Source organism: Nocardia canadensis, from assembly GCF_032656385.1.
GTDB classification, from domain to species: Bacteria; Actinomycetota; Actinomycetes; order Mycobacteriales; family Mycobacteriaceae; genus Nocardia; species Nocardia canadensis.
The window spans coordinates 1-55,597 of sequence record NZ_JAVCWB010000003.1; the positions used below are offsets into that span (position 1 = coordinate 1).

57 protein-coding genes and 2 rRNA genes (1 of these 59 cut by a window edge) are annotated in these 55,597 nt (G+C 69.1%); 37 read left to right on the top strand and 22 right to left on the bottom strand.

Annotated elements, in window-relative coordinates; translation table 11 throughout:
- Positions 1–23 precede the first annotated feature (23 nt).
- The 4 genes from Q7X29_RS08335 to Q7X29_RS08350 all read left to right on the top strand — a co-directional run bounded on the left by Q7X29_RS08335 (position 24) and on the right by Q7X29_RS08350 (position 4,495).
- Positions 24–3,137: ribosomal RNA gene (locus Q7X29_RS08335) — 23S ribosomal RNA — on the top strand.
- A 120-nt stretch (positions 3,138–3,257) separates the two neighbouring features.
- Positions 3,258–3,374: ribosomal RNA gene (gene rrf / locus Q7X29_RS08340) — 5S ribosomal RNA — on the top strand.
- Between the two features lie 76 nt (positions 3,375–3,450).
- Positions 3,451–4,194 (top strand): endonuclease NucS, encoded by a 744-nt coding sequence (gene nucS, locus Q7X29_RS08345; RefSeq protein WP_218716778.1) that lies wholly within the window; start codon positions 3,451–3,453, stop codon positions 4,192–4,194.
- A 10-nt stretch (positions 4,195–4,204) separates the two neighbouring features.
- Entirely contained in the window at positions 4,205–4,495 is a 291-nt protein-coding gene (locus Q7X29_RS08350) for an ATP/GTP-binding protein (RefSeq protein WP_218716779.1), read from the top strand.
- 98 nt (positions 4,496–4,593) lie between these two features.
- On the opposite strand, the gene Q7X29_RS08355 is transcribed toward Q7X29_RS08350, so the two are convergent.
- Complete coding sequence (locus Q7X29_RS08355; RefSeq protein WP_030204204.1) at positions 4,594–5,601, bottom strand: coiled-coil domain-containing protein; 1,008 nt, start codon at positions 5,599–5,601, stop codon at positions 4,594–4,596.
- 86 nt (positions 5,602–5,687) lie between these two features.
- Positions 5,688–6,149: a methylmalonyl-CoA epimerase gene (gene mce, locus Q7X29_RS08360; RefSeq protein WP_218716780.1), complete on the bottom strand. Its 462-nt coding sequence runs from the start codon at positions 6,147–6,149 to the stop codon at positions 5,688–5,690.
- 126 nt (positions 6,150–6,275) lie between these two features.
- Here mce and Q7X29_RS08365 point away from each other — a divergent pair, with 126 nt between their 5' ends.
- The 5 genes from Q7X29_RS08365 to Q7X29_RS08385 all read left to right on the top strand — a co-directional run bounded on the left by Q7X29_RS08365 (position 6,276) and on the right by Q7X29_RS08385 (position 10,466).
- Entirely contained in the window at positions 6,276–7,460 is a 1,185-nt protein-coding gene (locus tag Q7X29_RS08365) for an acetyl-CoA C-acetyltransferase (RefSeq protein ID WP_218716781.1), read from the top strand.
- 94 nt (positions 7,461–7,554) lie between these two features.
- On the top strand, positions 7,555–7,932 hold the full coding sequence (locus Q7X29_RS08370) for a DUF3817 domain-containing protein (protein WP_218716782.1): 378 nt from the start codon (positions 7,555–7,557) through the stop codon (positions 7,930–7,932).
- Between the two features lie 61 nt (positions 7,933–7,993).
- A complete protein-coding gene (locus Q7X29_RS08375) occupies positions 7,994–8,857 on the top strand; it encodes a tetratricopeptide repeat protein (protein ID WP_218716811.1) in 864 nt (287 codons plus the stop codon).
- Positions 8,858–8,960: 103 nt separating this feature from the next.
- Entirely contained in the window at positions 8,961–10,046 is a 1,086-nt protein-coding gene (locus Q7X29_RS08380; RefSeq protein WP_316573719.1) for a class I SAM-dependent methyltransferase, read from the top strand.
- Positions 10,047–10,073: 27 nt separating this feature from the next.
- Positions 10,074–10,466: a nitroreductase/quinone reductase family protein gene (locus Q7X29_RS08385; protein WP_218716784.1), complete on the top strand. Its 393-nt coding sequence runs from the start codon at positions 10,074–10,076 to the stop codon at positions 10,464–10,466.
- Here the strand turns inward: Q7X29_RS08385 and glgB are convergent.
- The 4 genes from glgB to Q7X29_RS08405 form a co-directional block, all read right to left on the bottom strand.
- Positions 10,463–12,619, bottom strand: coding sequence for a 1,4-alpha-glucan branching protein GlgB (gene glgB, locus Q7X29_RS08390; RefSeq protein WP_316573720.1), 2,157 nt, complete (start codon positions 12,617–12,619; stop codon positions 10,463–10,465). The two genes, Q7X29_RS08385 and glgB, sit on opposite strands and share 4 nt — an antisense overlap.
- On the bottom strand, positions 12,619–14,619 hold the full coding sequence (locus Q7X29_RS08395) for an alpha-1,4-glucan--maltose-1-phosphate maltosyltransferase (RefSeq protein WP_316573721.1): 2,001 nt from the start codon (positions 14,617–14,619) through the stop codon (positions 12,619–12,621). Before Q7X29_RS08395 ends, glgB begins: the two co-directional genes overlap by 1 nt.
- Positions 14,620–14,701: 82 nt before the next feature.
- Entirely contained in the window at positions 14,702–15,346 is a 645-nt protein-coding gene (locus Q7X29_RS08400; RefSeq protein ID WP_218716787.1) for a LysE family translocator, read from the bottom strand.
- 175 nt (positions 15,347–15,521) lie between these two features.
- On the bottom strand, positions 15,522–16,112 hold the full coding sequence (locus Q7X29_RS08405) for a TetR/AcrR family transcriptional regulator (RefSeq protein ID WP_218716788.1): 591 nt from the start codon (positions 16,110–16,112) through the stop codon (positions 15,522–15,524).
- A 78-nt stretch (positions 16,113–16,190) separates the two neighbouring features.
- On the opposite strand from Q7X29_RS08405, the gene Q7X29_RS08410 reads away from it, so the two are divergent.
- From Q7X29_RS08410 to Q7X29_RS08435, 6 genes are all read left to right on the top strand, one after another.
- On the top strand, positions 16,191–16,631 hold the full coding sequence (locus Q7X29_RS08410; protein WP_316573722.1) for a VOC family protein: 441 nt from the start codon (positions 16,191–16,193) through the stop codon (positions 16,629–16,631).
- 87 nt (positions 16,632–16,718) lie between these two features.
- Positions 16,719–19,289: an alpha-glucan family phosphorylase gene (gene glgP, locus Q7X29_RS08415; RefSeq protein ID WP_316573723.1), complete on the top strand. Its 2,571-nt coding sequence runs from the start codon at positions 16,719–16,721 to the stop codon at positions 19,287–19,289.
- Between the two features lie 97 nt (positions 19,290–19,386).
- A complete protein-coding gene (locus Q7X29_RS08420) occupies positions 19,387–20,748 on the top strand; it encodes an NCS2 family permease (protein ID WP_316573724.1) in 1,362 nt (453 codons plus the stop codon).
- A 64-nt stretch (positions 20,749–20,812) separates the two neighbouring features.
- The gene (locus tag Q7X29_RS08425) at positions 20,813–21,226 is read left to right on the top strand and encodes a hypothetical protein (RefSeq protein WP_316573725.1); all 414 of its coding nucleotides are present in this window, start codon (positions 20,813–20,815) and stop codon (positions 21,224–21,226) included.
- A 181-nt stretch (positions 21,227–21,407) separates the two neighbouring features.
- A complete protein-coding gene (locus Q7X29_RS08430; RefSeq protein WP_218716792.1) occupies positions 21,408–21,959 on the top strand; it encodes a DoxX family protein in 552 nt (183 codons plus the stop codon).
- Between the two features lie 210 nt (positions 21,960–22,169).
- Entirely contained in the window at positions 22,170–22,982 is an 813-nt protein-coding gene (locus Q7X29_RS08435) for a hypothetical protein (protein WP_218716793.1), read from the top strand.
- Between the two features lie 3 nt (positions 22,983–22,985).
- Here the strand turns inward: Q7X29_RS08435 and Q7X29_RS08440 are convergent, their stop codons facing one another.
- The 6 genes from Q7X29_RS08440 to Q7X29_RS08465 form a co-directional block, all read right to left on the bottom strand.
- Positions 22,986–24,245: a glycosyltransferase 87 family protein gene (locus tag Q7X29_RS08440; RefSeq protein ID WP_316573726.1), complete on the bottom strand. Its 1,260-nt coding sequence runs from the start codon at positions 24,243–24,245 to the stop codon at positions 22,986–22,988.
- Between the two features lie 227 nt (positions 24,246–24,472).
- Entirely contained in the window at positions 24,473–25,177 is a 705-nt protein-coding gene (locus tag Q7X29_RS08445) for a hypothetical protein (protein ID WP_316573727.1), read from the bottom strand.
- Positions 25,178–25,269: 92 nt separating this feature from the next.
- A complete protein-coding gene (locus Q7X29_RS08450; RefSeq protein ID WP_316573728.1) occupies positions 25,270–27,315 on the bottom strand; it encodes an ATP-dependent DNA helicase in 2,046 nt (681 codons plus the stop codon).
- 149 nt (positions 27,316–27,464) lie between these two features.
- A complete protein-coding gene (locus tag Q7X29_RS08455) occupies positions 27,465–28,001 on the bottom strand; it encodes a DMP19 family protein (protein ID WP_316573729.1) in 537 nt (178 codons plus the stop codon).
- 77 nt (positions 28,002–28,078) lie between these two features.
- Positions 28,079–28,645 (bottom strand): isochorismatase family protein, encoded by a 567-nt coding sequence (locus Q7X29_RS08460; RefSeq protein ID WP_316573730.1) that lies wholly within the window; start codon positions 28,643–28,645, stop codon positions 28,079–28,081.
- A gap of 142 nt (positions 28,646–28,787) precedes the next feature.
- A complete protein-coding gene (locus tag Q7X29_RS08465) occupies positions 28,788–30,101 on the bottom strand; it encodes a nicotinate phosphoribosyltransferase (RefSeq protein ID WP_218716798.1) in 1,314 nt (437 codons plus the stop codon).
- Positions 30,102–30,162: 61 nt separating this feature from the next.
- Between Q7X29_RS08465 and clpS the strand changes: the two genes are divergently transcribed.
- The 10 genes from clpS to rdgB all read left to right on the top strand — a co-directional run bounded on the left by clpS (position 30,163) and on the right by rdgB (position 37,233).
- A complete protein-coding gene (gene clpS / locus Q7X29_RS08470; RefSeq protein ID WP_218716799.1) occupies positions 30,163–30,513 on the top strand; it encodes an ATP-dependent Clp protease adapter ClpS in 351 nt (116 codons plus the stop codon).
- A 13-nt stretch (positions 30,514–30,526) separates the two neighbouring features.
- Positions 30,527–31,096 carry an oxidative stress transcriptional regulator AosR gene (gene aosR / locus Q7X29_RS08475; RefSeq protein ID WP_218716800.1) on the top strand — a complete coding sequence of 190 codons (570 nt, stop codon included), beginning with the start codon at positions 30,527–30,529 and terminating at the stop codon, positions 31,094–31,096.
- A 23-nt stretch (positions 31,097–31,119) separates the two neighbouring features.
- Complete coding sequence (locus tag Q7X29_RS08480) at positions 31,120–32,220, top strand: P1 family peptidase (RefSeq protein ID WP_316573731.1); 1,101 nt, start codon at positions 31,120–31,122, stop codon at positions 32,218–32,220.
- Positions 32,221–32,292: 72 nt separating this feature from the next.
- On the top strand, positions 32,293–32,712 hold the full coding sequence (locus tag Q7X29_RS08485; RefSeq protein WP_316573750.1) for a M67 family metallopeptidase: 420 nt from the start codon (positions 32,293–32,295) through the stop codon (positions 32,710–32,712).
- A 34-nt stretch (positions 32,713–32,746) separates the two neighbouring features.
- On the top strand, positions 32,747–33,097 hold the full coding sequence (locus tag Q7X29_RS08490; RefSeq protein ID WP_255587089.1) for a MoaD/ThiS family protein: 351 nt from the start codon (positions 32,747–32,749) through the stop codon (positions 33,095–33,097).
- Between the two features lie 4 nt (positions 33,098–33,101).
- On the top strand, positions 33,102–34,064 hold the full coding sequence (locus tag Q7X29_RS08495) for a PLP-dependent cysteine synthase family protein (RefSeq protein ID WP_218716802.1): 963 nt from the start codon (positions 33,102–33,104) through the stop codon (positions 34,062–34,064).
- A 165-nt stretch (positions 34,065–34,229) separates the two neighbouring features.
- Entirely contained in the window at positions 34,230–34,955 is a 726-nt protein-coding gene (locus tag Q7X29_RS08500) for a rhomboid family intramembrane serine protease (protein WP_316573732.1), read from the top strand.
- 69 nt (positions 34,956–35,024) lie between these two features.
- The gene (locus Q7X29_RS08505) at positions 35,025–35,789 is read left to right on the top strand and encodes a cyclic nucleotide-degrading phosphodiesterase (protein ID WP_218716804.1); all 765 of its coding nucleotides are present in this window, start codon (positions 35,025–35,027) and stop codon (positions 35,787–35,789) included.
- 71 nt (positions 35,790–35,860) lie between these two features.
- Complete coding sequence (rph, locus tag Q7X29_RS08510) at positions 35,861–36,625, top strand: ribonuclease PH (RefSeq protein WP_218716805.1); 765 nt, start codon at positions 35,861–35,863, stop codon at positions 36,623–36,625.
- A 2-nt stretch (positions 36,626–36,627) separates the two neighbouring features.
- On the top strand, positions 36,628–37,233 hold the full coding sequence (gene rdgB / locus Q7X29_RS08515) for an RdgB/HAM1 family non-canonical purine NTP pyrophosphatase (RefSeq protein ID WP_316573733.1): 606 nt from the start codon (positions 36,628–36,630) through the stop codon (positions 37,231–37,233).
- A gap of 64 nt (positions 37,234–37,297) precedes the next feature.
- Here the strand turns inward: rdgB and Q7X29_RS08520 are convergent, their stop codons facing one another.
- From Q7X29_RS08520 to Q7X29_RS08540, 5 genes are all read right to left on the bottom strand, one after another.
- Entirely contained in the window at positions 37,298–37,666 is a 369-nt protein-coding gene (locus Q7X29_RS08520) for a DUF3817 domain-containing protein (protein ID WP_218716807.1), read from the bottom strand.
- The gene (locus Q7X29_RS08525) at positions 37,663–38,094 is read right to left on the bottom strand and encodes a transcriptional regulator (protein WP_218716808.1); all 432 of its coding nucleotides are present in this window, start codon (positions 38,092–38,094) and stop codon (positions 37,663–37,665) included. Before Q7X29_RS08525 ends, Q7X29_RS08520 begins: the two co-directional genes overlap by 4 nt.
- Before the next feature lie 51 nt (positions 38,095–38,145).
- On the bottom strand, positions 38,146–39,021 hold the full coding sequence (locus Q7X29_RS08530) for an oxidoreductase (protein WP_218716809.1): 876 nt from the start codon (positions 39,019–39,021) through the stop codon (positions 38,146–38,148).
- 39 nt (positions 39,022–39,060) lie between these two features.
- A complete protein-coding gene (locus tag Q7X29_RS08535; RefSeq protein WP_218716810.1) occupies positions 39,061–39,981 on the bottom strand; it encodes a sigma-70 family RNA polymerase sigma factor in 921 nt (306 codons plus the stop codon).
- An 83-nt stretch (positions 39,982–40,064) separates the two neighbouring features.
- Complete coding sequence (locus Q7X29_RS08540) at positions 40,065–40,349, bottom strand: hypothetical protein (RefSeq protein WP_218716257.1); 285 nt, start codon at positions 40,347–40,349, stop codon at positions 40,065–40,067.
- Positions 40,350–40,457: 108 nt separating this feature from the next.
- Here Q7X29_RS08540 and Q7X29_RS08545 point away from each other — a divergent pair, with 108 nt between their 5' ends.
- From Q7X29_RS08545 to Q7X29_RS08565, 5 genes are all read left to right on the top strand, one after another.
- The gene (locus Q7X29_RS08545; protein WP_218716258.1) at positions 40,458–41,090 is read left to right on the top strand and encodes a TetR/AcrR family transcriptional regulator; all 633 of its coding nucleotides are present in this window, start codon (positions 40,458–40,460) and stop codon (positions 41,088–41,090) included.
- A gap of 67 nt (positions 41,091–41,157) precedes the next feature.
- Positions 41,158–43,188: an MDR family MFS transporter gene (locus Q7X29_RS08550; protein ID WP_316573734.1), complete on the top strand. Its 2,031-nt coding sequence runs from the start codon at positions 41,158–41,160 to the stop codon at positions 43,186–43,188.
- A gap of 82 nt (positions 43,189–43,270) precedes the next feature.
- Positions 43,271–43,912, top strand: a complete 642-nt coding sequence (locus Q7X29_RS08555) for a PadR family transcriptional regulator (protein WP_316573735.1) — start codon at positions 43,271–43,273, stop codon at positions 43,910–43,912.
- Between the two features lie 162 nt (positions 43,913–44,074).
- The gene (locus Q7X29_RS08560) at positions 44,075–45,286 is read left to right on the top strand and encodes an FAD-dependent oxidoreductase (protein ID WP_218716260.1); all 1,212 of its coding nucleotides are present in this window, start codon (positions 44,075–44,077) and stop codon (positions 45,284–45,286) included.
- Between the two features lie 89 nt (positions 45,287–45,375).
- Positions 45,376–45,849, top strand: a complete 474-nt coding sequence (locus tag Q7X29_RS08565) for a DUF2231 domain-containing protein (protein ID WP_316573736.1) — start codon at positions 45,376–45,378, stop codon at positions 45,847–45,849.
- Between the two features lie 41 nt (positions 45,850–45,890).
- Here the strand turns inward: Q7X29_RS08565 and Q7X29_RS08570 are convergent, their stop codons facing one another.
- Complete coding sequence (locus Q7X29_RS08570; protein ID WP_255586758.1) at positions 45,891–46,682, bottom strand: helix-turn-helix domain-containing protein; 792 nt, start codon at positions 46,680–46,682, stop codon at positions 45,891–45,893.
- A gap of 131 nt (positions 46,683–46,813) precedes the next feature.
- Here Q7X29_RS08570 and Q7X29_RS08575 point away from each other — a divergent pair, with 131 nt between their 5' ends.
- Positions 46,814–47,239, top strand: coding sequence for a hypothetical protein (locus Q7X29_RS08575; protein ID WP_316573737.1), 426 nt, complete (start codon positions 46,814–46,816; stop codon positions 47,237–47,239).
- A complete protein-coding gene (locus Q7X29_RS08580) occupies positions 47,236–48,243 on the top strand; it encodes a zinc-dependent alcohol dehydrogenase family protein (protein ID WP_316573738.1) in 1,008 nt (335 codons plus the stop codon). The genes Q7X29_RS08575 and Q7X29_RS08580 overlap by 4 nt, the downstream gene beginning before the upstream one ends.
- On the opposite strand, the gene Q7X29_RS08585 is transcribed toward Q7X29_RS08580, so the two are convergent.
- From Q7X29_RS08585 to Q7X29_RS08595, 3 genes are read right to left on the bottom strand one after another with little or no spacing between them, the layout of a single operon-like run.
- Entirely contained in the window at positions 48,192–48,932 is a 741-nt protein-coding gene (locus tag Q7X29_RS08585; RefSeq protein WP_218716265.1) for a phosphatase PAP2 family protein, read from the bottom strand. The two genes, Q7X29_RS08580 and Q7X29_RS08585, sit on opposite strands and share 52 nt — an antisense overlap.
- Before the next feature lie 25 nt (positions 48,933–48,957).
- Positions 48,958–49,182, bottom strand: coding sequence for a hypothetical protein (locus Q7X29_RS08590; protein WP_218716266.1), 225 nt, complete (start codon positions 49,180–49,182; stop codon positions 48,958–48,960).
- Positions 49,183–49,217: 35 nt separating this feature from the next.
- Positions 49,218–50,003, bottom strand: coding sequence for an HNH endonuclease family protein (locus tag Q7X29_RS08595; protein ID WP_316573739.1), 786 nt, complete (start codon positions 50,001–50,003; stop codon positions 49,218–49,220).
- A gap of 246 nt (positions 50,004–50,249) precedes the next feature.
- Between Q7X29_RS08595 and Q7X29_RS08600 the strand changes: the two genes are divergently transcribed.
- Positions 50,250–51,128, top strand: a complete 879-nt coding sequence (locus Q7X29_RS08600) for a haloalkane dehalogenase (RefSeq protein WP_316573751.1) — start codon at positions 50,250–50,252, stop codon at positions 51,126–51,128.
- Between the two features lie 17 nt (positions 51,129–51,145).
- Positions 51,146–51,979 (top strand): RNA polymerase sigma factor, encoded by an 834-nt coding sequence (locus Q7X29_RS08605; protein WP_316573740.1) that lies wholly within the window; start codon positions 51,146–51,148, stop codon positions 51,977–51,979.
- 2 nt (positions 51,980–51,981) lie between these two features.
- Here the strand turns inward: Q7X29_RS08605 and Q7X29_RS08610 are convergent, their stop codons facing one another.
- Positions 51,982–52,638 carry a phosphate signaling complex PhoU family protein gene (locus Q7X29_RS08610; protein WP_218716270.1) on the bottom strand — a complete coding sequence of 219 codons (657 nt, stop codon included), beginning with the start codon at positions 52,636–52,638 and terminating at the stop codon, positions 51,982–51,984.
- Between the two features lie 95 nt (positions 52,639–52,733).
- Here Q7X29_RS08610 and Q7X29_RS08615 point away from each other — a divergent pair, with 95 nt between their 5' ends.
- From Q7X29_RS08615 to Q7X29_RS08625, 3 genes are all read left to right on the top strand, one after another.
- Positions 52,734–53,834, top strand: a complete 1,101-nt coding sequence (locus tag Q7X29_RS08615) for a calcium:proton antiporter (RefSeq protein WP_374104821.1) — start codon at positions 52,734–52,736, stop codon at positions 53,832–53,834.
- A 198-nt stretch (positions 53,835–54,032) separates the two neighbouring features.
- Positions 54,033–54,878, top strand: a complete 846-nt coding sequence (locus Q7X29_RS08620) for an MlaE family ABC transporter permease (protein WP_189034738.1) — start codon at positions 54,033–54,035, stop codon at positions 54,876–54,878.
- Positions 54,878–55,597, top strand: partial view of an MlaE family ABC transporter permease gene (locus Q7X29_RS08625; RefSeq protein WP_218716272.1) — the 5' portion only. 147 nt of this gene lie beyond the right edge of the window; 720 of the gene's 867 nt are visible here — the first part of the coding sequence; the start codon lies at positions 54,878–54,880; its stop codon lies beyond the right edge, outside the window. Before Q7X29_RS08620 ends, Q7X29_RS08625 begins: the two co-directional genes overlap by 1 nt.

Sequence of the window (55,597 nt, forward strand, 5' to 3'; positions counted from 1 at the left end):
ACAGTGGACGCGAGCATCTTTGTTAGTAAGTGTTTAAGAGCGTACGGTGGATGCCTTGGCACCAGGAGCCGATGAAGGACGTAGGAGGCTGCGATAAGCCTCGGGGAGCTGTCAACCGAGCTGAGATCCGAGGATTTCCGAATGGGGAAACCCAGCACGAGTGATGTCGTGTTACCCGCATCTGAATATATAGGGTGTGTGGAGGGAACGTGGGGAAGTGAAACATCTCAGTACCCACAGGAAGAGAAAACAACAGTGATTCCGTGAGTAGTGGCGAGCGAAAGCGGATGAGGCTAAACCTCAAGCGTGTGATACCCGGCAGGGGTTGCGTTTGGGGTGTTGTGGGGTCATTCTTCTTGATTCTGCCGGATCAAGCGAGAGTAAGAAACCAATGTGTTAGTCGAAGTGGTCTGGAACGGCCTGCCATAGACGGTGATAGTCCGGTAGACGAAAACATGTTGGCTCTCGTGAGTGATACCCGAGTAGCAGCGGGCCCGTGAAATCTGCTGTGAATCTGCCGGGACCACCCGGTAAGCCTGAATACTCCCTGGTGACCGATAGCGGACTAGTACCGTGAGGGAAAGGTGAAAAGTACCCCGGGAGGGGAGTGAAATAGTACCTGAAACCGTGCGCTTACAATCCGTCAGAGCCTTCGTACTTGTGCGTGGGGTGATGGCGTGCCTTTTGAAGAATGAGCCTGCGAGTCATCGGTGTGTGGCGAGGTTAACCCGTGTGGGGTAGCCGTAGCGAAAGCGAGTCCGAATAGGGCGCCCTTTAGTCGCACATTATGGACCCGAAGCGGAGTGATCTACCCATGGCCAGGGTGAAGCGACGGTAAGACGTCGTGGAGGCCCGAACCCACTTAGGTTGAAAACTGAGGGGATGAGCTGTGGGTAGGGGTGAAAGGCCAATCAAACTCCGTGATAGCTGGTTCTCCCCGAAATGCATTTAGGTGCAGCGTCACGTGTTTCACGCCGGAGGTAGAGCTACTGGATGGCCTAGGGGGCCCACAAGCTTACCGAAGTCAGCCAAACTCCGAATGCCGGTGTGTGAGAGCGTGGCAGTGAGACTGCGGGGGATAAGCTTCGTAGTCGAGAGGGAAACAGCCCAGATCGCCGGCTAAGGCCCCTAAGCGTGTACTAAGTGGAAAAGGATGTGGGGTCGCTTAGACAACCAGGAGGTTGGCTTAGAAGCAGCCACCCTTGAAAGAGTGCGTAATAGCTCACTGGTCAAGTGATCCTGCGCCGACAATGTAGCGGGGCTCAAGTACACCGCCGAAGCCGCGGCATTTCAGCATTATCCTGCTTTCGAGCCAGGAGCTGGGATGGGTAGGGGAGCGTCCTGTGGCCGTGGAAGCAGCGGAGTGATCCAGCTGTGGAGGCCACGGGAGTGAGAATGCAGGCATGAGTAGCGAAAGACGAGTGAGAAACTCGTCCGCCGAATGACCAAGGGTTCCTGGGCCAGGTTAATCCGCCCAGGGTGAGTCGGGACCTAAGGCGAGGCCGACAGGCGTAGTCGATGGACAACGGGTTGATATTCCCGTACCCGTGTATCCGCGCCAAATATCGAATCAGTTGTGCTAAGTATCCAAAAGCGGATGGACCTCCTTCGGGAGGCCGGATGTGGCTGCATACGACCCTGGCTGTAGTAGGTAAGCGATGGGGTGACGCAGGAAGGTAGCTGGGCCAGGTGATGGAATACCTGGTGTAAGCCTGTAGGGCGTTGTGTAGGCAAATCCGCACAACATATAGCCTGAGAGGTGATGCGTAGCCGTTGTGGTGAATTCAGTGATCCTATGCTGCCGAGAAAAGCCTCTAGTGAGTTGGTACACGGCCCGTACCCCAAACCGACACAGGTGGTCAGGTAGAGAATACTAAGGCGATCGAGAGAACTGTGGTTAAGGAACTCGGCAAAATGCCCCCGTAACTTCGGGAGAAGGGGGACCTGCCCTGGTGACGAGTCTTGCACTCAGAGCTGGGGAAGGTCGCAGAGACCAGAGAGAAGCGACTGTTTACTAAAAACACAGGTCCGTGCGAAGTCGTAAGACGATGTATACGGACTGACGCCTGCCCGGTGCCGGAAGGTTAAGAGGACCGGTTAGCGCTTCGGCGCGAAGCTGAGAATTTAAGCCCCGGTAAACGGCGGTGGTAACTATAACCATCCTAAGGTAGCGAAATTCCTTGTCGGGTAAGTTCCGACCTGCACGAATGGCGTAACGACTTCTCTGCTGTCTCAACCACAGACTCGGCGAAATTGCATTACGAGTAAAGATGCTCGTTACGCGCGGCAGGACGAAAAGACCCCGGGACCTTCACTATAGCTTGGTATTGGTGTTCGGTACGGTTTGTGTAGGATAGGTGGGAGACTGTGAAGCTTGGACGCCAGTTCAGGTGGAGTCGTCGTTGAAATACCACTCTGATCGTATTGGACTTCTAACCTCGGACCATGATCTGGTTCAGGGACAGTGCCTGGTGGGTAGTTTAACTGGGGCGGTTGCCTCCCAAAATGTAACGGAGGCGCCCAAAGGTTCCCTCAGCCTGGTTGGCAATCAGGTGTCGAGTGCAAGTGCACAAGGGAGCTTGACTGTGAGAGTGACAGCTCGAGCAGGGACGAAAGTCGGGACTAGTGATCCGGCACCGGCAAGTGGAAGCGGTGTCGCTCAACGGATAAAAGGTACCCCGGGGATAACAGGCTGATCTTCCCCAAGAGTCCATATCGACGGGATGGTTTGGCACCTCGATGTCGGCTCGTCGCATCCTGGGGCTGGAGTAGGTCCCAAGGGTTGGGCTGTTCGCCCATTAAAGCGGCACGCGAGCTGGGTTTAGAACGTCGTGAGACAGTTCGGTCTCTATCCGCCGCGCGCGTTAGAAACTTGAGGAAGGCTGTCCCTAGTACGAGAGGACCGGGACGGACGAACCTCTGGTGTGCCAGTTGTTCCGCCAGGAGCACTGCTGGTTGGCTACGTTCGGAAGGGATAACCGCTGAAAGCATCTAAGCGGGAAGCCTGTTCCAAGATGAGGTTTCTCTCCCACTTGATGGGTTAAGGCCCCCTACAGACCATGGGGTTGATAGGCCGGAACTGGAAGCCAGGTAACTGGTGTAGGTGACTGGTACTAATAGGCCGAGGGCTTACTATCGAAGGTGTTACGCGTCCACTGTGCGGTATCTGAAACAACAGACACTGCAGCACACCCGCCAGGGGTGGTCCTTTAGGGGATTACTTTCTGGGTGGGGAGCGCTGTCTAGTTTCATAGAGTTACGGCGGTTATAGCGGTGGGGAAACGCCCGGTCCCATTCCGAACCCGGAAGCTAAGGCCACCTGCGCCGATGGTACTGCACTCGACAGGGTGTGGGAGAGTAGGACACCGCCGGAACATCATTGCGAAAGGCCCTCCAACTACGGTTGGAGGGCCTTTTTGCGTTCCCGGACCCGTCACCTACAGTGCTTGGGTGCGCCTTGTCATTGCTCGTTGCCAGGTCGACTACGTCGGCCGACTGACCGCCCACCTTCCGATGGCTCGCCGGTTGCTGCTGATCAAGGCCGACGGTTCGGTGCTCGTGCACTCCGATGGCGGCTCGTACAAGCCGCTGAACTGGATGAGCCCGCCGTGCTGGCTGGAGGAGCGCGATATCGCGACCCTGGTCCCCGCGGAGCTGCCCGACGGCGTGACGCCGCTGCGGGAGAACAAGACCGCGGTGCCGGACAACATCAAGGCGCTGTGGGTGGTGACCAACAAGGCCGGTGAGGAACTGCGCATCTCCATCGAGGACATCGAGCACGATTCCTCGCACGAACTCGGCATCGATCCCGGCCTGGTGAAGGACGGCGTGGAAGCGCACCTGCAGGAACTGCTGGCCGAACACGTGACGAAGCTCGGCGAGGGGTACACCCTCATCCGGCGCGAGTACATGACCGCCATCGGCCCGGTGGACCTGCTGTGCCGTGACGCCGACGGCGCGACCGTGGCGGTGGAGATCAAGCGGCGCGGCGAGATCGACGGCGTCGAACAGCTCACCCGCTACCTCGAACTGCTCAATCGCGATCCGCTGCTGGCGCCGGTCGCCGGCGTGTTCGCGGCCCAGCAGATCAAGCCGCAGGCGCGAACGCTGGCCGAGGACCGGGGAATCCGCTGCCTCACGCTCGATTACGACGAGCTGCGTGGCACGGAGAGCAACGTTTTCCGCCTCTTCTAGGCTGAGAACCATGCCGCGACGTAAACCTCGCTCAGGGCGACGTAGCGAGCCCGCGCCGATCGGTGACGTCTACGGGCGGACCGAGGACGGGCCGGGCGAGGAGACCTACATCGTCCGTACCGTTCCCGGCGCCAGGGCGGTCAAGACCTACCGGTGTCCGGGTTGCGACCACGAGATCGCGCCCGGGGTCGCCCATATCGTCGCCTGGGCCGTCGACGGCGGCGAGGACGACCGTAGACATTGGCACCAGGGCTGTTGGAACGGCAGGCGCACCCGTGGCATCACCCGCCGCTGGTCCTGAGCCCGGACACCACGAAAACCGAAGGCCGCCTCGAACATTCGAGGCGGCCTTCGGTTCTTCAACTATGAGGGTGGAGCAATGTCGTCGCGGGTCCGACGTCAGTTGCTGATGTCGGCGCTCTCGCGGTCCTCGTCGACGATGTCCTCGTCGGCGTCGGCGACCTCGGGGATGGCCTTGGTCTGGCGGGAGCCCGACACGGACTTGTTGTTGCCGTTGTTGCTGATCGACTTGCGCTCGGGGGCGCCGTCGAGCAGCTCGCTCTCGCGGTTGACCGCGGCGAGCATGGCGGGCACCGAGTCGAGCTGACCACGGATACCGAGCAGCTGGGCCAGGACCCGGCCGCGCAGCACGCGCATCTCCTCGGCCAGTTCCTTCGCGTGCGCGATCTTGCGCTCGGAGGTCTGGGTGGCGGAGCTGATGAGACGGTTCGACTCGTCGGTCGCGTCCTTGATCCGCTGGGCGGCCTCGGCGCGACTGGTGGCCTCGAGCTCCTCCATGGCACGAGTCAGCTTGGTGCGCCGATCGTTCATGGTGGCCTCGAAGTCCTGCTGGGTGGCCTTGCGCTTGGCCTCGGCTTCCTTGCCGAGACGTTCCACATCGGCCTGCGCGGCCTCGATGATCTTGGCGGACTCGGTGCGCGCGTTCGCGAGGGTTTGCTCGAACTCGATCTCGAGCGCCTCGCGCTTCTCCTTGGTCTCCGCGAGCAGCGACTCGTACTTGCCACGCATCTCGGTGGCCTGCTGCTCGGCGATCGACACCATCTCGGCGGCTTCGGCCTGCGCCAGCGCACGGACCTCGGACGCTTCGTCCGAGGCCAGGCGCAGCATGCGCGAGATACGGTCGGACATTCCTTCGGCGGTGGTCGGCGGCACGGAAAGCCGGTCGACCTCCTTGCGGAGCTCGTCGATCTCGTCCCGCGCGTCTTCCAGCTGGCTGGCGAGATTCCGGGCCTGCGCGGCGGCAGCATCCCGGTCGGTGGCGGTGACGCGGAGCTCGGCGTCGAAGCGGTCGAAGTAGTTGCGCACCTCGTCTTGCGCATAACCCTTGCGCACAACGGTGAAGGGCAGTGCAACGAAGCGATTGCGATCGGACTCAGGTGACGACATGGCACACAAAATACAGCCTCGAGCGAGCCTATGGAGACTCGACCGTGATTGTGATCTCGCCGAGATTTACCAACCGTATCCGCCTACTAGTGCGTAACATTCGGGTTCGGCTCGACAAGCTCCACCAGCACACCGCCAGCATCCTTCGGATGGATGAAGTTGATGCGCGAATCCGCGGTGCCGTGACGAGGGGCTTCGTACAGCAAACGCAGGCCGCGGCCGCGTAGGAAGGCCGAAACCGCCTCGATGTCGGTGACCCGATAGGCCAGCTGCTGCAGACCCGGTCCGCTGCGGTCGATGAACTTGGCGATGGTGGACTCCGGGGTCAGCGGTGCCAGCAACTGCAGGGCGGTCGCGCGATCGGCCGCGGCGGGGCACGACAGCATCGCCTCGACGACGCCCTGGGCCTCGTTGACCTCGCGGTGGGTCTCGACCATGCCGAGATTGTCGGTGTACCAGGCGACGGCGGCGTCCAGGTCGGGCACGGCGATGCCGACGTGGTCGACGGCGATGACGTAGTCGGCGGGGATGATGTTGTCGTTGCTCACCCCTCGAAGCTAGCGCGTACCTGCCTGCCGGGTGTGCTCCGATACCGGTTACCGTTGAGTGCAACCCTTGACGTGCGCTGCTGTGTGCGTCGCGGCGAGGTTCGACTCAATGAATGCGAGGCTTTCGTGACGACTTCTGTCATCGTGTCCGGTGCGCGTACCCCGGTCGGCAGGCTCCTGGGCGGTCTGAAGGACTTCAAGGCCTCGGATCTGGCCGGTGTCGCGATCAAGGCGGCGCTGGAGAAGGGTGGTGTGGCGCCCGAGCAGGTCGACTACGTCATCCTCGGTCAGGTGCTGCAGGCCGGTGCCGGGCAGCTGCCCGCCCGCCAGGCGGCGATCGCCGCGGGCATTCCGATGGATGTGCCCTCGCTGCTGATCAACAAGGTCTGCCTGTCGGGCATCAACGCGATCGCGCTGGCCGATCAGCTGATCCGCGCCGGGGAGCACGAGATCGTCGTGGCCGGCGGCATGGAGTCGATGAGCCAGACCCCGCACCTGCTGCCCAAGAGCCGTGAGGGTCACAAGTACGGCGACACCACCCTGGTCGACCACATGGCCTACGACGGCCTGCACGACGTGATCACCGATCAGGCGATGGGTCTGCTGACCGAGGACCGCAACGACCTGGACAAGGTCAGCCGCGAGGAGCAGGACGCGCTGGCCGCGGCTTCGCACCAGCGTGCCGCCGCCGCGTGGAAGAACGGGCTGTTCACCGACGAGGTCGTGCCGGTCGCCGTGCCGCAGCGCAAGGGCGACCCGATCTACGTCAGCGAGGACGAGGGCATCCGCGCCGACACCACCGTCGAGTCGCTGGGCAAGCTGCGTCCGGCCTTCCGCAAGGACGGCACCGTGACCGCGGGCACCGCCTCGCAGATCTCCGACGGCGCGGCCGCGGTGATCGTGATGAGCAAGGCCAAGGCCGAGGAGCTGGGTCTGGAGTGGATCGCCGAGATCGGCGCCGCCGGTCAGGTCGCCGGTCCGGACTCGACCCTGCAGGATCAGCCGGCCAACGCCATCCTCGCCGCGTGCGCGAAGGAGGGCATCACCCCTGCCGACCTGGACCTGATCGAGATCAACGAGGCCTTCGCGGCCGTCGGGGTGTCCTCGACCAAGAAGCTGGGCTTCGACCCGGAGAAGGTCAACGTCAACGGTGGCGCCATCTCCATCGGCCACCCGCTGGGCATGTCGGGTGCGCGCATCCTGCTGCACCTGGCGCTGGAGCTGAAGCGTCGCGGTGGCGGCGTCGGCGCCGCCGCGCTGTGCGGTGGCGGCGGTCAGGGCGACGCGCTGATCATCCGCGTGCCCGCCTGATTTTTCATCCGTACGCACGGGCCCCGCGCTGTCGAGCGCGGGGCCCGTGCGTGTGAGCGGTCCAACTACGTGGTGTCGTAGATCATGCTGCACAATGGCTGGTATGGGTTTCTTCGATCTGCGGTCCACTGCCAGTCGTTTCCGGTTCTTCGCGGTGCTCGAAGCGCTGTCGTGGATCGGTCTGCTGACCGGTATGGCGTTCAAGTACCTGCCCGCCGAGGGCAACGAGATCGGCGTGAAGATCTTCGGCCCGGTACACGGCGCGATCTTCGTCCTGTTCGTCATCACCGCGCTGCTGGCCGCGCGGGAACTGAACTGGGGCTGGAAGACCACCGTGCTGGCGCTGGCGTCGAGCATTCCGCCGCTGTTCACCGTGGCCTTCGAGATCTGGGCCGTGCGGACCGGTCAGCTGGGCGAACTGAGCGCCGACGCGAGCAAGGGCTCCCCGGCAGCCGCGCCGACGGCTTCGTGACAAACTGGAAAGCGTGACTCGACCCGCTGCCCGTCGTCCTTCGCCCGCCGTCGCCGCCGCCATGTCCGGCGCGGTGGATCTGTCCGCGCTGAAGCAGCCGCCCGCCGCTCCCGGCGGGGCGGCTGCGGCCCCGGGGAACCATATGGTCACCGAGGCGGATTTCGAAGCCAAGGTCATCCGGCGCTCGATGCAGGTGCCCGTCGTGGTCGCGCTGTTCTCGCAGCGCAGCCCGGGCAGCGTCGAGCTGATCCGCACGCTCGAGCGGCTCAACGCCGACGATCGCGGCGGCTGGGACCTGGCCGCCATCGAAGCCGAAGCGAACATGAACATCGTGCAGGCGCTGCGGGTGCAGGGCATCCCCACGGTGATCGCGGTGGCGGGCGGGCAGCCGCTGGCCGATTTCGAGGGCGCCCAGCCCGAGGCGCAGGTCCGCCAGTGGATCGACGCGGTGCTGGACGCGACCGCGGGCAAACTCGAGGGCGACCCGAACGCCGCCGGCGCGGCGCCCGAGGTCGAGGACCCGCGCTTCACCGCCGCCGAGGACGCGCTCGCCGAGGGTGACATCGCCGGCGCCGAGGCGGCCTACGAGGCGATCCTGACCGAGGAGCCCGGCAACGAGGAAGCCAAGGCGGCCCTGCGCCAGCTGCGCTTCCTGACCAGGGCCCAGCAGCTCGATCCGGCCGTGGTCGCCACCGCCGACGCCGACCCGGCGAACCTGGACGCCGCCCTCGACGCCGCCGATGTGGAACTGCTCGAGCAGCGCCCCGAGGCCGCGTTCGAGCGGATCATCGCCGCCATCAAGCGCACCGCGGGCGAGGACCGCACCAGGGCCCGCACCCGGCTGCTCGAACTGTTCGAGCTGTTCGACCCGGCCGAGCCCTTCGTGGTCGCGGCCCGGCGCAAGCTGGCCACCGCACTGTACTGACGCACGAGATCCGAGGCCGTCCCGGCTGAACTGCCGGGGCGGCCTCGTCGTATCCCCGGGTAGACCCGCGGCACCGGCCGCGAGCTGACTCGAGGAGAACGACATGACCTCACTCGACCACTCGGGCTCGGTCGATCAGGCAGAGGTGGAAGCCTTCGCGGGATCGATGATCGAGGTGCTCGACCACGCGAGCACCGCGCTGATGATCAGCATGGGCCACCAGGTCGGACTGTTCGACACCATGGCGGCCAACCCCGGCGCGACCAGCCAGGAGCTCGCCGCGGCGGCGAACCTGAACGAGCGCTACGTGCGGGAGTGGCTCGGCGCCGTCACCACCGCGGGCATCGTGCGCTACGACCCGCCGACCGCCACCTACACCCTGCCGCCCGCGCACGCGGCGAGCCTGACCAGGGCCGCCGGCCCGGACAACCTGGCCCGCGTCATGCAGTTCATCGCCCAGCTCGGCGAGGTGGAACCCAAGATCGTCGAACGATTCCGGATCGGGGGCGGCCTGGCCTACGAGGACTATGTCCGGTTCCACGCGCTGATGGCCGAGGAGAGCGCCGAAGTGTTCGACGCCGCGCTGATCCAGGTGATCCTGCCGATGGCGCCCGGCCTCACCGATCGGCTGCTGATGGGGATGGACGTGGCCGACATCGCCTGCGGCAGCGGGCACGCGGTGAACCTGATGGCGCGGGCGTTCCCGGCGAGCCGGTTCACCGGCTACGACTTCTCCCTGGACGCGATCGAAGCGGCCAGGGCCGAGGCGCGAGCGATCGGCCTGCGCAATGTGGAGTTCGTCGTGCAGGACGTCGCCGCGCTCGACGCACCGGAATCGTGTGATCTGATCACCGTCTTCGACGCGATCCACGATCAGGCGCATCCGGCCGAGGTACTGGCCAACATCGCGGCCGCGCTGCGTCCGGACGGTGTCTTCCTGATGGTGGACGTGCATGCCTCCAGCAGGCTGGAGGAGAACCTGGACCTGCCGCTCGGTCCGTTCCTGTACGCGGTGTCGACGATGCATTGCATGTCGGTGTCGCTGGGCCAGGGCGGGGACGGGCTCGGCACGGTGTGGGGCGAACAGCGCGCGCTGTCGATGCTCGCCGACGCCGGCTTCACCGAGGTCAGCACCAGTCACGTCGACGGCGACCCGCTCAATACCTACTACATCGCGCGCAAGGGCTGAGGCGCCGGCCGCTGCTACGGTCGGAACATGGGCTCCAAGAAGGACATTCAGCATCGGATCGTGACCGCGTTCCAGCGGCCGCTCAACGTGGTCGTGCGTCGACTGCCCCGCCATCAACTGCTCGAGACCACCGGGCGGGTGAGCGGGCAGCCGCGGACCACGCCGATCGGCGGGCGCCGTGTCGGTGACCAGTTCTGGCTGGTCTCCGAATTCGGCGAGCGCTCACAGTATGTCCGCAACATCCTGGCCGACAACCGGGTCCGGGTGCGGCTGCGGGGGCGCTGGCACCGCGGCGTCGCCCACCTGGTGCCCGACGACGACCCGCGCGCCCGGCTGCGCGAGCTGCCGCGTCACAACAGCGCCGCCGTGCGCGCGGTCGGCACCGACCTGCTGACGATCCGGATCGATCTGGCCGACTAGCGCTCGGCGGCCAGCCAGACCGCGCTGTTGGCGGCCATGGTGACGGTGGCCGAGGCGGGACGGCCGTGCCACGGGGTGTCCTCGGCCCGCACCCCGCCGAGGTTGCCGACGCCGGATCCGCCGTACTCCTGGGCGTCGGTGTTGAGGACCTCGCGCCAGACGCCGGTGTGCGGCAGGCCGATCCGGTAGTTCTCCCTGGTCGACCCGGAGAAGTTGAAGACGCAGGCGACCGCGCTGCCGTCGGCACCCCAGCGCAGGAACGCGAAGACGTTCGCGGCGCTGTCGTCGGCCTCGATCCAGGAGTGCCCGCCGGGCGTGGTGTCCTGACTCCACAGTGCCGGGTGCGCGGTGTAGGTGCGGTTGAGATCGCCGATCATGGTCGAGATGCCCTGGTGCAGCGGGTTTTCCAGTTCCTGCCAGTCCAGGCCGCGATCGTTGTCCCACTCCCGGAACTGGCCGAACTCCTGGCCCATGAACAGCAGCTGCTTGCCGGGGTGTGCCCACATGTAGGCCAGCAGCGCGCGCACGCCGCTCGCCTTGGCGAAGTCGTCGCCGGGCATCCGCGTCCAGAGCGTGCCCTTGCCGTGCACGACCTCGTCGTGGCTGATCGGCAGCACGTAGTTCTCGCTCCACGCGTAGACCAGCGAGAACGTCATCTCGTTGTGGTGCCAGGACCGGTGGATCGGGTCGCGGCCCAGGTAGCCGAGGGTGTCGTGCATCCAGCCCATGTTCCACTTCATGGTGAACCCGAGACCGCCGACGTCGGTGCCGCGGGTGACCCCGGGCCAGGTGGTCGACTCCTCGGCGACGGTCACCACGCCGGGATACGCGCGGTGCACGGTGTCGTTGAGTTCCTGGAGGAAGTCGACGGCTTCCAGATTCTCCCGGCCGCCGTAGATGTTCAGCTCCCAGCCGCCCTCGGGGCGCGAGTAGTCGAGGTAGAGCATGGAGGCGACCGCGTCGACGCGTAGGCCGTCGATGTGGAACTCCTCGATCCAGAAGGCGGCATTGGCCACCAGGAAGTTGCGCACCTCGTTTCGGCCGAAGTCGAAAACGTAAGTGCCCCAATCGAGTTGCTCGCCACGACGGGGGTCGGGGTGCTCGTAGAGCGGGGTGCCGTCGAAGCGGGCCAGCGCCCATTCGTCGCGCGGGAAGTGCGCGGGCACCCAGTCGAGCAGCACGCCGATCCCGGCGTTGTGCAGGTGGTCGACGAACCAGCGGAAGTCGTCGGGGGTGCCGAAGCGGGAGGTGGGGGCGTAGTAGGAGGTGACCTGGTAGCCCCAGGATCCGCCGAACGGGTGTTCGGCGACCGGCAGCAGTTCGACGTGGGTGAACCCGGTCGCGCGCACGTAATCGGCCAGCTGTTCGGCCACTTCGCGATAACCGAGGCCGGGGCGCCACGAGCCGAGGTGCACCTCGTAGACGCTCATGGGGGAGCGGGTGGCGTCGGCGGCGGCACGGCGGTCCAGCCAGGCGCTGTCGGTCCACATGTGGTCGGCGCGGCTGACCACCGAGGCGGTCGCCGGCGGGACCTCGGTCGCGAAGGCCAGCGGGTCGGCGTGATCGACGACCCGGCCGTCGGCGCCGTGTACCCGGTACTTGTAGCGCGTGCCCGGCCCGACACCGGGCACGAACACCTCCCACACCCCGGACGATCCGAGCGCGCGCATCGGCGCGTAACTGCCGCTCCAGTGGTCGAAATCGCCGAAGACGGTGACGCCGCGGGCATTCGGCGCCCACACGGCGAACGAGGTGCCGTCGACGTCGCCGTCGAGGGTGGTGTAGTGGCGTGGGTGCGCGCCGAGCACTTCCCACAGCCGGGTATGGCGGCCCTCGCCGATGAGGTGCAGGTCGAATTCGCCGACGGTGGGCAGGAAGCGGTAGCCGTCGGCGGTGATCACTGTCTGACCGCCGGGGTAGGCGGTGCGCACGCGGTAGTCGTCGACCTGCGGATACGGCAGGACGGCGGCGAACACGCCGTGCCCCAGTGACTTCAGCGGATGTTCGGCGCCGCCGACCAGGATCGTCACCGAGTCGGCGTGTGGGCGCAGCACCCGCACCGCGGTGCCGTCCGGGTGCGGGTGCGCGCCCAGGACGGTGTGCGGGTCGGGGTGGGTGCCCGCTGCCAGCAGCATCAGGTCGCGGCGTTTCATCAGAACGTCCGGCGATAGGCCAGCGGAGCACGGGCGGCCGCGGGCACGGCGGGCAGGGCGAGAATGTGCGCGGGCGCCCTGGCGGGATCGAGCCGCACGAAATTGTGCTGGCCCCAGTGGTATTCCTCGCCGCTGACCTCGTCGAAGACCACCGGGTGGTCGTGCCACTCGCGGCCGATCGCGGGCAGGTCGAGCGAGATGTGGCCCTGCTCGGCGCCGTAGGGGTTCAGGTTGACGATCACAAGCACCGCGTCGCCGGAGGCCGGATCGATCTTGGAGTAGGCCAGCAGCGCGTCGTTGTCGATCTCGTGGAAGTGGATGCAGCGCAACTGCTGTAGCGCGGGATGGGCACGACGGATCTCGTTGAGCCTGGTCAGCCACGGTTCCAGGGACTCGCCGCGGGCCAGCGCGCCGGTGAAATCGCGGGGGCGCAGTTCGTATTTCTCCGAGTCCAGGTACTCCTCGCTGCCGGGGCGCACGGCCTCGTGCTCGAACAGCTCGTAGCCGGAGTACACGCCCCAGGTGGGCGCGAGTGTCGCGGCCAGGACGGCGCGCAGGGCGAACATGCCCGGTCCGCCGTGCTGCAGGCTCTCGTGCAGGATGTCGGGGGTGTTCACGAACAGGTTCGGCCTGGCCTCGTCGGCCTTGGCGGCGAGTTCGGCGCCGAATTCGGCCAGCTCCCACTTGAACACGCGCCAGGTGAAGTAGGTGTAGGACTGGCTGAACCCGCGTCGCGCGAGTCCGTAGAGCCGGGCCGGGCGGGTGAACGCCTCGGACAGGAAGATCACGTCGGGGTCGGTGCGGCGCACCTGCGCGATCAGCCACTCCCAGAAGTCGGCGGGCTTGGTGTGCGGGTTGTCGACGCGGAAGATGGTGACGCCCAAGCCGATCCAGTGCCGGACCACTCGCAGCACCTCGGCGTAGAGGCCGTCGGGGTCGTTGTCGAAGTTGACCGGGTAGATGTCCTGGTACTTCTTCGGCGGGTTCTCCGCGAAGGCGATGGTGCCGTCGGGCAGGGTGGTGAACCACTCCGGATGCGCCCGCACCCACGGGTGGTCGGGCGCGCATTGCAGGGCCAGGTCGATCGCGACCTCGAGACCGAGATCCGTCGCGGTGGCGACGAAGTCGACGAAATCGGCTTCGGTGCCGAGCAGCGGGTTGGTGGTGTCGTGGCCGCCGTCGGCCGAGCCGATGGCCCACGGCGAACCGACGTCGCCCGGTTCGGTGGTGAGCGCGTTGTTGCGGCCCTTGCGATTGATCTCGCCGACGGGGTGGATCGGCGGCAGATAGACGACATCGAAGCCCATCCCGGCGATGCGGGGGAGTTCGCGGGCGGCGGTGGCGAAGGTGCCGTGCACCGGCTTGCCGTCGGCATCGCGTCCGCCGGTCGAGCGCGGGAAGAACTCGTACCACGAGCCGACCAGCGCGCGCCTGCGCTCGACCAGCACCGATTGCTGGGCGCCGCGGGTGACCATCTCGCGCAGCGGGGTCGCGCGCAGGATCTCGGCGACCTCCTCGCTGAACGCCGGCGCGACCCGGGCGGGCAGTTGCTCGTCGCCGCGCAGGGCGGTGGCGGCGGCGCGCAACCGTTCGAACTGCTTCTTCGGCACCGCCTGGGCGGCCCGTTCGAACAGGGTGGCGCCGATCTCGAGATCGTTGGCCAGGTCGAGGGCGGTCTGGCCGACCGCCAGCTTGGCCTCCACGGCCGAGCGCCAGGTGGCGATCGGATCGCTCCAGCCCTCGATACGGAAGGTCCACACGCCAGGGGTGTGCGGGGTGAACAGGCCGTTGAAGACGTCGGGCTCGTAGTCGGGCGTCATCCGCAGGCGGGTGATCCGCGACGAGCCGGGCGCGCGCACCGCCAGCGTCGCCGCCACGGCATCGTGCCCCTCGCGCCACACCACGGCGCGGACGGGAAACACCTCGCCGACGGCGGCCTTGGCCGGGCGGCCGCCGGGGATGGACGGGGCGATGTCATCTATGGCAATCCGGCCGGTCACCGCACAAACCTACTGCATTTCCGGCGGCCGGGCGCTGAGCGCCGCAGCCCACTGATCAGCCGAGAACGCGGCCGACCTCCCGTCAGCGGGCGTCGGCGGCGAGGCCGAGGCCGAGGGCGACCAAGATCGCGGCGAGGCTCCGTTCCACGCGTCGGCGGATCGCGGCGCGCCGCAGCCAGGTACCCGCCCGGTCGGCGGCCAGGACCACCGCGACGCACCAGGCGCCGTCCAGGATCACCTGGATGGTGGCCAGGATCAGCAGGGTAGGCAGCACCGGGCCCTCGCTCGGCAGGAACTGCGGCAGGATCGTGATGCCGAAGACCGCGGCCTTGGGGTTGGCGGCGATCGAGATCAGGGAGGCGCGGAACGCGGCGGCGGGGGTGTTGCCGCCGGGGAGTTTCGCGGTCAGGGCGGCGCCGAAATCGTCGTCGGCGCCGCGGGCGTGGCGCCAGGCCTGGACGCCGAGCCAGATCAGCACCGCCGCGCCGACGACGTGCATCGCCGTGTTCAGCCACCGGTTCGCCGCCAGCAGGATCGACAGCCCGGTCCCGCCCGCGAGCGTCCAGCCCAGCACGCCGATCTCGTTGCCCGCGACCGCGGCCAGTCCCGCGCGTCTGCCGTCGCGCACCGAGCGCTGCAGGAACAGCGCCGTCGCCGGACCCGGCAGCGCGGCCAGGATCAGCGAGGCGACCAGGAATTCGGGCAGGACATCGACCCAGTGCGGCATCGCTGCATGGTGGCATGGGGTCGACGGTGGCGGCCATCGGTTTTGTGGCGCTCACCCGACACGCGGGTCGATGGCGGCGGGCTGTGTGCCCCGCGGCAGCCGGTCGGCGCATCCGGATCGGGCGTGGTGAGGGTCGAAGCGCGCCCTGTCGGCGCGGTCCAGGAGCGGCGGTGGGTCAGGCGGTGCGCAGTCCGGCGAGGAGCCGGTCCAGCGCGGTGATGGTGTCGGGGAGCGCGTCGGTGTCGGGGGTGGTGGCGAGCCAGAGGGCGGCTTCGTTCATGGCGCCGGAGAGCAGTCGGGTCAGGGGAGCGATCGGCTGGGGTACCAGGATGCCCGCGCCGACCAGCGATTCCAGTGCCTCGTGCAGGTGCCGGGCGGAATTGGCCTCGTCCAGGGCGCGCCATTCGTGCCAGCCGAGGACGGCGGGGCCGTCGATCAGCATGATCCGCTGGACCAGGGGGTCGGCGCAGGCCCGCAGGAACGCGGCGCATCCGCTGGTCAGCTGGGTCCACGGATCGGGCTCGGCGTCGGCGGCGGCCGCGACCTGCTCGCCGACCTCCTGCTGCACCTGGGTGAGGACCGCCCGGAACAGCTCGGCCTTGCTGTCGAAATGGTGGTACAGCGCGCCCTTGGTGACTCCCGATGCCGCCACGATCTCCGACAGGCCCACGGCCGCATAGCCTTTCGCCGCGAACAGCCGCCTGCTCTGCGCCACCAGCGCCCGCCGCGTCTCCTCGCGCTGCTGGGCCCGCGCCGTGGATGTCATGCACCGTCCTTCCGTTGACCTACCGTCGGTATGTCAGCTAGCCTACGACACATACCATCGGTATGCGAAAGGAAAGTCATGGCACTGAGCAGCTTCTACCCGGTCCTCGGCACCTCCCGGATCGCGGAATCCTGCGACTTCTACACGCGCTGGTTCGGCTTCGAGATCACCTTCGAGGCGGGCTGGTACGTCAGCCTGCGTCGCCCGGCCCGCGACGGCGAGCCCGCCTACGAATTGGCCCTCCTCGACCCCACCCACCCGACCATCCCCGCGGGCTTCGGCAAGCCGGTCCAGGGCCTGGTCCTGAACTTCGAGGTCGACGACGTCGACGCCGAATGGCAGCGCCTGGTCGAATCCGGTGGCCTGCACCCCGAACTTCCCCTCCGCACCGAGGACTTCGGCCAGCGCCATTTCATCGTCGCCGACCCCTCGGGCGTCCTCATCGACGTCATCACGGAGGTCCCGCCCACCCCGGAGTTCGCCGCGCAGTTCACCCAGGAACCCGCCGCGTCCCGCTGATTCCGCTCACAACGCGGGCCGACCGGTCGTGCTCCCGGACGGCTCGTAAGAATTCGCGGAGCGGCCGAACAGCGGTACGGTTGCCGGGTGAAGGCACTTCGTCGGTTCACTGTCCGTGCCCATTTGCCGGAGCGGCTCACCGCGCTGGGCGAGTTGTCGACGAACCTGCGGTGGTCGTGGCACGGCCCGACGCAGGATCTGTTCGCCGAACTCGACCCCGAGCTGTGGCGCGCGGTCGGCCAGGATCCGGTGCGGATGCTGGGGGAGGTGCCCGCCGAGCGCCTCGACGCGCTCGCCGCCGATCCCGCCTATCTCGCCCGGGTGGACGCCGCCGCCGAGGGGCTGCGCGACTATCTGGCTCGGCCGCGCTGGTTCCAGCAGCAGACCGGGACGACGGTCGCGGGGATCGCCTATTTCTCGATGGAGTTCGGTGTCACCGAGGTGCTGCCGAACTACTCCGGCGGCCTGGGCATCCTGGCCGGTGACCATCTCAAGGCCGCCTCCGACCTGGGGCTGCCGCTGATCGGCGTCGGGCTGCTGTACCGGTCCGGGTACTTCCGGCAGTCGCTGTCGGCCGACGGCTGGCAGATGGAGCACTACCCGGCGCTGGACCCGCAGGGTCTGCCGCTGCGGCTGCTCACCAGTGACGGTTCGCCGGTGCTGATCCATGTCGGCATGCCGGAGGGGCGGGTGCTGCGGGCCCGGGTGTGGATCGCCCAGGTGGGCCGGATTCCGCTGCTGCTGCTCGATTCCGACATCGCCGAGAACGATCCGGAACTGCGCGCGGTCACCGACCGGCTCTACGGCGGCGACCAGGATCACCGGATCAAGCAGGAGATCCTGGCCGGCATCGGCGGTGTCCGCGCGGTGCGCGCCTACACCCGCGCCAACGGGCTGCCCGATCCCGACGTGTTCCACATGAACGAGGGCCACGCGGGCTTCCTCGGGGTGGAACGAATCCGTGAATTCATCGCGGACGGACTCGATTTCGATACCGCGCTGGCCGCGGTCCGGGCCGGCACCGTGTTCACCACGCACACCCCGGTGCCCGCCGGGATCGACCGGTTCCCGATGCCGCTGGTGCGCCGCTACTTCGGCGGCGCGCACGGTGAAGCCGAGTCCGCGCTGCTGCCCGGACTGTCCATCGATCGGATCCTGGCTTTCGGCCGGGAGGCCGATCCGTCCGTGTTCAACATGGCCCACATGGGTCTGCGGATGGCCCAGCGCGCCAACGGCGTCTCGAAGCTGCACGGCGAGGTCAGCCGGGACATGTTCGCCGGGCTGTGGCAGGGCTTCGACGCGGCCGAGGTGCCGATCGGTTCGGTCACCAACGGCGTGCACGCGCCGACCTGGGCGGCCAGGGAATGGCTCGACAAGGCTCGCGAGCTGGTCGGGCCGGAGCTGGTCGAGGAGGCGCGCGGCTGGGAGAAGCTCAGCGATGTCGATCTCGGGCAGCTGTGGTCGACGCGAAACACCCTGCGCGGGGTACTGATCGACGAGGTACGCCGCAGGCTGCGCGATTCCTGGCATCAGCGCGGCGCGGCCGAGGCGGAACTGGGCTGGATCGACGAGGTCTTCGATCCGTCGGTGCTCACCGTCGGCTTCGCGCGTCGCGTGCCCACCTACAAGCGGTTGACGCTGATGCTGCGCGACCCCGAACGGCTGCGCGCGCTGCTGCTCGATCCCGAGCGGCCGGTGCAGCTGGTGGTCGCGGGCAAGAGCCATCCCGCCGACGACGGCGGCAAGGCGCTGATCCAGCAGGTCGTGCGCTTCGCCGACGATCCGGCGGTGCGCCACCGCATCGTCTTCCTGCCCGACTACGACATGTCGATGGCCCGCTACCTGTACTGGGGTTGCGATGTGTGGCTGAACAATCCGCTGCGCCCGCTCGAGGCCTGCGGCACCTCCGGCATGAAGTCCGCGCTCAACGGCGGTCTCAACCTGTCCATCCGGGACGGCTGGTGGGACGAGATGTACGACGGCGAGAACGGCTGGGCGATTCCCACCGCCGACGGCGTGCGCGACGAGCACCGCCGCGACGATCTGGAGGCCTCTGCGCTCTACGAACTCGTCGAGCGCACCGTCGCGCCCCGCTTCTACGACCGCGACGCCGCGGGCGTGCCGGTGCGCTGGACCGAAATGGTGCGCCACACCCTGCAGACCACCAGTCCCAAGGTGCTGGCCTCACGCATGGTGCGCGACTACGCCGAGCAGTACTACGGACCCGCGGCCGCGGCGTTCGGCCGGGCTGCCGCCGACGGGTTCGCCGGCGCGGCGCAGGTCGCCGAATACCGCAAGCGGGTCGACGCGGCCTGGCCGTCGGTACGGGTCGCGCAGGTCGACAGTTCCGGCCTGCCCGATACCCCGGTGATCGGCGCGAAGCTGTCGCTGGAGGCGCGCATCGAACTCGGCGGGCTCGCGCCGTCGGATGTCGTGGTGCAGGCGGTGCTCGGCCGAGTGTCGCCGACCGACGACCTGTCCGACACCACCACCGTCGAAATGACCCACACCGGCACCGACGAGGGCGTCGAGCTGTATGCCGTGCAGTCGCCGGTGCCGCTGTCGGGCGCGGTCGGCTACACCGTGCGTGTGCTGCCCCACAACGCGTTGCTGGCCTCGGATGCCGAGCTGGGGCTGGTGGCCGTCGCCGGAGCGTGACCTGCGTCGTGTCACCGACGGCGGGTTCTTCGATTCAGTGAACTTTCCGCTACCGTTCCTGGGCATCCTTCTTCTCTGAAATCCGGACTGGAGTGTCATGGCCAGCGATGTCCTAACCCGCGCCCGACGGCGTCTCGACGGGTACTTCGGTGTCACGTCGAGCGGGTCCACCTTCCGGCGCGAGGCGATGGCGGGCACGGTCACGTTCCTGGCGATGTCCTACGTGCTGGCGGTGAATCCGTCGATCCTCGGTGACGAGGGCGCCCTGGGCGACAAGGGCATCCCGATGCAGGCCGTGTTCACCGCGACGGCGGTGGCCGCGATCTTCGGCACCCTGGTCATGGGCATCTGGGCCAAATATCCGATCGCGCTCGCGCCCGGCATGGGCCTCAACGCGTTCTTCGCCTACACGGTCGTGCTCAGTATGGGCATTCCGTGGCAGGTCGCCCTGTCGGGCACCTTGCTGTCGGGCATCATCTTCTTCGTCCTGGCGATCACCAAGATCCGGGAACGGATCCTCAACGCCATCCCGCTGCAGATGAAGTTCGCGGTGGGCGCGGGCATCGGCCTGTTCGTCGCGTTCCTCGGACTGAAGAACGCGGGCATCGTGGTCAACAGCGACGCGACGCTGGTCACCCTCGGCGACTTCACCAAGGGCACCACGCTGCTGGCCCTGTTCGGCTTGATCGTGACGGTGGTCTTCCTGGTGATCGGCTGGCACGGCGCGGTGCTCTACGGCATCGTCGCGACCACCGTCCTGGGCATGGTGACGGGGCTGGTCGCGATTCCGGACGGCATCGCCGAGCTGCCCAAGGGCCTGGATCAGACCTTCGGCCAGGCGATCATCCATCTGCCCGACGCGTTCACCGGGCAGATGATCGTGGTGGTGCTCACCATGCTGTTCGTCGACTTCTTCGATGCCTCGGGCACGCTCATCGGCGTCGCCAACCAGGCGGGTCTGCTGAACAAGGACGGCACGCTGCCGCGGGCGCGCAGTGCGATGGCGGCCGACTCGGTCGGCACCACGGCGGGCGCGATCATCGGTACCTCCACCACGACCGCGTACGTGGAATCGACGGCGGGCGTCTCGGCGGGCGGGCGGACCGGGATCACCGCGGTGACCACGGCGGGCTGGTTCCTGCTCGCGATGTTCTGCTATCCGATCTTCTCGGTGATCGCCGGATCGGCCGAGGTCACCGCCCCCGCGCTGATCGTCGTCGGCGTGCTGATGGCCCGGGCGCTGGGCGATATCGACTGGCAGCACCTCGAGTACTCGGTGCCCGCGTTCCTGACCGTGATCATGATGCCGCTGACCTATTCGATCGCCAACGGCCTGGCGATGGGCATGATCTTCTACCCGATCGTGATGGTCGCCAGGGGCCGGTACCGGGACGTGCATCCGGCCATGTGGGCGCTGATGGTGCTGTTCCTCGGGTACTTCTTCTTCCTGGTCGAGTAGGTGAACCCGCCGTAGGTGTGCCTATACTTAGGCTAGCCTAGCCAAGCTTGAAGGAGAGTTACCTATGAAGCGCTCGCTCGTTGCCGCGTCGATGGCGGTTGCCACCATCTTCGCGCCGGTCACCGCGGCTGTCGTCGCCACCGCTCCCGCCGCGATCGCCGCTCCGGCGACCCCGTCGGCCGGCGAACTGCAGGGCAAGCTGCAGGCGGCCATGAACGGCTCCTCGGCCGAGCTCGAGTCGGGCAACGCGGGCAGCCTCGCCGTCGTCCGCGACACCGTCAACCGGATCCCGGGCTACAGCTGGGACGTCTCGGGCCCGGTCACCGTCGACGGTGACACCCTCTCGGCCACCCTGAACAGCCGCCTCGGCGACTACACCTACCCGATCCCGGTGACCTGGAAGAACATCGACGGCACCTGGAAGCTGTCGCAGGAGTCGGAGAGCGCCCTGGTCGGCTACGCGACCATGGCGTGGTGAACTGAGTCCTCGCGCAAAGGCCGCCCTTCGGGGCGGCCTTTGCTGTTTTTCGTGTGAGCAGGGTCACGGAAGTGCTGGGAACGACGTGAAATAGATGGCCCGGACCCAGGGTTGTGACCGGAAGAGGCAACCGGACCGTGGTCCGGTTGCGGGCATGTATCGAATCGCAGATGAGGAAACGATGACCGACACCGCTACCCGCACCACTCCCGCTACCTCCACCGCCGACGAGGTCACCGCCTACGGCATCGGCCTGCTGGTGTTGCGCGTCGGCTTCGGCGGCCTGATGGCCGCCTACGGCGCGCAGAAACTGTTCGGCTGGTTCAACGGCATGGGCTGGCAGACCACCACCGACAGCTTCGAGGCGATGGGCTACAACCCCGGTGTCCTCTTCGGCACCCTCGCCGGGCTCAGCGAGCTGGTCGGCGGTCTGCTGCTGGTCTTCGGTCTGTTCACGCCGCTGGCCGCCGCGATCGTGCTCGGCACCATGATCAACGCGATCAACGTGCTGTGGGCCGGTGGTCTCTTCCCGGCCGACCCGTCGGTGACCGGCTACTCGACCCCGCTGGTCTACGCGATCGCCGCCGCGGGCCTGGCCTTCACCGGCCCGGGCCGGTTCTCGCTCGACGCCGGGCGTCCCTGGGCGCGCCAGGGTGTCGTCTGGGGCGCCGCGGCCGTGGCGGTCGCCGTGGTCGCCGCGGTGCTGACCCTGATCCTGAAGGCCGCGCTCTGAGCCGAGCCGACGTCGACGGCGGCGGCGTGGCGACCGGAATCGGTTGCCACGCCGCCGTTGTCGTTCCCAGGTGCGCGACGTTTCGTCATCGACCGTATGCCCGTGGTTCCACGCAGTGCCCGCGCCTGTCGCCGGTACCGATTACCCTCGTCGGCGGCGCCGGTCGACGCGGCGCCACGCACCGTCCGCGCATCGAAGAGGAGAGCTGCGATGAAGGCTTACGACCTGGGTTTCGGGGATTCCGCGGACAAACTGGCGGAGACGCCGGGCGGTGAACCGCTGACGCTCGACGCGCCGGTGCGCGCCGGGTGGATCGGCAGCGAGGGACCCGCGATCGATCCGGCGACCTGGCCGCGCGGACCGGTCACCGGGCTGCCGATGATGCACGCGCTCACCCTGCGGCTGCCCACCGACTATCAGCGCCGGGGACCGAAGTTCCCGGCCATCGCCTTCTTCCAGGGTGAGGGGCAGTTCGCCGACGCGACCGACCCGATCCAGGCCGACGCGTCCGCCGAGGATCCCGTCGCCCGCGAGCTGGTCTCGACCCGGCTGCACTCCCAGCTGCAACTCCTGCACGACGAGATCGGCGGCGTGTTCGCCCTGATCTGGCTGACCGAAGCGGAATTCGCCGCGGGCCCGGTCGCCCCGCCCGCCGACGTGCGCCCGCCCGGTTCGCCGGTCGCGAGCGACGAGGGCTGCAACGCCTGGGACGACGTGCACCCCACTATCGGCGTCTGGCTGGCCGAGCGCGTCGCCGATCCCAATATCGGCATCCCGCCGGTCGAGTACGTCCCGAACTCGCGCTACCAGGATCCGCTCACGGAGGACTCCGGCTGGAATCACTGGGCCGAGCCCCTGTTCGGGCGCTCCCACCTCGGCGGCACCGCCTTCCCCGTCCAGGCGCTCCCGGAGGGCCTGACCCCGTACTACCTGGAGATCGAGGAGATCTCCGGGATGAACTTCGGTGGCGGCAACGCCCAGCTCGACCTGGAGTCGGGCGTCTTCGACTGGGCCTGCGGGTAGAGCTCAGTCCACCATGGCCGGGCGGTCGTCGTCGGGGTGTGCCCCGCCGGCGACGCGCGGTGGCCGGATCGCGCGGGAGAGTTCTTCCGCGACAGGGGGATCGATGATGGTCGGTTCGATCGGTTCGACGCGTGGGCGCGGCGGCGTCGAGCGGACCAGCCGGAAGGCGCCGATCAGCACGGTCAGGTAGACGACCACATAGACGTTCATCATGACCTGCGCGCCCGGCCACCACGGCGGCAGCAGGAAGGTGCCGACACTGACCCAGGTGGGGGTGTAGGTGTAGGTCCACGCGGCGATGGCGAGGTAGAGCCCGCCGGCGGCGAGCCACCAGCGGCCACGGGTCTGCGCGCGATGGATCAGGTAGACCGTCAGCGGCACGAACCAGACCCAGTGGTGCCCCCACGAATACGGGGAGACCGCGCAGGCGGTGAGGCCGCCGAGGGTCACCGACAGCAGCGCTTCGCCGCGGCGCACCAGCTCGGCCGCGAGCCACAGCGCGACGAGCGCGATCGGGACCGCGATCAACAGCCACAACCAGACCGGGGCAGGCCCGTGGACGAGATGGGCGATGGCCCCGCGCAGCGACTGGTTGGCGGGGTGGACATCGGGGGCGATGCGGCCGGACTGGAAGAACGTCGAGGTCCAGTACTGAGCGGAATCGCTCGGCAGGACAAGCGCGGTCAGGCCGATCGTGGCGGCGAAGGTGAGCGCCGCGGTGGCCGCGGCACGCCACTGCCGCTGCGCCAGATACTGGGAGACGAAGAACAGCGGCGTCAGCTTGATCCCCGCGGCGATGCCGACGCCGAGACCGCGCAGCCTGCTGTGCTCGGCGCGGGAGAAGTCCCACAGCACGAGCAGCATGAGCCACAGGTTGATCTGCCCGTAGTAGAACGTGGTGCGTACGGGCTCGGCGAAGACGAAGGCCAGCATGATCAGCGCGCTGACGACGACCAGGCGCGGTGTCACCCGGTAGCCGAGCATCCGCCAGCTCTGCAGCACGCAGCCGAACAACACGACGAGATTGAGTACCAACCAGGTCGTGGTGACCGCCGACCACGGCACCAGCACCAGCGGCAGGAACGCCAGCGCCGAGAACGGCGTGTAGGTGTAGAGCAGGCCGTAGTGCGTCGGCTCGATGTAGAGGGCTCGGTCGTGCAGCACGCGCCAGCCGCCGTCGCGGTAGATGTGGACGTCGAGGCCGCCGACGAGGATGCCGCCGCTGTCCATCCACGGATCCATGGTGGTGAACAGCAGTGTCACGCCGAGAATGGCGGTACCGAGTAGCAGGAGGAGCGTCGAGACTGTGCGCGGGAGCTCCGCGCGTCGAGATTTCTCCACCACGGCCGTACTACCGGCCGGCTCGCATCGTATGCACGACTAAGAACCTACCGCCCGCCCGCCGGGATGCCGCGGTGCGGCCCGCCTTTGGTAGAGGATCCCTATGAAGGCGGCCGCCGGAGCGGCCGACCGGACCCGGAAGTGCCCGGTCACGCGGCCGGCTGCAAGACCAGCATGGTGTCGGCGCCGTGATGGAACTCGTAGCGGGTCTTGCGCAGTGCGGTGTGCACGCCCTTGTCGTGGAGTTCGGTGCGGAGGTGGGCGATGAGGTCGTCCAGGGGCGCGCCGGTGTAATCGAGCAGAGGGTAGAGCCTGGCTTCGCCCTCGGTGACCCGGGACAGTTCGAGCAGGGCGGACAGGTGGAATTCGGCGTCGAGGCGGTCGGCGTAGCTGAACAGCAGGTGCGAGCTCAGCGACAGGTCGAAGGACTTGTCGGGGAACGGGAGTTCGGGCAAGCTCGCGGCGATGTAGCGGTCGGGTGCGGCGCGCAGATCGGCGGCGAAGCGCCGGGCCGCGCCACGCCGGATGGCGGCATGGCCGTCGGGGGAGCCGTACCAGTCCCAGCGGTAGCGGTGGGCATTGGCGGCGGCCCAGGCCACGGCGCGGTCGTTCTCGGTGACGGCATCGACGGCCAGTGCGGTGGTCGGACGGGCGTAGATCGGATCGATCGCGGTGACCACGGCACCCAGGGCAGTCGCCTCGGCCGCGAAACTTGCTGCGCCACCAGGGCAATCGAGCACCTTGCGCCCGGTGAGGTCGTCGTCGGACAGGTGAAACATCGCGCGGTACTCGGCCAAAGATCTTGCGCTGACCAGAAATTCGCCGAGTACCTCGCCATCGGCGTGGTGCTTCATCACCCAACGGTCTCACGACTTGCGTTCGCCCGGTGGTGAATTCACGGGTGTGGTCATGTCGATTGCAGGACTCGGCGTAAAAGTCCCTCAGCTCAGGCGGACGCGGTGAGCCTGCGCAGCGCCTTCGCCACCACCTCGGGGTCGGTGGTCTCCCAGTACGGCGGCAACGAAGCGCGCAGGTAGCCGCCGTACCGGGCGGTGGCCAGCCGCGAATCGAGGATCGCGACGACGCCGCGATCGTCGACGCTGCGCAGCAGTCGACCGGTGCCCTGGGCCAGCAGCAGCGCGGCATGGTTGGCCGCCACCGTCATGAAGCCGTTGCCGCCGCGCGATTCCACCGCGCGCTGACGGGCGGTGAGCAGCGGGTCGTCGGGGCGGGGGAACGGAATGCGGTCCAGGATCACCAGACTCAGCGACGGGCCCGGTACGTCGACGCCCTGCCACAGCGTGAGCGTGCCGAACAGCGACGTCGCCGGGTCGTCGGCGAACTTGCGCACCAGCGCGCCCATCGAGTCGTCGCCCTGGCACAGCACCGGGGTGTCGAGCCGTTCGCGCAGCGCCTCGGTAGCGGCCTTGGCGGCGCGCATCGAGGAGAACAGGCCGAGCGTGCGCCCGCCCGCGGAGGTGATCAGCTGCTCGATCTCGTCGAGATAGGCGGGGGCGAGGCCGTCGCGACCCGGCGCGGGCAGGTGCTTGGCGACATAGAGGATGCCGGACTTGGCGTGGTCGAACGGGGAGCCGACGTCGAGGGAACTCCAGCGCACCGATTCCAGGTCGGCGGGCGCGGTGGCGCCGTTGGCCAGTGCCGGGTCGACCTTGCCGCCGGACTGCGAGGGCAGGCCCCAGGTGATCGCGAGACCGTCGAACGAGCCGCCGATCTGGAGGGTGGCCGAGGTGAGGACCACGGTCGCGGTGCCGAACAGTCTGCTGCGCAGCAGGCCGCCCACCGACAGCGGCGCCATCCGCAGGGTGCGGCGCGCGACGCCGCGGATCTCGTCGGCCGAGAGCCAGATGACATCGCGGCGCGCGGCCGGATCGGCCTCCTCGAACGCGGTGAGGGTGCGCACCGCAGCGTCGTGCACGTCGTCGATCGCGGCCACGGCCATCGTGCGAGCCGCGGCGTTGTCGGGATCGTCGGTGGCCTTGACGCTGCCCTGCGGCGCGAGCGCGGTGCGGGCGTTCCAGGCGGCGTCGCGGACCAGTGCGAGGACGGGGGCGATGCCGTCGGGCAGCTGATCCCAGCGGCCGGGTGGCAGATCCTCGAGCGCCTCGTGGAATGCTTCGGCCGCGCCTTCGAGCCGGTCGACCTCGCGTTCGTCGATGAGCTTGGTGCAGCGGCGGGCCGCGGCGCTGATCGCGGTCGCGGCGAGTTCGGCGGTGGCGACGCCGGTGACCCGGTCGACCAGTTCGTGCGCCTCGTCGATCACCACCACATCGTGTTCGGGCAGCACCTGGATGCCGCTGATCGCGTCGATGGCCAGCAGGGCGTGGTTGGTCACCACCACGTCGGCCTGGGCCGATTCGGCACGCGCCTTCTCGGCGAAGCAGTCCTGGCCGAACTGGCAGCGGGTCTTGCCCAGGCATTCGCGCGAGGACACGCTGACCTGGCGCCAGGCCCGGTCGCTGACGCCGGGGGCGATCTCGTCGCGGTCGCCGGTCTCGGTGTCGGAGGCCCACTCGTTGAGCCGCTGTACCTCGCGGCCCAGCTTGGAGATGGCGAACGCGTCGAACAGTTCCGCCTCGCCGCCGGTGTCCTCCGGGATCACGCTGTTGATCTTGTTCAGGCACAGATAGTTGTTGCGGCCCTTGAGGATCGCGAACTGCGGCACCCGGCCCAGCGGCCCGGCCAGCGCGTCGGCCAGCCGGGGCAGATCGCGGTCGACCAGCTGACGTTGCAGGGCGATCGTCGCGGTGGAGACCACCACCGTGCGCCCGGTCCGCACCGCGTGCCGCAGACTCGGCACCAGGTAGGCCAGCGACTTGCCGGTGCCGGTTCCCGCCTGCACCGCCAGGTGTTCCTTGGTATCGATCGCGTGGTCGACCGCGGTGGCCATCGTCGTCTGGCCGGTGCGTTCCTTGCCTCCCAGGGCATGCACGGCGGTGGCGAGCAGGTCGGCGACGGGAGGAAGTTCGGGCACGCAGGCAGCTTATCGGTCCCCTCGGACAGGATTTTCGGAGCGCTGGCGCGCTCGAGGTCGCGGCCCCTGATCGACGGAGCGGCCGCGACTCTCCACCGCGCGGCGGACCCACCTCGAGGTCGGGTCGTGGGGGGTCGCGTCGTGGGGGGTCAGGGCTCGCGGACGAAGTCGTCGAGGTGGTCGCGGACGTAGTCGAGGACGCGCTGTTCGAAGTCGGCGGGTTCGTTGATGTCGTAGATCTCGTCGGGGTCGTCGGCGCGAGCGCCGTCGGGGCGGCGGATCTGGCCCGGGTTGGCCAGGGTCTGGTGTTCGTCGTCGAAGAAGCGGTCCAGGGCGTCGTCGGGGGAGCTGGGGGAGGCGTCGCGGGCGGCCAGGATCGCGGCGGCGGCCAGGCGTGGCATGCCCGCCGCGCGCAAACCCCGTGTGGCCCAGGGGAGCTCACCGCGACGGGTGCGCAGGTAGCCGCTGAAGCCGGTGTCCAGGACGCTGGTGTGCAGGCTCGACAGGGCCAGCAGGTGGGCGAAGGCGGGCGGGAGTTCGGCGAAGGCGCCGACGCCGCGGCGCTGCAATTCGTCGGTGACGGGGTTGGACCAGAAGACGATGTCGGCGGCGTCGTGGATGCTGTCGAGATCGGCCAGCGCCGCCCGCAGGCGGGCGCGGGCCTGCGCCGGGAATCGGTAGTCCATGGGTGCAGGCTAGCCGCGTCCCGGCCGCTCGCCGCGGGTCGCCCGTCCTCGTCCCCGGGTGTGCCTGCGACAGAAGTTCAGCCGCGAAGCTCGCCCGACAACGCGACGCCCGCCTCGCGCAGCGTGGACAGCGCGGCGGTGACCGTCGCCGGGGCGACGCCCGCGGTGAGGTCGAGCAGGACGCGGGTGTCGAACCCCGCGGCGCGGGCATCGAGCGCGGTGGCGCGCACGCAGTGGTCGGTGGCGATGCCGACGACGTCGACGCGGTCGATGTCACGGGCACGCAGCCAGTCCGCCAGGGTGCTGCCGTCGGCGGCCGCGCCTTCGAAACCGGAGTAGGCGGCGGAGTACTCGCCCTTGGAGAAGACCTCCTGGACCGGGCCGAGATCCAGCGCCGGGTGGAAATCCGCGCCCGGCGTGCCGACCCGGCAGTGCGGGGGCCAGGTGTCGACGTAGTCGGGCTCGGTGGAGAAATGCGGGCCGGGATCGACGTGGTAGTCCCTGGTCGCGACCACCGCGTCGTAGTCGTGCGTGGCCACGAACTCGCTGATGGCCGCCGCCACCGCGGCGCCTCCCGCGACAGCCAGTGCCCCGCCCTCGCAGAAGTCGTTCTGCACATCCACGATCACCAGACCGCGTGCCATGGCGTCCTCCACTTCCTCCACCGGTTCGAGCCGCGCGTGCGGGCGCGTCGTGTGCCGTGCGGAACTCCGACGACATCATTGTCCGCTGCCCCGACCCGCACGGCCACTCGGCCGCGTCGCTCCGGCCGCTGTCGTGGCGCGGTCAGCCCAGGAACGTCGTCGGCACCGCGGGCTCGCCCGCCGACAGCTTGAGCCCCTCCCACGGCAGGCTGACCAGCCCGCGCGCGACCAGCTCCCGGCTCTGCGCCAGCGTCGCGACGCCGTCGACCACCGTGCCCTTGCGAACCAGCGGCACCAGCAGCTCCCTGGCCTGGAAACCGTTGGTGGCCGGGGTTTCTCCGTCGGCGGGGTAGACGATCTCCTCGACGATCGTGCCGGTCGCGCGGGCCAGCCGCAACGCCTTCTTGGTGCCGCCGCGCGACTGCTTGTGACTGCTGCGCTTGGCCACCGGGACGCCGTCGACCTCGACCAGCTTGTAGACCATGCCCGCGGTCGGGGCACCGGAACCGGTGACCAGTGAGGTGCCGACGCCGTAGACGTCGACCGGTTCGGCGCGCAGGGCCGCGATCGCGTACTCGTCCAGATCGCCGGAGACCACGATGCGGGTGCCGGTGGCGCCGAGGCCGTCGAGCTGGTCGCGGACCTGCCTGGCCAGCACACCGAGATCGCCGGAATCGATCCGCACGCCGCCCAGCTCGGTGCCGGCGACCTCGATCGCGGTCGCGACGCCCCGGGTGATGTCGAAGGTGTCGACGAGCAGGGTGGTGCCGACGCCGAGCGCGTCGACCTGGCTGCGGAACGCGGCCGCCTCGTGCTCGCCGTCGGCGCCGCTGTGCAGCAGGGTGAACGCGTGCGCGCTGGTGCCCGCGCCGGGCACGCCGAAGTCGCGCACGGCCGCCAGATTGGAGGTGGCGTCGAAGCCGGCCAGGTAGGCGGCGCGGGAACTGGACGGCGCGGCCAGTTCGTGGGTGCGCCGCGAGCCCATCTCGATCATCCGCCTGCCCGCCGCCGCGCTCACCATGCGCGCGGCCGCCGAAGCGATGGCGCTGTCGTGATTGAGGATCGACAGGGCCAGCGTCTCCAGCAGCACACACTCGGCGAAACTGCCGCGCACGGACAGGATCGGCGAGCCGGGGAAGTACAGCTCGCCCTCGGCGTAACCGTCGATATCGCCGGTGAAGCGATATTCCCGCAACCAGTCGACGGTGGCCGGGTCGAGGAACCGGGCGACCACGGCGAGTTCGGCCGGACCGAACCGGAAATCGGTCAGCGCCTCGAGCAGCCTGCCGGTACCGGCCACCACACCGTAGCGGCGACCGTGCGGCAAGCGCCGGGCGAACACCTCGAAGGTGCACTGCCGATGCGCCGAGCCGTCGGCCAGGGCGGCGGCGAGCATGGTCAGCTCGTACTGATCGGTCAGCAGCGCGGTGCTGGCGAACTCGTCACGGATCTGCACACCGGAAACTGTAGTCACCGCGGGTGTTGTTTCTGCGTGGCCGCGTCGTACCCTGGGTTTTATGGCCGTGTGCAATCCCGTTCGAGCCGGCGCCGTCACCGACGCCGTGAACGCCGCACTGTCAGCGGCGCAAGCGACGCCGGAAGCGGTCGAACAGACCGAGATCCTCGAGGCCGAGGACCGACCCTGGGTGACCGTCGTCTGGGACGACCCGGTGAACCTCATGCACTACGTCACCTACATCTTCCAGAAGCTCTTCGGCTACAGCAAAGCCAAGGCGACCGAGCTGATGTTGCAGGTGCACAACGAGGGCAAGGCCGTCGTATCCTCCGGTTCCCGCGACAAGATGGAGCAGGACGTGCGCCGATTGCACGCGGCGGGACTCTGGGCAACCATGCAGCGAGACGACTGAGTACCGTAGCCCTGTGCGCAAGTGGAGCAGGAAGAACTCACTGAGTGGCCTGAAGCTTCGTTCCGAGATGGACGAGCACGAGGCCACGGTGCTGCGCTCCCTGATCGGCGCCGTATCCGGTCTGCTCAGCGACCGCGCCGCCGACGCGCCCGAGGACGAACTCGCCGCGCTGACCGGCCTGCGCACCGGCAACTCCACCCCGCCCGACGACCCGCAGCTGCTGCGCCTGCTGCCCGACTTCCACCGCGCCGAGCCCGGCTCGCCCGATGCCAAGCGCGCCGATCTCAACTCCGCGCTGCGCAGCCTGCACGAGCCCGAGATCATCGACGCGAAACTGGCCGCGGGCCGGGTCGTGCTGGACAGCTGTCCCGAGGTAGGCGGCAAGATCGTGCTCACCCCGGAACAGGCCGACGCCTGGCTGGCCGCGCTCACCGACGTGCGCCTGGCGCTGGGCACCCTGCTCGACATCGACGACGACACGCCCGACCACTTCGATCCGAGTGATCCGCGCGCGCCGCATCTGGACGTCTACCACTGGCTGACCTGGATGCAGGACTCGCTGTTGCAGGCGCTCGCGCCCTGATTTCGGCGGGTTAGGGTCGGGGAATGCGCAGTGCTCCCGGTCCACGGAACTCGATCACCGATGTGGCGGGCGTGCTGGTCGGCCATCACCAGGTGCTCGACGACGACGTCACCCTGGGTACCGGCGCCGCGACCGGCTGCACCGTAGTGCGCGTCCCCGGCGGCGCGACCGCCGCGGTGGACGTGCGCGGCGGCGGACCGGGCACCAGGGAGACCGATCTGCTCGACCCGGCCAATACCGTCCGTCAGCTGAACGCTGTCCTGCTCACCGGCGGCAGCGCGTACGGCCTGGCAGCCGCCGACGGCGTGATGCGCTGGTCGGAGGAGCACGGCGAGGGCATCCCGATGGACCCGGCCGATCCGAGCCGGGTGGTGCCGATCGTGCCCGCCGCGGTGATCTTCGATCTGCCGGTGGGCGCGTGGCACATCCGGCCCGACGCCGACTTCGGATTCCTCGCGGCCGAGGCGGCCGCCGCCGATTTCGCGCGCGGCACCGCCGGGGCGGGGGTCGGCGCGCGCGCCGGTGCGCTCAAGGGCGGAATCGGTTCGGCGAGTGTGGTTCTCGCCGACGGGCCGGGCGCCGGGGTGACGGTCGGGGCGGTGATCGTCGCCAATCCCGTCGGCTCGGTGGTCGATCCGCGCACCGGGCTGCTGTGGGGCGCAGGCACCGACGGGCCCGATTTCTTCGGGCTGCGGCCCGGGACCGCGGCCGAGATCGCCGCGCTCGACGCCCTGCCGGTGAAGGGCACCGTGCTCAACACGACCATCGGCGTGGTCGCCACCGACGCCGCGCTCGACCCGGTCGCCTGTCACAGGCTGGCCACCACCGCGCACGACGGGCTGGCCCGCGCGATCCGGCCGGTGCATTCCCCGCTCGACGGTGACACCCTGTTCGCGCTGTCCACCGCCGCGATCGAGGTGCCGCCGATCCCGCTGCCCGGCGCGTTCCCCGGCGATCTGCTGCTGCTCGACCAGTTGTGCACGGCCGCGGCCGTGGTCGTGGAGCGGGCTGTCGTCGACGCCGTGCTCAGCGCGACCTCGATCGCCGGGATCCCGGCCTATCGAGATCTGTTCCCGCGCCGACTCCCCGCAGGTGGGGACCGGGGTGCGCGCGGCGCGGAATAGCCGAATAGGGTGGGTCGTTGTCGAGGTGGTGCTCGACAGCACGCAGTCAGGTTTGTGGAAAGGGTCGAGGAAGTGCTGGTGATCAGGGCCGATCTCGTGGACGCGATGGTGACGCACGCGCGCGCCGACCACCCGGACGAGGCCTGCGGCATCATCGCCGGACCCGAGGGTAGCGACCGGCCGGAACGCTTCGTCGCCATGGTCAACGCCGAACGTTCGCCCACGTTCTACCGCTTCGATTCCGGGGAGCAGTTGAAGGTCTGGCGCGCGATGGACGAGGCCGACGAGACCCCCGTGGTCGTCTACCACTCGCACACCGCGACCGAGGCCTACCCGAGCCGTACCGACATCTCCTACGCCTCCGAGCCGTTCGCACACTATGTGCTGATCTCCACCCGCGACCCGGAGCGGCACGAACTGCGCAGCTACCGCATCGTCGACGGCGAGGTCACCGAAGAGCCCGTGCGGATCGTCGATTCCTACGACGCCTGAACCCACCGAACGAAGTCACACCCGAGGAGTCCCCATGCCGGTAACCGTGTCCATTCCGACCATCATGCGAGGTCTCACCGGAGGCGAGAAGCGCGTCCAGGGCGAGGGCTCGACGCTGTCGGCGCTGATCGAGAACCTCGAGGCCAACCACCCGGGCCTGGCCGAGCGTCTGCTCTCCGACGGCAAGCTCAACCGCTACGTCAACATCTACGTCGACGACGAGGACGTGCGCTTCACCGGTGGTCTCGACGCCGAGGTACCCGCGGGCGCGTCGGTCACCATCCTGCCCGCCGTCGCCGGCGGCAGTGTCGATCTCGGCGCTCCCGGGGCGCTGCGTGGTGCCGCAGGCTCCCTCCTCCGCGCCCGTCGCTCGCGCCTGCGCTGACGTCGTGGCCCGCTACGAATCGCTGATCGCGACCCTCGGCAACACCCCGCTCGTCGGATTGAAGACGCTGTCGCCGCAGTGGGACGGCGACGACCACGTCCGCCTGTGGGCCAAGCTCGAGGACCGCAACCCCACCGGGTCGATCAAGGACCGGCCCGCGCTGCGGATGATCGAGCAGGCCGAGGCCGACGGGCTGCTCACTCCGGGCTGCACGATCCTGGAGCCGACCAGCGGCAACACCGGGATCTCGCTGGCCATGGCGGCCAAGCTCAAGGGCTACCGGATCGTGTGCGTGATGCCGGAGAACACCTCGGTGGAGCGGCGTCAGCTGCTCACCATGTTCGGCGCCGAGATCATCGACTCGCCGGCCGCGGGTGGTTCGAACCAGGCCGTGGCCATGGCCAAGGAGATCGCCGCGAAGAACCCGGACTGGGTGATGCTCTACCAGTACGGCAATCCGGCCAACGCGCTCGCGCACTACGAGACCACCGGCCCGGAACTGCTGGCCGACCTGCCCGAGATCACGCATTTCGTGGCCGGTCTCGGCACCACCGGCACCCTGATGGGCACCGGGCGATTCCTGCGCGAGAACGTGCCGGGCATCGAGATCGTCGCCGCGGAACCCCGCTACGGCGAACTGGTCTACGGCCTGCGCAACATCGACGAGGGGTTCATCCCCGAGCTGTACGACGAGGCGGTGCTGACCACACGGTTCTCCGTCGGCCCCTACGACGCGGTGAAGCGCACCCGGGAACTCGTCGGCGAGGAGGGCATCTTCGCCGGCATCTCCACCGGCGCGATCCTGCACGCGGCGCTGGGCGTGGCGAAGAAGGCGCAGAAGGCGGGCAAGCGCGCTGATATCGCGTTCGTCGTCGCCGACGGCGGCTGGAAGTACCTGTCGACCGGCGCCTACGACGGCACCCTGGACGAGGCCGAGGAACGGCTCGACGGCCAGCTCTGGGCGTGAGTTGTCGGAGCGCTGGCGCGCGCGACGGCCGCTGCGCGGCCTGCCCTCCCTAGAGGTCGGGCGTGCGGGCTGGGTTCGTGGGTGCGTGGTCGAGTCGGGGCGGGCCTACGGGGGCGGGTGTTTCGGTACCCTGGCTTCTGTAGTGGCCCGGCCCGAGTGGAGGCGATGTCGGTGAGCGGTGGCGGAGGAATCGGAGCCTCGTTCGATCCGGATCGGATCGCCGGGCTGCGGGGACGGCCCGGCGCGACCCCACCCGCACGGCGCGAGGGCGTCCGGGCGTGGACGCGCGCTGCGGTCGTGATCGTCGGGTTCGTCGGGTCGTTGTATGTGATCGAGGGCGTCGACGCGGTGCTCTCGCACGACCGGCCGACGGGGGCGCCCGGTCAGCTCGACGCGGGCGGGATCGAACCTCGCGAACTCGACGGCCTCGACGGCATCGTGTGGGCGCCGCTGCTGCACGGCGGCTGGGATCATCTGATGGCCAACACGCTGCCGCTGCTGATCCTCGGTTTCCTGGTGCTGCTGTCCGGGATCGGGCGCGGTATCGCGGCCACGGCGATCATCTGGGTGGTCGCCGGCGTCGGCACCTGGCTGACCGGCTCGTCGGGCAGCGTGCACGTCGGCGCGTCGTCGCTGGTGTTCGGCTGGCTGACGTATCTGATCTGCCGTGGGTGGTTCGCCCGCAATGTGGGGCAGATCGTGCTCGGCGTGGTGATCTTCGCGCTCTACGGCTCGATGCTGTGGGGCGTACTGCCCAGCGACCCCCTAATTTCTTGGCAGGGACATCTTTTCGGGGCGGTGGGTGGAGTCCTCGCGGGCTGGGTACTCTCTGGTGATGAACGTCGACGCCGCCGTGGAGCATCGGTCGGCCGCGCAGTACCTACGCGGTAGCCGGGGATCCGGTCTGGAAAATGGGGGGATCCTGCATTGAGCACCAGCACGTCGTGGCAGCATGGGGGCATGCGCCTTACCGTCCTCGGGTGCTCGGGCAGCGTGTCCGGCCCGGATTCCCCAGCGTCGGGTTACCTGCTGACGGGTCCCGATATGAGGCCGACCGTCATCGACTTCGGTCCCGGCATCTTCGGCGCGCTGCAGAAGTACCTGAACCCGGGTGACGTCGACATCTTCCTGACCCATCTGCACGCGGATCACTGCCTCGATCTGCCCGCGCTGCTGGTGTGGCGTCGCTACCATCCCAATCCGCCGCAGGGCCTGGCGCTGGTGCGCGGTCCCTCCGACGCCGCGCTGCGCATCGGCAACGCCTCCGCCGAGATCGGCGGCGAGACCGACGACTGGTCCGACGTGATCGACTCGCAGGCCTGGGTCGAGAACGTGCCCGTCCCCTTCGGTCCCGGCCACACCGTCGAGGCCCGCCGGATGTATCACCCGCCGGAGTCCTACGGCCTGCGCATCACCGCCGCGGACGGCCGCGTCTTCGTCTACACCGGCGACACCGCCATGTGCGATGCCGTCGTCGAGCTGGCCGAAGGCGCCGATGTGCTGATGGCCGAAGCCTCGTGGACCCACGATCCGGCCAATCGCCCTCCCGGCATTCACCTTTCGGGCACCGAGGCGGGCGAGATCGCCACCCGCGCGGGCGCCAAGGAACTGCTGCTCACCCATATTCCCCCGTGGACCTCGCGCGAGGATGTCATCGCCGAGGCCAAGGCCGCGTTCGCCGGCCCGGTCCACGCGGTCTCGCCCGGCGAAACCTTCGACCTGTAGGACCGGCGAACAGTCGAGCTTCCCGACGACTCGCTGACTCCCGGGGACGTGGAACGGCTAGTGTGTGTGCCGTGTCGAGACGAGCCGATGGCAGGGCGGATGACGAACTCCGCGAGGTAAGGATCACCCGTGGCTTCACCACGCATCCGGCGGGATCGGTGCTGGTCGAGTTCGGGCAGACCCGGGTGATGTGCACGGCCAGCGTCACCGAGGGTGTCCCGCCGTGGCGGCGGGATTCCGGGCTCGGCTGGCTCACCGCGGAGTACGCGATGCTGCCCGCCGCCACCCACACCCGCAGCGGGCGTGAATCGGTGAAGGGCAAGGTCGGCGGCCGGACCCAGGAGATCAGCCGCCTGATCGGGCGCTCGCTGCGCGCCTGCATCGACCTGGCCGCGCTGGGCGAGAACACCATCGCGCTGGACTGCGACGTGCTGCAGGCCGACGGCGGCACCCGTACCGCCGCCATCACCGGTGCGTACGTGGCGCTCTCGGACGCGGTGACCTACCTGGCCGCGGCGGGCAAACTGGCCGACCCGCAACCGATCTCGTGCATGATCGCCGCGGTGAGTGTCGGCGTGGTCGACGGCCGGGTGCGCCTCGACCTGCCCTACGAGGAGGATTCGCGCGCCGAGGTCGACATGAACGTGGTCGCCACCGACACCGGCACCCTGGTCGAGATCCAGGGCACCGGCGAGGGCGCGACGTTCCCGCGCTCGACCCTGGACAAGCTGCTCGATTCGGCGCTGGCCGGTTGTGAGCAGCTGTTCGCGGTGCAGAAGGAAGTCCTGGCGCAGCCCTACCCGGGTGCGCTGCCCGAGCCGGCCGGTAAGAAGTAGCCGTGGCCGTGCGCGTGCTGGTCGCCAGCCGGAATGCCAAGAAGCTGAAAGAACTGCGCCGGATCCTCGACGAGGCGGGCGTGGCCGGGATCGAACTGGTGAGCCTGAACGAGGTGCCGCCCTACGAGGAGGCGCCCGAGACCGGGGCCACCTTCGAGGAGAACGCGATCGCCAAGGCGCGCGACGGGGCCGTCGCCACCGGATTGCCGTGTGTGGCCGATGATTCCGGGATCGAGGTGGACGCGCTCAACGGTATGCCCGGCGTGCTCTCGGCACGCTGGTCGGGCCGTCACGGCGACGACACCGCCAACAACACCTTGCTGCTCGCGCAGCTCGGTGACGTGCCCGACGAGCGGCGCGGCGCCCGGTTCGTCTCCACCTGCGCGCTGGTGCTGCCCGACGGCACCGAAACCGTGGTGCGCGGCGAATGGCCGGGCACGATCGCCCGGAAACCGGTGGGGGAGGGCGGTTTCGGTTACGATCCGCTGTTCCTGCCGGAGGGTGGCACCGGCAGTGCCGCGGAACTGACTCCGGCCGAGAAGGACGCTGTCTCGCACCGCAGCCGGGCGCTCACCCAGCTGCTGCCCGCGCTGGCCGCGCTGGCCTGAACCGAAACGACAGCGCCGCCGCCCCGGATTCCGGGTGCGGCGGCGCTGTCGTCGTTCGGGGGGCTCAGAGTCCGTACTGCTGTTTGACGTCCTTGGCATTGCGGTGCTCGACGAAGAACGACAGCAGCGGGATGGTGCCCGCGATCAGGGTGCCGACGGTGCGCCCGATCGGCCAGCGCACCTTCACGGCGAGGTCGGCGGTGACGAGCAGGTAGGCGAAGTACACCCAGCCGTGCACGACCGCGATCCAGCTCGGGGTGTCGACGCCGAAGCCGTACTTGGCGATCATCTCCCCGGTGAGCAGCAGCAGCCACAGGCCGGTGACCCAGGCCAGCACCCGGTAGCGCTGTAGCGCCGGACGGATCTTGGCGGCGTCGCCCGCCGGGGCGGCCTGGTCGAGCGACGGTGCGGTCGTGTTCTCGTCGGTGGTCACCCGGCGTTCCTCTCAGGGGCGCGCAGACCGGCCGAGCGGACCTGCGCATCGATGTCGCTGGCGTGCAGTCCCGCCAGGTACTGGTTGTAGGCGACCGTTTCCGGGTCGTCGGCGGGCGCGGCCTTGGGCCGTTCCGGCAGGATCCCGGCGGGGATCTCGCGCGGTGCCTCGGCCTTCGCCGCGCGCGGTGCGGTGTCCGGTTCCTCGGCCTCGCGCTCGAGGCGGACGAACCGGACGTAGGCGAACACCGCGAACGCGGCGAACAGCGGCCACTGCAGGGCGTAGCCGAGGTTCTGGCCGGTTCCCGAGGCCGATTCGAACCGCTCCCACTGCCACCAGGCCAGCGCGAGGCAGCCCAGCGCGACGACGACGACCAGCGCGATCAGGGCCGGTCGATTGTGCGCCGGGCGGGGAGAGGAAGCGGACACGCGCTCCACGGTACCCGCCTACTACAGGCGGCGTAGGAGCAGGTCGGGGGCTCAGAACTTGTAGGTGATCCCGGTCATCCGCTCGGATTCCTCCCACAGCCTGCGCAGCAGTTCCGGATTGCGCGAGATGGCGCTCGACGGGCACGCCTCGACCGGACCCTGGGACTGCATCCACTTGTTGGGACCCCAGTAGACGGTCGGGTCGGCCGCAGGCTCGGTGGCGGCGAACAGGCTCGAGTGGGCGGCCTTGGCCGGCGGGTGGCCGATGAGCTTGATGAACGGCTTGCTGACCCGGTCGAGCGGGGTCTCGGTGCGGGCGAACAGGTCGGTCGCCGAGACGCCGGGGTGCACGGCGTAGGACTTCTTGGCCGAGCCCGCCTCGCTGAGCCTGCGCTGTAGTTCGCGGCCGAACATGAGGTTGGCCAGCTTGGCCTGGGCGTAGGCGAGGTTGCGCTGGTAGCGGCGGTGCTCGTAGTTGAGGTCGTCGATCCACAGCTTGGGCGTCTGCTTGTGGGCGATGCTGGCCAGGGTGACGACCCGGTCGGTGATGCGGTCGAGCAGCAGGCCGGTGAGCGCGAAGTGGCCGAGGTGGTTGACGCCGAACTGGGTCTCGAAGCCGTCGGCGGTGCGCGAGAACGGGATGTTCATCAGGCCGGCGTTGTTGATCAGGACGTCGAATTCGCCCTGCTGGTCGGCGAAGGCGCGCACGGAAGCCAGGTCGGCGAGGTCGAGCGCGGCCACCCGGACGTCGCCCGGGATGGCGTCGGCGATCGGCTGGGCCTTGGCCGCGTTGCGGCACGCCATGATCACGGTGGCGCCCTTGCCTGCCAACACCTTGGTGGTTTCGGCGCCGAGGCCGCCGTTGGCCCCGGTGATCACGAACGTGCGCCCGGTCTGGTCCGCGATGTCAGTTGGTTTCCATGCCATGCGCCGACCTTACTCCGGAGTAAGATCGGAGGGAAGTGGTCAGCCGAGCAATCCGGCCAGCGTACCGGCGCAGGCGGGCCTGCGCAGTTTGGTCAGCGCCTTGGCCTCGATCTGCCTGGCCCGTTCCCGCGAGACGCCGAGCGCCGAGCCCACCTCCTCCAGCGAGCGCGCCTGTCCGCGATCGAGACCGAACCGCAGCCGGATGACGGCGGACTCACGCTCGGTGAGGACCGCGAGCGCGGCCTCGACATAGCCGGGCAGCATCCGCTCGGCCACCACGTCCGCCGGCGCGGGCGCGGTGTCGGGCAGCAGCGTGCCCAGTTCGGCGCCCTCGCCGACCGGCGCGTGCAGCGACACCGGCTCGGGCTCGTGCCGCAGCACCGCCGCGACCTGGGCGACGGTGAGCTCGGCGGCCGCGGCCAGCTCCTCGACGGTGACCGCGCGGCCGAGCCGCTGGGTCAGCTCGCGGCGTACGCGGATCACCCGGTGCAGGACGTCGGCGACGTTGGACGGCAACCGGATCGTGCGGCCCTGATCGGTGAGCGCCCGCCCGATCGACTGGCGGATCCAGTACGTCGCGTACGTCGAGAGCTTGAGCCCGCGCGTGTGGTCGAACTTCTCCACCGCGCGGATCAGGCCGAGGGTGCCCTCCTGGATCAGGTCGAGCAGCGCCATGCCGGTGTTGGTCGGGAACCGGCGGGCGATGGAGACCACCAGGCGCAGATTCGCCCGGACCATCCGGTCCTTCGCGCGCAGTCCGTCGAGTTCGGTGCGGCGCAGCCGCTCCCGCCGCGCGGCGGTGAGTTCGATTCCGGCCGCGGCGTTCTCGTCGAGTTCGGCGCGGGCCGCCGTGCCTGCGGCGATACGGGCACCGAGGGCGTATTCCTCCTCGGCGGTCAGCAGGGGCGTGCGGGCGATGGCGGTCAGGTAGTCGCGGACGGAATCGGTGGTGACGGTCAAGGAAGGCTCCGTTCGATGCTGCGAGGGTGTGGCCGACCGGGTGGCCGGTGGTGGCGGCGCGCCGCCACCACCGGCCGGCGCGTTCAGCGCCCGGGGATTCGCAGCGGGCGGCGCACGGTCGTCGACCGGGTCTGCGCGCCGCGAATCGTTGAGCCGGCAACGCGGCGACGCTGCGCCGGGAATGGCGCGGCGGCGCGGGGCGCGGCCGGACGGCCGGGCGTCGGGAGGGGCGCTGCCGCGGTCATGAGCTCGCGGATCGTGTCGTCGAGTGAGGTTCGCATCGTCGTGTATCGGGCCATATCGGCTGCTCCTTCGTCGGTGGTGTGGCTGCGTCGGGTCTGGGCGGCGATATCGGGTCCGTGCGGCATGCGCTGTCTCCTTCGATCGGTGTCGCGCTCGGCGACGAACACAAACTTAGAACGGACCTAAAAATATGTCAAGAACAATTTTGGGACGGCTTCAGTTATGCTGCGGTCATGACCACACAGCAGGGGCTCCGGGCGAGGAAGAAGCAGCAGACCAGGGAGCAGATCTCGCATCGGGCGACCGAGCTGTTCCTCGAACGCGGCTTCGACAAGGTGACGATCGCCGATGTCGCCGCGGCCGCCGATGTCGCCAAGATGACGGTCACCAACTACTTCCCGCGCAAGGAGGACCTCGCGCTCGACCTCGGCGAGGTGTTCGTCGAGCAGCTGGCCGCCGTCGTCCGCGCGCGTGAGCCGGGGCAGTCGGCGCTGGCCGCGTTGCGCGCTGCCTACCTCGCCGCGGTGGCCGCGCAGGATCCGGTGATCGGGTTCAGCGGAGAACCGTTCGCCCGGATGATCACCGACAGTCCGGCGCTGGTGGCGCGCCTGCGCGAGTTCCACGACGAGCGGGAGAACGCGCTGGCGGGCGTCCTGCGCGAGACCACCGGCGCCGCGTCCGACGACATCACCCCGCGGATCGCCGCGGCCCAGCTCGCCGGCGTCCAACGGGTGCTGTTCGAGGAGATCCTGCGCCGCATGCTCGACGGCGAGTCCGGTGACGAGATCGCCACCGCCATGGCCGAATACGCGCGGATCGCGTTCGACGCGCTCGAACCGGGCCTGGGCGAGTACGCCGTCCGCTGACGTCTCGGTCTGATTGCTGCCGTGTCACTGAAGTACCGCGCACCGTCGGAAAGCCCATACTGAGGCCATGTCCGATGGTGTTGCTGTAGACGAGCCTGTCGAGCCGATGAGCAAGACCAAGATCAACCTCATCTTCGCGACGGTGGTGCTCGGCATGCTCATGGCCGCGCTCGACCAGACCATCGTCTCGGCGGCGCTGCCCTCGATCGTGGCCGACCTCGGCAGCGCGGGGCACATGGCCTGGGTGGTCACGGCGTATCTGCTCGCCGAGGCCGTCGCGACCGTGCTCGCGGGCAAACTCGGCGACCTGTTCGGCCGCAAACTGCTGTTTCAGATCAGCGGCGTCATCTTCATCGCGGGCTCCGCGCTGGCGGGCATGGCGCCCGGCATGGGCGTGCTGATCCTGGCCCGCGGTATCCAGGGCATCGGCGCGGGCGGCCTGATGGTGACCTCGATGGCGCTGATCGCCGACACCATCCCGCTGCGGGAACGCGGCAAGTATCAGGGTGCGCTGGGCGCGGTGTTCGGCATCACCACGGTCGTGGGCCCCACGCTGGGCGGGCTGTTCACCGATCACGCGAGCTGGCGCTGGTGCTTCTACGTCAATGTGCCGCTGGCGATCATCATGGTGGTGATGGCGGCGCGCACGCTGCCGCGTCTGCGCGCCGTCGCGCGGCCGGTGATCGACTACCTCGGCATCGGGTTGGTCGCCCTCGGCGTCTCGGCGCTGATCCTCGGACTGGAGTTCGGCGGCAACGAATATCCGTGGGGCTCGTGGCAGATCATCGGGTTGTTCGTGCTCGCGGCGATCCTGCTGACCGCGTTCGTCCTGGTGGAGCGGCGGGCACAGGCGCCGATGCTGCCGATGCGGCTGTTCGGCAGCCGGGTCTTCACGGTGTCGTCGGTGCTCAGCTTCATCGTCGGCTTCGCGATGCTCGGCTCGATGACCTATCTGCCCGCCTACCTGCAATACGTCGACGGCGCGACGGCGACGGTGTCGGGCGTGCGGACGTTGCCGCTGGTCGTCGGCCTGTTCATCACCTCGGTCTTCTCCGGTCAGGTGGTCGGGCGCACCGGGCAGTACCGGTACTTCCCGATCGTCGGCATGGCGGTGATGGCGGTCGGCCTGTGGTTGATGTCGACGATGGGCCGCCAGACCAGTGTCTGGCTGGAATCGCTGTACATGCTGATCCTCGGTGCCGGGCTGGGGTTGTCCATGCAGGTGCTCACCATCGTCGTGCAGAACACCGTCCCCTACGCCGATCTCGGCACCGCCACCTCGGGCGTGACCTTCTTCCGCACTCTCGGCAGCGCGTTCGGCACCGCGGTCTTCGGCACGCTCTACAACAACCACAGCAAGACCGCCCTGGCCGAGGCGATCCAGCAGACCCCGGGCATCGGCCCGGAGGTGGCCGCGAATCCGAAGCTGTTGCGGGGGTTGCCGGTCGAGCAGACCGCGCCGATCATCGACGCCTACGCCAACTCGATCGATTACGTGTTCCGCTGGGTGGTTCCGGTCGCGCTGCTCGGGTTCGTCGTCGCCTGGTTCCTGCCGCAGGTCCGCTTGCGCGACAGTGCCAGGCACGGCGCGGGCGATATCGGCGAGGGTTTCTCGATGCCCGACTCCGACGACCGGGTGGTGCAGCTGGAACGCGCGGTCGCGGCCACCGTGCGCAAGGCCAGGGCACAGAAGCCGATCATTCCGGAGCTCATCGCGGCGGCGGGCAGCTCACTGGAGCCGGATGCCGCCTGGGCGCTGGGGCAGGTGTATCTGCACGACAAGCAGGGGCTGCCCGCGAAGGTCTACGGCATCGCGTTCCGGCACCGGCTGCCGGTGGAGGTGCTGTCGCCGGTGTTCCGGCAGGCCGTCGACGACGGCCTGCTGCTCGACGACGGCGGCACGCTGACCTTGACCGACCAGGGCATCCGAGAAGTCGATCTGCTGCGGTCCGGGTGGCGGCGCTGGCTCGGCGACCGCCTCGACGACTGGAACTACCACGACCCCGCCGATCGCGCGCTGATCGACGAGGCGCTGTCGAATATCGCGGGCAAGCTGCTCGATCAGGGCGCCGACAGCGTCGAGGTCGCCAAGGTCTGACCCGGTTCGTCCAGCCGGGTGGATCGCGCTTGCTCGCCTAATACTCGTAGACGTATATTCGTAGACGAGTAAGGAGGTGCGTATGGCCACGAAGCGCAAGGTGAACAATCTGCTGGCGCTCGCCGTGCTGTCGGTGATCGTGCAACGGCCGATGCACCGCTACGAGATCGCCGCCACCCTGCGCGCCCATGGCAAAGACAAGGACATGGACATCAAGTGGGGTTCGCTCTACACGGTGGTCCAGAACATGGCCAAGGCCGGTTTCCTCGAAGTCGTCGGCAGTGAGCGCGACGGCGCCAGGCCCGAGCGCGTGATCTACCGGATCACCGACGCCGGCCGCGCCGAGATGGCCGACTGGACCAGGGAACTGCTCGCCTCGCCCGAGCCCGAACACCACCGGTTCACCGCGGGCCTGTCGATCCTGGCCGTGCTCCCGCCCGACGAGGTGATCGAGCTGCTCGGCCTCCGGATCGAGGCGCTCGACACCGCCGTCGACCGTGCGAAGACCGAGCTCGCCGGGCTGGCGGGCAGCCTGCCCCGGCTGTTCCTCGTCGAGACCGAATTCGGCGTGGCGATGCTGGAAGCCGAGGCGCGCTGGGCGCGCTCGCTGCGTGACGAACTCCGCGCCGGCACCTTCGAAGGCCTGCGGATGTGGCGGCAGTGGCATGCCGACGGCATGCCCGCCGACCGGATTCCCGACTTCGGCGAAGGGGGGACCGGCTAGCTCTCGCCCCGAAAAAGACCCCGGACCCGGTGGTGTGCGGCAACACCCCACCGAGTCCGAGAAACCGTCCCGACACCGTGCTCACACGCATGCGCACCCGGCTACGAGGCTGGCAACCACAGGATAGCCCGGGTGACGCAGACACAGATCTGGAGATCACTCATGTCCCACACCCGTTCCGCCGTGGTCATCGGCGGTGGCATCGCCGGCCCCGTGGCCGCGACCGCCCTGCTCCGGGCAGGCATCGACGCCCACGTCTACGAGGCCTATTCCGGGCCGTCCGAAGGGATCGGCTCCGGGCTCGCGCTCGCCCCCAACGGGGTCGCGGCCCTCGACATCCTCGGCGCCGGCGACGCCGTCCGCGCGATCGCGCTGCCCGTGCGCGGCATGCGGCTGGCCGTCGGCGGCCGCGAACACGTCCTGCCGGTGCTGCCCGATCAGCCGCCGCTGCAGGTCGTCGACCGCGGCGAGCTGCACCGCGCGTTGCATGATCACGCGGTCGCGGCCGGTGTGCCGTTCAGCTACGACAAGCGGCTGGTGCGCGTCGACGAGCACGCCGACGGCGTGACCGCGCACTTCACCGACGGCTCCACCGCGTCGGCCGACATTCTGGTCGGCGCGGACGGCATCCGGTCCACCGTCCGGACCCTGATCGACCCGGCCGCGCCCGGACCCGACTACACCGGCATGCTCGGCTTCGGCGCGCTGGTCGACTGCGACCAGGATCTGCCCGCCGACACCATGGTGTTCGCCTTCGGCGCCAAGGCCTATTACCTGTACTGGCAGCACGCCGACGGCCGCGTCGCCTGGGGCGCGAATCTGCCCAGCAAGCAGTACTACTCGCTGACCGAGGCGCGCGCGATCCCGGCCGAGCACTGGCTGCGCGTGCTGCGCGAGACCTACGCGCCCGATACCCCGGGCGGCGAGTTCGCCCGCCGCACCACCGCCGAGAACCTGGAGATCACCGGGGCGCTGCACATCATGCCGCCGGTGCCGCACTGGTATCGCGACCGGATGGTGCTGGTCGGCGACTCGGTGCACGCGCCGTCCAACAGCTCGGGGCAGGGTGCGTCGCTGGCCATCGAGAGTGCCGTGCAGCTGGCCCGCTGCCTGCGCGACATCGACGCGCCCGCCGAGGCCTTCGCGGCCTACGAGCGGCTGCGCCGGTCCAGGGTGGAGGGCGTGGCGGCGCGCGCGGCGAAGGTCAACCACAGCAAGACGCCGGGCCCGGTCGCCCGCAAGATCATGAACGCGATGATGCCGCTGATGGTCAAGACGGTGATGAACCCGGAGAAGACGATGGGCGCCGAACGCCGCTACCGCATCGACTGGGACGCGCCGGTCCAGCGCGAGCTCGCCACACTCGCGTCCTGATCCGTGCTCGCCCCCGGCCGGGATGCGCCGACCGGGGGCGAGTACCCGCGCATACTGGGACGACAGACTCAGGCTGCCAGGAGACGCTCGTGTCGACGATCAACGGACTGCCCGCCCATGTCCTGCTGGTGCACCTGCTCGTGGTGCTCGTCCCGCTGACGGCGGCGCTGCTCGTCCTGGCGGCGGTCTGGCCCATGGCTCGGCGCGTGCTGGTCTGGCCGGCCGTGGCACTGGCGGTGCTCACCGTGGCCCTCACCCCGGTGACGGTGAGCGCGGGGCGCTGGCTCGCGCAACGGGTCGGCAGCACGCCCGCCATCCGCGCCCACATCGATCTCGGCGACACCCTGCTGCCGTTCGTGATCGCGTTGCTGGTGGTCGCGGCGCTGGTCGCCGGGGTGCATCTGGCCGAGCGCGCGGGCAGGCGGCCGACGCGCGCGGTGGTCGCGGTCGTGGCCGTGCTCGCGGTGGCGGTGGGTGTCGCCGCGACGGTGCAGGTCGTGCGGATCGGGGACTCGGGAGCCCGGGCGACGTGGGGACCGCTGGTGTCCGCGGTGGCGGGCTGAGCCGTCCTCGGGAATAGCGGATTGCTATCGACTTGTCGGTGTCAGCGCCGTGCGGCGCGCAGGTGCAGGATCCGGGCGGACTCCGCGTCGGCGGGCAGGAAGGCCTCGAGATGGAGTTCGGCGAGGGTGACGTCGGTCGCGGTGGCGAACGAGGTGAGGGTGGTGATCAGGCGCAGATCGCCGTCGTCGGAGCGCAGGTGCAGGGGGACGGCGAAGCCGACGTGATCGGGACCGGGGGTGACGGCGGGCAGATATCCCGACAGTTCCGTGATCAGCGCGTCGACGGCGGGATCGGGGGTGTGGGCGGCCCGGCTGCGCAGTGCGTCGATGATGTGCCTGCCCCATTCGGGCAGATTGCGCACGCGCGGCGCGACGCCCGCCGGGTGCAGGGCCAGCCGCAGCACGTTCATCGGCGCGCGCAGCAGATGGTCGGCGACGCCGTCGGTGAACAGGTCGAACGCGGCGTTGGCGGTGACCAGTTCGCCGCGCGGACGGGCGACCAGCGCCGGATACGGCAGGTGCCCGTCGAGAACGGCGGTGAGCGCTTCGCGCACGGGCGCCAATTCCGGTGCGGCCAGATCGCTTTCGGGGAACACCGGCGCGAAGCCCGCCGCCAGCAGCAGATTGTTGCGATCGCGCAGGCCCAGTTCGAGCGATTCGGCCAGCCGCACCACCATCGTGCGTCCCGGCTGTGACCGGCCCTGCTCGAGGAAGCTCAGATAGCGCTGACTCGTCTCGGCGCGAATCGCCAGGTCGAGCTGGCTGACCCGGCGCAGGGTGCGCCAGTGCCGCAGCTGCGGTCCGAAGGCGGTGGTGGTCTGCGCGATCGTCATGGGGCGAGTCAACCGCGGGCGGCCACCTCGCGCCATTCCCGCCGGGGAATGACAGGCGGAGCGGACGACGCACGGCGTTCATTCCCCGCGGGGAATCGCGCGGCGTCACCGCCCTCGACAGAGTTGTGGCCATGAGCGACAACGACATCGCCACCCGCTACGTGGCCCTCTGGAACGAAGCCGACCCCACCGTCCGCCGCACCCTGATCGAGGACCTCTTCGCCGTCGACGGCGCGCAGTACCTGGTCGACCCGCCCGCCGCGGCCCGCGCGGCGGCGGCCGACCTCGCGATCGCGGCGCCGCCGCTCGCCGTGCACGGCTACGACGCGCTCGACCGCCGCGTCACCCGCGCCTACGAGATGTTCCGGGCCGACGGCGAGTTCGTCTTCGTCACGGCGGGCCCGGCCGTGGCACTGCCCGCGGGCACCGTCGGTGTCGCGTGGACCATGCACCGCCGCGACGACGACACACCCCAGGGCGGCGGCTTCGACCTGCTCGCGCTCGATGCCGACGGCCGCGTCGTCACCGACCACCAGTTCATCGAGGGGTCGCGATGAATGCCCATGCCTACCAGGCAGTTCCCGGTCAGGGACTCACGGTCGCCGCGCAGCGGCGACCCGAACCGGGGCCGCACCAGGTCCTGATCCGGGTCGGCGCGGCCTCGGTGAACCGGCGCGATCTGATGCTGCTCGACGGCACCTACCCCCTGCCGCTCACGCCGGGCATCGTGCCGCTGTCCGACGGCGTCGGCGAGGTGATCGCACTGGGCGAGGATGTCACCCGCGCCGCCCTCGGCGACCGGATCACCGCGAGCTACTTCGTGCACTGGGTCGACGGTCCGCAGAGCCTGGCGCTGGCCGCAGAACAGTACGGCGCCAACTATCCCGGGTTCCTCGCCACGTACGCCCTGGTCGAAGAGGACTCCATCGTGCACGTGCCCGCGCAGCTCACCGACGCCGAGGCGGCCACGCTGCCCTGCGCGGGCCTGGTGGCCTGGTCGGCACTCACCACGGGGACGCCGGTCGCGCCGGGCGACCGCGTGCTGACGGTCGGCAGTGGCGCGGTCGCGCTGTTCGCCGTCCAGTTCGCGACGCTGCTGGGCGCGGAGGTCCTCTCGATCACGTCCGGCCCGGCGAAGGCCGAGCGGTTGCGGGCGCTCGGCGCGGAGACGGTGATCGACCGGACCGAGACGCCCGACTGGGGTGCGGTGGTGTCGGGGCTGACCGGTGGCGTCGAGCACGTGGTCGATGCCGTCGGCCTGCCCACGCTGCCCCAGTCGGTGGCCGCGGGCGCCTACAACGCGACGGTGACGATGATCGGCGCGATGGCCCCGGCGCCCGGAACGGCACCGCCGGTCAACCCGTTCGGCTCGTCCTATCTCGCGATCCGCCGGATCGCCGTCGGCAGCCGCGTCGGCTTCGAGGCGATGAACCGGGCGATCACCGAGCATCGCCTGCGCCCGGTGATCGACCGCGAATTCGGATTCGACGAGGCCGCCGCGGCCTACGACTACCTGCGCTCGGGCGCGGCGTTCGGCAAGGTGGTCGTCTCCGTCGGCTGATCGTCGGTGGGGGAGCCGTGCAGCAGACAGAACACGGTCACGCACACGACCAGCCAGGACAGGCCGAACAGCCAGCCGGCGAGCACATCGGTGGCCCAGTGCACGCCCAGATAGATCCGCGACAGCCCGACCGCGATCGGGAACAGCACCGCGAACACCGTCGCCACCCACCGGACCCAACGCCTGCGCAGCCCGGGGATCACGGTGATCGCCACGATGCCGACCACGACCGTCGTGCCCAGGGTGTGCCCCGACGGATACGACAGGCTCGGTTCGGCGACGAGGCGGGCGACCTCCGGCGGCCGGTGCCTGCCCACGAGATGTTTGACCACCACGACCAGCACCCCCGCGCCCGCCGAGGTGACGGCGACCAGCGCGGCGGTCGCCCAGTCGCGCCGCCAGGCGAACCACGCGACCGTGATCGCCGCGAGGATGGTCATCGACTTCGTATCGCCCAGATCGGTGATCACCCGGGCGATCGAGGTGAGCGGTTCGCCGCGGTGCGCGATCATCCAGTCCAGCACCCGTGGGTCGAACCGGATGATGCCCGCGTCGTTGTTCACCTGCCAGGTGAGCGCGATGAGCGAGACGGCGGCGGTCGCGAGCAGGGCGGCGGCCAGCGGGGGCCGTCGGCCCAGGACCGACCACGCGAGGTCGTCGGGCGGGGGTCGGCGCGAGGCGATCGGCATAGCTACCAGATTGCCAGCTCCGGCCTCATGCTTCGAAGACGACCGCGTTTCCGGCGACGTCGCGGGTGCCCGCGACCTTCTTGATCGCCTTCACCAGGTCGGCGACGGTGTCCCAGACGCGCGGGGGCTCGCCCTCGATGTTGCCGATGGTGTACCAGGTATCGGTGCCGCGGTAGCGGACGAGGCCCTTGCCCGCGTCGTCGAGCATGACGTCGAGCTCGCCGGACACCGTCCCTTCCTCTTCGGTCATGACGGCGCTGTCGGCGGTGATCTCGATCGTCTCGCTTATTTGAACTCTCCTCGGCGGAGGCAGTCGTCGACTGCGGTGCGCAACGCGGTGTGCTCGGCGGTATCAACGGTCAGGGCGTACTTTATCTTGACCTTGACGTAATGCTCGACATAGGCGCACCGGAAGTTGCCCGGCGGCAAGTAGTTCGCGGGGTCCTGGTCACCCTTGGAGCGGTTGGCCGAGGGATCGGCGGCGACCAGGTTCATCGAGTCGTTGGCGATGCGGCGGCGGGTGTCCTCGTCGCGGTCGGCGGCGCCGGAGCGCCATGCCTCGGCCAGCGCCACGATGTGTTCGGCGTCGACTTTGGCCGGGTCGGTGATGAACTTGTACGGCCCGAGCTCGCCGGTCTTCTTGTCCACGAAGCCGTAGTGGTCCTGCCAGCCGGCGCCCGCGGGGATCTTCAGCTCGCAGGTCTTCGGGTCGAGGGTGACCTTGCCGGTCGCATCGCGCAGCATCATCACGTCACGGCTGGTGCACTTGGGGTACTGGGCCAGCTCGCCGCCGAAGCCGTGTTCGGGCTTGTTGGTGTCCCAGTGCGGGAACTTCTCCCTGGTGTAGCCCGTCATCGGGCCTTCCTTGGCGACAACGAGTTTGCCGAGCAGATCGCCGATCTCCTTGCCCGACACCGTCGCCGCGCTCGCCGGACCCGGCCCCGGCGCGGTGGGGCTCACCTTGTCCAGCATCGAGTTGGCGATGGTCAGCACGACGCCGATCACCACCGCCGCGGCGAGGGCGAGCAGGGCCCGGCCCAGAGGAGAGCCGCTGATCGATGACCACTTCATGCCCGTATCACCCACATGCCTTCGTCGAAAATGAACCGGCACAACCTAACGGCCGCACCGGGTGTCGTATCTGATTGTCGTCTATGACGTTCGGCACACGGCATCGCAAAGGAATTGCGGCTCAATAGCGTTCGCCTATCGAGGGTGGTGACCTGCGGCGGAGCGCGGTAAACCCGGAGTGACGCACGTCACTATGAATCCCTGTCGGCGGCGGCCGGTTCCGCGCGTCCAACCGGGGGAAGGATCATTCAGCGAAAGGAACCGGCCATGCCGACCGTCGACGTCATCGACTCGTTCATCTCCTACAGCGACGCGGGTGCCGACACCCGACCCGTCGTCTTCCTGCACGGCAACCCCACCAGTTCCTACCTGTGGCGCGACGTGCTGCCGGTGGTGCGCGAGCACGCCCGCTGCCTGGCCCCCGACCTGATCGGGATGGGTGCCTCGGGCAAACCCGAGATCGCCTACCGCCTCGACGATCACGCCCGCTACCTCGACGCCTGGTTCGACGCGCTCGAGCTGACCGATCCGATCCTGGTCGGTCACGACTGGGGCGGCACCTTGGCCATGGATTTCGCCGCCAGGCACCCCGGCCGGGTCGCCGGGATCGCGGTGATCGAGACGTTCCTGCGCCCGCTGCGCTGGTCGGAGCTGCCCGCGCGCTCGGCCGAGATGTTCCGGCTGTTCCGTTCGCCCGCGGGCGAACAGGCGGTGCTCGCCGAGAACAAGTTCATCGAGTACAACCTGCCGACGCTGGTCCCCGCGCTCACCGAGGCCGATCTCGACGCCTACCGCGCCCCGTATCCCACCCCGGCCTCGCGCGCGCCGATGCTGGCCTGGGCCAGGGAGTTCCCGCTCGACGGCGAGCCCGCCGACGTCGTGGCCAGGGTGAACGCCTACGGCGAATGGATGGCGGCGAGCGCGGGGGTGCCCAAGCTGCTGATGACGGTGGAGCCCGCCGTCGGGCTGGGCAGCGCCGAGGTGATCGCCTGGGCGGCGGCCACCTTCGCCGACCTGGAGGTGGAGTCGGTGGGCCGGGGCTCGCACCACGCGCCGGAGGATCAGCCGGTGGCGATCGCGAAATCCGTGGCGGGCTGGCTGGACCGGCACGGGCTGTTGGCGTGACGGGCGACAATATCGACATGGAGACCGACGAGGCCGCGCTGGTCGCTCGCGCCGTGGCGGGCGACCGGGCAGCGTTGAGCGAGGTGATCGCGCAGCTGCAGGATCCCCTGTACCGCTTGGCCCTGCGGATGACCGGCCGCCCGGCCGACGCCGAGGACGCGGTGCAGGAGATCCTGATCCGGGTGGTCACCCGGTTGTCCACCTGGCGCGGCGAGGCCGCGCTGCGGACCTGGGCGTACCGGGTCGGGGCGAACTATCTGATCTCGCAGCACCGGCGGTCGGCGCCCGAGCGCGAACAGCTCGGCCTCGACGAGTTCGGCGCGAACCTGCTCGACGGGCTGGCCACCGAGGACTACCGCGGTCCCGAAGCCACTCTGCTCGCCGAGGAGGTCCGTCTCAGCTGCACCCAGGCGGTATTGCAATGCCTGAGCCGGGACGAGCGGATCGCCTTCGTCCTCGGTGACGTGTTCGGGCTGTCGGTGGCCGAGGCGGCCTGGGTGCTCGACATCAGCCCGGCCGCGTACCAGAAGCGCTGGGAGCGGGCCAAACAGCGACTCGGCGCGTTCCTGCGCTCGTCGTGCGGGCTGGCGAATCCGGCGGCGCCGTGCCGGTGCGCGCGCCGGGTCACCCGCGCGAGTGAACTCGGGCGGATCGATCCGGCGCGCCCTGTCTACACGAAACACGCTGTGCGCCAAGGTGGTCGCACGGTGGCCGAAGCGGCGGCGCAGCTCAGCGACCTGCGGGACGTGGCGGCGGTGCTGACGGCGCATCCGGATTACGCGGCGCCGCAGGAGAAGATCGCGGCGATCGCCGGGCTGCTCGGCTCGGGCCGGTTCCCGCTGCTCGACTGAGGTCAGTCGGGCAGCGTCCCGGTCTCTGGCGGAATCCCGGTGTCCAGGAAGCGGATCAGGCGGGCGATGCGGGCGGCGTGGTCGACACAGCGCTGGAACTGGCTGCCCAGCAGGGCCAGATCGATCGCCGTGCCGGTGCCGACGCCGACCTCGGCCGTGGTCAGCACGGCGCGCAGCTGCGCGCAGCGCGTTTCCATGGTGGCGGCCGTGGTGCCGTCGTCCTCGGTGAAACGGCCGGTCGCGACCGAAGCGCTCACCCGCGCAACATATTCCGCGGCCAGCAAGCCCATCGCCACCAATTCGGCGATGACCGGCTCCGGCGCGACGGCCCGCGGATGCGCCCGGTACACGTACTGACCGGCGGTCTCGGTGCGCCTGCCGATCCGCGAGAGCTCCCCGGCGATCTGGATCGCGGTCACCACGTGGCGTAGGTCGCGGGCGACCGGCGCCTGGAGCGCGAGCAGGGCCATGGTGCGACTTTCGCAGGCGGCGAACATCTGCTGGAGTTGCTCGTCGAGCGCGAAGACCTCGTAGGTGGCGGTCAGGTCGGCGCCGGCGAGCGCCTCGGTGACCCGCTCGGTCGCGTCATGGGCCAAGCGCGACATCAGGGTGAGATCGTTGGACAGAGCAACGAGCTCGAGGGTGAACTGGGTCCGCACGGGCTGAATTGTTCCCCATCGAGGCGCTCCCCGGGAATCCATCGGCGGATCTTTCGCGGCCGGGTATCCCGGTCCACTCGCGCGCGGCTGGAACGATGGAGGCCATGATTGCCGCGTTGACGACCAGATGGACCCTCTTAGTCCCGATACTCGCCGCGCTCGTACTCGCCGTCACCTGGGGGCGCGACGTGCCGGGACTCGTGGTGGCGCTCGTCAGCGCCGCGCTGGTCGGCGCGGTACTGGCCGCGGTCCATCACGCGGAGGTGGTCGCCCATCGGGTCGGCGAACCGTTCGGCTCGCTCGTGCTGGCCGTGGCCGTCACCGTGATCGAGGTGGCGCTGATCGTGACGATGATGATCTCCGGTGGCGACAAGGCGGCCTCGCTGGCCCGCGATACCGTCTTCGCCGCGGTGATGATCACCTGTAACGGCATCTTCGGCCTGGTCCTGCTCGTCGGCGCGCTGCGCAGGCGGGTCGCGGTGTTCAATCCCGAGGGCACCGGCGCCGCGCTGGCCACCGTCGCGACGCTGGCGACGCTGAGTCTGGTGCTGCCGACCTTCACCACGAGTAAGCCGGGACCGGAGTTCTCGCCCGCGCAGCTGGCCTTCGCCGCGGTCGCCTCGCTGGCGCTGTATCTGCTGTTCGTGATGGTCCAGACGGTGCGTCACCCCGACGATTTCCTTCCGGTGGAGGACGGCGGCGCGGTCGACGACAGCGCCGCCGACGACCACTCGCCGTCCAACCGGGCGGCGCTGACCAGCCTGGGCCTGCTGGTGCTCGCGCTGGTCTGTGTGGTGGGGCTGGCCAAGGTGGTCTCGCCCGCGCTCGAGGCGGGCGTGGCCTCGGCCGGGCTGCCACAGTCGGCGGTCGGCGTGGTGATCGCGATGCTGGTGCTGCTGCCGGAGACGCTGGCCGCGGTGAATTCCGCGCGCCGCAACCAGGTGCAGATCGGCCTGAATCTCGCGCTGGGCTCGGCCATGGCCAGCATCGGTCTCACCATTCCGGTGATCGCGCTGGCGACGATCTGGTTGAGCGGCCCGCTGGTGCTCGGCCTGGGCGCCACCCAGATGGTCCTGCTCGCGCTGACCGTCGTGGTGAGCACGCTGACCATCGTTCCCGGCCGCGCGACCCTGCTGCACAGTGGCGTTCACCTGGCGTTGTTCGCCGCTTTTGTGTTCCTGGCCGCAAGTCCGTAGCTGAAGTGTTGCGGATCACACGAGGCGACGATCTGTCATTGAAACCGCGAAAAAGCGACGAGGGTCACCACCCCGAAATTTTGTTGTGACGCAGAGTACCGGCTAGCTTGCTGGAGTTGGCACCGACGCCGAAGCCAGAGAGTGCGGTATGAAAATCACCATGCTCCGCGCTTCGCGAGCGGGCCGGGGGCATCGCTGATGTCCACCGATCTGCATTCCGCGAAGCCGGATTCCGCTACCCAGATCGTCCGCAAGAACTTCACCGACACGGTCGTGTCGTCGTTGCGGACCTTCGGGCGCGCGGTCGACCTCGCGCAGGAGTCGGTCACCGGCACCGTCGCCGATGTCGCCCGCGGGCATTTCCAGTGGCGCGAGACCCTCGTCCAGGCCTGGCGGCTGATCACGGTCACCGCGATTCCCGCGATCCTGATGGCGATCCCGTTCGGCGTGATCGTCTCGATCCAGGTCGGCAACCTGATCCACAGCCTCGGCGCCGACTCCATGCTCGGCGCGACCGGCGGTCTGGGCGTCATCAAGCAGGGCGCGCCCATCGCCACCGGCTTCCTGCTCGGCGGCGCGGGCGCGGCCGCGATCGCCGCCGACCTCGGCGCGCGCACCATCCGCGAGGAGATCGACGCGCTCAACACCATGGGCATCAGCCCGGTGCACCGGCTCGTCATCCCGCGCATGATGGCCATGCTGATCGTCGCGCCGATGCTCAATGTGCTGATCATCTTCGTCGGCGTGCTCGCCGGGTACGCGGTCGCCGTCGGCGGCCAGGGCGTGACCCCGGGCAGCTACTGGTCGACCTTCGGCTCCTTCGCCACCGCCGGTGACGTGTGGGTCTCGCTGCTCAAGGCGCTGATCTTCGGCTTCCTGGTCGTCGTCATCTCCTGCCAGCGCGGGCTCGAGGCCAAGGGCGGACCGCGCGGTGTCGCCGACGCGGTGAACGCGGCGGTGGTGCTCTCGGTGGTCTCGATCGCGATCGTGAACCTGCTGGCCACCCAGATCAGCGCCATGTTCCTGCCGACGAAGTTGGCATGATGGCTGCCTCCTCCTATCTGCCCACCTCGCTGCACTGGCTGCGCGGGCCGGCCCGGCTCGGCAAGCGCATCGGCTCGGCCGGTGAATCGCTGGGCTTCGTGGCCGTGTTCGTCTGGCAGGTGCTGTCCTCGGTGCCGCTGACGCTGCGCCGCTACCGCGACGAGACGCTGCGCGCGGTCACCGACATGACCTGGGGTCGCGGGTCGATCATCGTCGGCGGCGGCACCGTCCCGATGATGATCGTGCTCGGCCTGGTGATGGGCGCCTCGGTCGGCGTCGAATCCTTCGCCTCCCTCGACATGCTCGGCATGGGCCCGGTGACCGGCGTCATCTCGGCCTACGCCACCACCCGTGAGCTGGCCCCGATCGCCGCGGCCATCGGCTTCGCCGCGCAGGCGGGCTGCCGGATCACCGCCGAGATCGGCTCGATGCGCATCTCCGAGGAGATCGACGCCATCGAAGCGCTGGGCCTGCGTTCGGTTCCCTTCGTGGTGACCACCCGCGTCATCGCGGGCGCGATCGCCATCGTGCCGACCTTCCTGATCGCGCTGATCCTGTCCTACGGCGCCTGCCGCGGGCTGCTCACGATGGTCTACGGGCAGTCGGCCGGCGTCTACGACCACTACTTCTTCCAGTTCATCTCCGGGTTCGACATGATCGCCGCCGTCATCAAGGTCGCCGTGTTCGGCACGGTGGTGATCCTGGTGCACAGCTACTTC

Excerpts from the sequence above, each read along its gene's own strand:
- Q7X29_RS08375 (WP_218716811.1), top strand. The coding sequence starts at position 7,994 with ATGTCCGGCGCGGTGGATCTGTCCGCGCTGAAGCAGCCGCCCGCCGCT.
- glgB (WP_316573720.1), bottom strand. The coding sequence starts at position 12,619 with ATGAAACGCCGCGACCTGATGCTGCTGGCAGCGGGCACCCACCCCGAC.
- Q7X29_RS08590 (WP_218716266.1), bottom strand. The coding sequence starts at position 49,182 with ATGACCGAAGAGGAAGGGACGGTGTCCGGCGAGCTCGACGTCATGCTC.
- Q7X29_RS08445 (WP_316573727.1), bottom strand. The coding sequence starts at position 25,177 with ATGAAGCACCACGCCGATGGCGAGGTACTCGGCGAATTTCTGGTCAGC.
- Q7X29_RS08615 (WP_374104821.1), top strand. The coding sequence starts at position 52,734 with ATGGAGGCCATGATTGCCGCGTTGACGACCAGATGGACCCTCTTAGTC.
- Q7X29_RS08570 (WP_255586758.1), bottom strand. The coding sequence starts at position 46,682 with ATGACGATCGCGCAGACCACCACCGCCTTCGGACCGCAGCTGCGGCAC.
- Q7X29_RS08540 (WP_218716257.1), bottom strand. The coding sequence starts at position 40,349 with ATGCCGCACGGACCCGATATCGCCGCCCAGACCCGACGCAGCCACACC.
- Q7X29_RS08575 (WP_316573737.1), top strand. The coding sequence starts at position 46,814 with ATGAGCGACAACGACATCGCCACCCGCTACGTGGCCCTCTGGAACGAA.
- Q7X29_RS08490 (WP_255587089.1), top strand. The coding sequence starts at position 32,747 with ATGCCGGTAACCGTGTCCATTCCGACCATCATGCGAGGTCTCACCGGA.
- Q7X29_RS08505 (WP_218716804.1), top strand. The coding sequence starts at position 35,025 with ATGCGCCTTACCGTCCTCGGGTGCTCGGGCAGCGTGTCCGGCCCGGAT.
- Q7X29_RS08380 (WP_316573719.1), top strand. The coding sequence starts at position 8,961 with ATGACCTCACTCGACCACTCGGGCTCGGTCGATCAGGCAGAGGTGGAA.
- Q7X29_RS08620 (WP_189034738.1), top strand. The coding sequence starts at position 54,033 with ATGTCCACCGATCTGCATTCCGCGAAGCCGGATTCCGCTACCCAGATC.
- Q7X29_RS08355 (WP_030204204.1), bottom strand. The coding sequence starts at position 5,601 with ATGTCGTCACCTGAGTCCGATCGCAATCGCTTCGTTGCACTGCCCTTC.
- Q7X29_RS08410 (WP_316573722.1), top strand. The coding sequence starts at position 16,191 with ATGGCACTGAGCAGCTTCTACCCGGTCCTCGGCACCTCCCGGATCGCG.
- Q7X29_RS08385 (WP_218716784.1), top strand. The coding sequence starts at position 10,074 with ATGGGCTCCAAGAAGGACATTCAGCATCGGATCGTGACCGCGTTCCAG.
- Q7X29_RS08530 (WP_218716809.1), bottom strand. The coding sequence starts at position 39,021 with ATGGCATGGAAACCAACTGACATCGCGGACCAGACCGGGCGCACGTTC.
- Q7X29_RS08595 (WP_316573739.1), bottom strand. The coding sequence starts at position 50,003 with ATGAAGTGGTCATCGATCAGCGGCTCTCCTCTGGGCCGGGCCCTGCTC.
- Q7X29_RS08555 (WP_316573735.1), top strand. The coding sequence starts at position 43,271 with ATGGCCACGAAGCGCAAGGTGAACAATCTGCTGGCGCTCGCCGTGCTG.
- Q7X29_RS08605 (WP_316573740.1), top strand. The coding sequence starts at position 51,146 with ATGGAGACCGACGAGGCCGCGCTGGTCGCTCGCGCCGTGGCGGGCGAC.
- Q7X29_RS08560 (WP_218716260.1), top strand. The coding sequence starts at position 44,075 with ATGTCCCACACCCGTTCCGCCGTGGTCATCGGCGGTGGCATCGCCGGC.
- Q7X29_RS08435 (WP_218716793.1), top strand. The coding sequence starts at position 22,170 with ATGAAGGCTTACGACCTGGGTTTCGGGGATTCCGCGGACAAACTGGCG.
- Q7X29_RS08430 (WP_218716792.1), top strand. The coding sequence starts at position 21,408 with ATGACCGACACCGCTACCCGCACCACTCCCGCTACCTCCACCGCCGAC.
- Q7X29_RS08425 (WP_316573725.1), top strand. The coding sequence starts at position 20,813 with ATGAAGCGCTCGCTCGTTGCCGCGTCGATGGCGGTTGCCACCATCTTC.
- Q7X29_RS08550 (WP_316573734.1), top strand. The coding sequence starts at position 41,158 with ATGTCCGATGGTGTTGCTGTAGACGAGCCTGTCGAGCCGATGAGCAAG.
- Q7X29_RS08455 (WP_316573729.1), bottom strand. The coding sequence starts at position 28,001 with ATGGACTACCGATTCCCGGCGCAGGCCCGCGCCCGCCTGCGGGCGGCG.
- Q7X29_RS08585 (WP_218716265.1), bottom strand. The coding sequence starts at position 48,932 with ATGCCGATCGCCTCGCGCCGACCCCCGCCCGACGACCTCGCGTGGTCG.
- Q7X29_RS08580 (WP_316573738.1), top strand. The coding sequence starts at position 47,236 with ATGAATGCCCATGCCTACCAGGCAGTTCCCGGTCAGGGACTCACGGTC.
- Q7X29_RS08480 (WP_316573731.1), top strand. The coding sequence starts at position 31,120 with ATGCGCAGTGCTCCCGGTCCACGGAACTCGATCACCGATGTGGCGGGC.
- Q7X29_RS08460 (WP_316573730.1), bottom strand. The coding sequence starts at position 28,645 with ATGGCACGCGGTCTGGTGATCGTGGATGTGCAGAACGACTTCTGCGAG.
- Q7X29_RS08545 (WP_218716258.1), top strand. The coding sequence starts at position 40,458 with ATGACCACACAGCAGGGGCTCCGGGCGAGGAAGAAGCAGCAGACCAGG.
- Q7X29_RS08400 (WP_218716787.1), bottom strand. The coding sequence starts at position 15,346 with ATGCCGCACTGGGTCGATGTCCTGCCCGAATTCCTGGTCGCCTCGCTG.
- Q7X29_RS08500 (WP_316573732.1), top strand. The coding sequence starts at position 34,230 with ATGTCGGTGAGCGGTGGCGGAGGAATCGGAGCCTCGTTCGATCCGGAT.
- Q7X29_RS08370 (WP_218716782.1), top strand. The coding sequence starts at position 7,555 with ATGGCTGGTATGGGTTTCTTCGATCTGCGGTCCACTGCCAGTCGTTTC.
- Q7X29_RS08405 (WP_218716788.1), bottom strand. The coding sequence starts at position 16,112 with ATGACATCCACGGCGCGGGCCCAGCAGCGCGAGGAGACGCGGCGGGCG.
- clpS (WP_218716799.1), top strand. The coding sequence starts at position 30,163 with ATGGCCGTGTGCAATCCCGTTCGAGCCGGCGCCGTCACCGACGCCGTG.
- Q7X29_RS08420 (WP_316573724.1), top strand. The coding sequence starts at position 19,387 with ATGGCCAGCGATGTCCTAACCCGCGCCCGACGGCGTCTCGACGGGTAC.
- Q7X29_RS08350 (WP_218716779.1), top strand. The coding sequence starts at position 4,205 with ATGCCGCGACGTAAACCTCGCTCAGGGCGACGTAGCGAGCCCGCGCCG.